Here is a 41,846-nt window from a genome sequence, read left to right on the forward strand (position 1 = left end):
ATTTCCAAACTATTCTTTGTCCATTGTTTGTATATAAATGATGGTTTATTAAGTATACTTTTTTTTCAAAATAATTTTCTCTAAAAAAACTATTGACTTTTTATAACTGGTCTATACAATAAAAAAAATAAAGCTGCAGTCATTTGACTGCAGCTTTAAAATGTTTTATTTTACTAAAACAGAAGCTATTCTTTCCATACCTTTTTTAATGTTCTCCATAGAAGTCGCATAGGATAATCTTATATATCCTTCTTGACCAAATCCTATTCCAGGAATAGTTGCTACTTTACATTCTTCTAATAGCATCTCAGCAAATTCCATAGAATTTGTGATTACTTTTCCACCAATTGTTTTTCCAAGAAGTTCATTAATATTCATCATAACATAAAATGCACCTTCAGGTTTCCTACATGAAATACCTTCTATATCATTGATTAATTTTACGATGTATTCCCTTCTTTCATCAAAAGCTTTCTTCATTTTAGCTATTGATTCTTGAGGTCCTTCTAATGCTTCAATACTTGCATATTGAGCAACAGTATTAGGATTTGAAGTTGAATGACTTTGAACGTTGCTCATTATCTTTATAATATCTTTACTAGCAGCAGTATATCCAATTCTCCAACCTGTCATTGCATACCCTTTAGACATACCATTAATAACGATAGTTCTTTCTTTAACTTCTTCTCCTAAAGATGCGATACTAATGTGTTCTCCATCATAAACTAACTTCTCATAAATTTCATCAGCAATAATATATAAATCATTCTTTACCGCAAAATCAGCAATCATTTGCAAATCTTCTCTAGAATAAATTGAACCTGTAGGATTATTTGGACTATTTACGATTATCGCTTTAGTATTCTCAGTCAAAACAGCTTCTAAAGCCGCTTTAGAAAACTTGAAACCTTCTTCTTCTTTAGTTTCAACGAATACTGGTTTACCTTCTGCCATCTTTATAAGCTCTGTATAGCTAACCCAATAAGGAACTGCAAGAATAACCTCATCATTTGGATTACAAATAGCTTGCAACACATTAAACAAAGAATGTTTTGCCCCGTTTGAAACGATAATATTCTGGTTTTCATATGACAAACCATTATCTTCTAATAACTTTTTACAAATGGATTTTTTCAATTGAGGTAAACCAGATGCAGCTGTATATCCCGTGTTTCCTTCATCTATAAGTTTTTTTGCAGCATTGCGAATATTCTCAGGTGTCTTAAAATCCGGTTCTCCTACACTAAAGAATACTACATCTTCCCCTTTTACTTTCATTTCTTTAGCTTTAGCTGTTATACCTAAAGTAACAGAAGCACTTACTTTACTATTTTTTAATGATAAACTTTTCATAATATCCCCTTTCATATACGAATAATCTCTAAAAGTTAAGAGCCAACTCTTAACATTTTGATAATATTTTGCAATATTTAGTTACTAAGTGGTTTATTTGTATATAATATCTTAAATATTTGATAATTCTTTATTACATGGTATCATCCAAATTTATTTTTGTAAATAAAAAAAATCTATCTTTTTAAATACTAAAGACAAAACAAGGCAATAAAATATAAATCAAAACATTTTAATTTGCTCATACTCATTCTTTCTTAACTTTTCTTTCATTGGGTTTGAATAGCTGCTAGATAGAGAATATTTTTCCCTGAGTTTGTTTACCATCTTATATAAACTATTTTTATATTCTCTATCTGCACCACCTGATTTATAAATTTCTAGCATATCATTATATACTTTAGGAAATTCTATTTTTATAAAATTCAAGAATACCCTTCTGGTATATCCCCTAAGATATAAGGTACCAGGTAACACATAATATACATCAGAATTTTTTGCATTATAAAACAATGAATCAATATTTTCATAACTATCTGTTAAGTATGGAATAATTGGCATAACATGTAGTCCAGTTGATGCATTGGTATTTCGAAAGGTTTTGAGCATTTGGAATCTTTTATTCCATGGAGCACCCTTGGGTTCAATTTTTTTTCTTAAATTTTCATCTGTTGTAGTTATGGTAGCAGCAATATTAACATAAGTTATTCTGGATAATTCATCAATAAGGTCATAATCTCTTAATATAAGGTCTGATTTGGTAGAAATAATTGCAGGTGTTTTATATTTTATCAGTAATTTAAGAACCTCTGGCATAAGCTTATACTTTTCCTCAATAGGTTGGTAACTATCAGTAACCCCACCTATATTTATAACTTCTCTTTTCCAATTCGCACTGCGAAGCTGCTTTTCAATTTGCTCTATGACATTTGTCTTTATATGAATTTCATTGAAAAAGTCATTAGTATTGCCATATTGCTTTGTATACATAGCATAACAATATTTACAGCCATGTTCACAACCACCATATAAGTTAAGATCCCAACTATATGGCATAGCCCTTTTCAATTTATTGATAGCTTTTTTACAGGTAATTTCTTTATATACCATATTATTCATAATCAAATCTTCATCTCTTTTCAATCCATATTAAAAGCGCCATTCTTCAAATAAAATATCGCTATTTGCGTACGATCTCTCAATCTTAGTTTCAAAAGTATTTTTGATATTTTATTTTTCACTGTTCCTTCTGTAAGATAGAGTTTTTCTGATATTTCTTTATTAGAAAACCCTTCTGAAATTAGCTTTATTATATTTATTTCACTTTCAGTTAAATTATACTTTTCAAATTGAATGTTTTCTTCCTCTTCACTTAACATTTTTGTTACTGTATTTGCAGCATTTTCATCAATAAGCATATTTCCTTTATATACAATTTTGATATCATCTATAAGTTTATCTGGAGAAACAGTTTTCAAAAGATATCCGGATGCTCCATTCTTTAGGGCCTTAATAATATATTCGTCTTCATTAAAAGTTGTCAAGATTATAACCTTGATTTTTGAAAAAGCGTCTTTAATTTTTTTCGTACCTACTACACCATTGCATATAGGCATACGAATATCCATTAATACAACGTCTACATTATTATTCTGACAAAAGGAAAAAGCATCATCACCATTGGAACATGTACCAACTACATCAATATCCTTATCTAAAGAAAGAATAATTTTCATACTTTCACATACTATAATATCATCGTCAACTACTAAAACTTTTATACTCATTCTAAATCTCCTTATTCTATTGGAATATTAGTTTCTACTATAAAACCATTCTTCGAATAAATCTCTAATTTTCCTCCAACAAAGCTCGTTCTATTTTTCATTCCATTAAGCCCCATGCCAAAATTCACTTTCTCACAACCTATACCATTATCAATGACTTTAAGATTAATTTCTTTTATTGAATATATTAATTCAATCTTTATAATATCCGCTTTTCCATGCTTAAGAGAGTTTGTGATACACTCTTGAATATTTTTATAAATGACCAATTCAACTCCAGGTGAAATTTGGAATGGTTGACCTGTCACACTGAGTCCAACATCAATATTGGTATCTTTTTTTAGTTTATCAATAAGGTTCTCAATTCTCTTTAAAAGGTGTGAATACTCAACAGGTCTTATATTATGAACAGTTTGTCTCAAAATCTCAATACTCTCCCTTAGATTTTGCAGAGAAGAACTCATAAGTTCCTTACTTTTTTCAACATCTACAGAACTTATCCTCACTGCCGCTTCCATTTGAATTAACAGTGCAGTGAGTTTATGGCCTATAGTATCATGAATCTCAGATGCAATACTGGATCTTTCTTGAAGTGAAGTTAATTCTTCAACTTTCTTTGAGTACTCTTCAATTTCCATTTTTGCTTTCTCTAATTCATAACTATATCTTCTAACATCATCGTAGAGAAATTCTAAATTATCATTCTTACTCTTTAAAACTCTGATTATATAAGACAGAAGAGAAAAAGAAATTAATAATATTAAGTTTACTATGATGATTTCAGTATTTTTCTTTCCAAGAATATAAATATAAACACTAGCAATAAAAAAACTTAAAGGATAAATATAGCTTTTCATATATTCCATTGAATCAGAAATAGTAATCAATAAAAGTAAATGTACAAGACTTCCATTAAAGAAATAATCAACAGTGATGCACAGAATTATATCCATGAACAATGACAAAATATATACTTTTTTATTTTTTATAATATACCTAATACTATTATTCAAAAGAAAAAATAAACATGAAAATAAAAACATACCATAATTAAAAGATAAGTTCAAAATTCCATGTGTAATTACAGAAATAATTAATAAAAGTTTTATCAAAGAAAGAACTTTGGTATACACAAGATATCAAACCCCTTCAAAAATTGTTAAATCTAATGTTTATTTACATTATATCACATGCGCTTATAGATATACTACTTCGTAGTTATATCTATAACAGTTACTTTAGTCACTCAATTAAATGACCAATGTTATATACTTTTGAGCTAAAAATTTACTATTATTATAATATAGAGTAAATGAATGGAGGGTTTAGAATGATAAAGATTGAAAATCTAATTAAAAGATATGGAAGTGATATTGCAGTAGACAATGTAAGTCTTTCTATAAATAAAGGTGAAGTATTTGGCCTTTTAGGTCCTAATGGAGCTGGTAAAAGTACAACTATAAGAATAATGATGGGATTACTAAAGGCTAATAGTGGGATAGTAAAAATCAATGACAAAGCAATTTCAAAAAATTCTCTAGACATAAAAAGGATTTTAGGTTATGTGCCTCAAGAGCTTGCTATATACGAAAATATGTCTGCAAAAGAAAACGTAGAGTTTTTCGGTAGATTATATGGACTTCGAGGAAAAGAACTTAAAAATAGAGTTAATGAAACTCTTCATTTTACTGGACTTAGTGAAAAAGAAAAGGTAAAAGTTAAAAAATTCTCAGGTGGAATGAAAAGAAGGCTAAATATTGCCTGTGCCATTGTTCACAACCCTTCCATTGTCATTATGGATGAACCTACAGTAGGAATAGACCCTCAATCAAGAAATCATATCTTAGAATCAGTTAAAGAATTAAATAAAAGAGGAGCTACAATAATATATACAAGCCACTACATGGAAGAAGTAGAATCTATATGTACAAGAGTAGGTATAATGGATTTTGGTAAATTGATTGCTCTAGGAACTAAACAAGAGCTGAAATTACTTTTAAATGATAAGGAGAAAATTAACATTGATACTGATGGAATAAACAGTGAAGTAATTGATGAAATCAAAAATCTTAGAGGAGTTTCAAGTTTAGATGTTAAATCAAACTCTTTGGAAATAATCTCAAAGAATGCTCAGCAAATTTTACAAGACGTTTTATTTATCCTTTCAACAGAGGACATAAAAGTGAAAAATATATTGATAAAAGAGCCAGATTTAGAAAGTTTGTTTTTACAGCTTACAGGAAAAAATTTAAGAGAATAGGAGGAGTACTATGTGGACTATTGTAGGGAAAAATCTTAAAAATATGACCAATAATATTGGTATACTTCTTTACCTTTCCATTATACCAATTTTTCAAATATATATAACAGATAAAATTATCAAAGATGCTAGTAAAACTATTATCCCTGTACAATCTATCTTTTCTTCAACTAAAATATTATCCAAATCATCAAATAGCAATATGCAATATTTCGCAATTGGGATTCTAGTACAATTTATATTAATAGCAGGTGTAGTTGCAGGGGCTATGGTTACAGAAGAAAGAGAAGAAAAAACTCTGTTAAGACTATTTGTAGCTCCAATAAAAAGATACAGCATAGTAAGTGCAATCTTCATAAGTAATTCAATAATTATTTTTTTCATAACTTTTATGATTATCTGCGTTTGTGGATCTATATTTAAAATTGCTTGGGCAAGCTCTATTATTAATTTAGGAGTTGTTTCCCTTATAGCAGTATTTGTAGCTTCCTCCTTTGCATTATTAATTGCTTCTATTTTTAAATCATCAAAAATTGCTGGAGGAGTTATGTCTGTAATAATAATTATGATGACTTTTGCTAGTGGTGCATATGGTGATATGAATAAGAATTCTTTTATATCTAAATTAACACTGAATAAATGGATAAATAATTGCTATGTAGCTTTAATGGATGGAAAATCATTATCAGAGATGATTTACAGCATCAGTGTTCTAGTAATTATTAGTATCATATTCTTATTAGTATCAATTATAGTATTTAGAAAGGAGAAAGTTTATGAATAGCATTGTCATTGGACTAAATACAATAAAAAGATTATTAAAAGAGATTAGCACTATAACATTTATAATTATTTTACCTATAATGGCAGCTTTTATTACTGATATAGTTTATAAAGGAAATATCAATCTTTCTATAGCAGTTTCGGATAATGGTAACTATGATGGTGAGTTCTTAGAGTTTATGAAAGATACAGGAAAGTATGAAATTAATATGATAGAAGATATTGAACTTGAAAAATCCATTAAGAATAAGGATTTCAATATTGGTATAGCCTTTCCCAATGGTTTTATTGAAGATATTAATTCAGAAAAGATTAATAAAATCAGCATAATTAGTGACAAAAATGATTCTTCTGTAAAAGAAATAGGAGGACTTATAGATGATTATTACGGAATGATAATTAAAGGTATCCCTACTGATGAATATAAAACAAATCTAGTTAACAGCAATAAGTATATAAAGCCCCAAATTTCACTAGGCCTTATTACAATGTTTATATTAATGTTTACTGGAACAGGCATAGGTATGCTTCTTGAAGATAAAAAAGCTAAAACATTTATGAGAATTTATTCTACTCCAATAAGAAGAAGAGATATGGTATTTGGACATCTTTTAGCTAATTTCTTACTCGGCTCGCTTCAAATACTCATATTTATGTTTGTTAATACAACTATCCTTAAATTTCAATGGGGAATTTCATTTATAAATATCTATTTACTATTGTTATTGTTCTTGATTGTGTCCATTGGTATATCAATTTCCTTAGTTCACTTTACCTCTGATAATCAAAAACACAACATAATGATAATTATTATTGGAGTTGTGACAAGTCTCATAAGTGGTGTAATGATTCCTGGAATTGAGTTAGGTGGATTACTTGGAAAAACAGCAAAGTTTACTCCTCAGTATTGGTTAGCTAAAATATATAATACATTGAATTCTGGTGGAAGTTTCTTTGATGCAAAATTAGATGTTGGTATATTACTAGTTTTCGGTATTACACTATTTATTTTTGGTGTGAATACTCTTACTCCTAATGAAGAAGATTTGTAGAAATTTAGAGAATCCAATTTTGGATTCTCTAAATTTTATTAATAATAATGTAATTTGAATTAAATATCAGTCTTTATAGGTACTTTTATTTCTATCAAATATTCATCCGGGTTATTAACTATAAAGCTACCAATAATTGAATTTGTAATAACCTCTCCCTTTATTAGCAAATCATTTTGGTCGATATATTTTTTTATTTTTAAAAGGGTATCTTTTAGATTTTCAATCCTACCTTTATGATATCCTACTACACAATCTTGCAAAGAATACTCTTGTACATTTGGATTATTTATAAACTTTTTATCAATAGGAAGTATTATTTTATCAATATTTTCGTCTTTAATATCATAAAAAACCTTTTCATTAAAGATAATTTGCATACCGTATGTATGCCCTATTTCTGCATAATTAGGATAATTCTCTTTTATCTGGAGCAAATTTTTCTCGAATTCATACCAATCATTAACTGTTCGACAATCGCCAATAACACCATAAATAGAATTACAATTTCTAACTTCAATTAAGTTTTCTATATTATCAGAATAACTTCTAGTTCTTTCTATTCTTTTAATAATAGCTTCAATATTACTTGCCACAGCCTGCATTTTTTTTATCTTATTCTCAAGCTGTTCTTTTTGTAATTTAATTGTATCTAATGCTTCATCCACACTATGGATTTCCTTGAATTCTTTTATTTCTTCTAAAGATAATCCTAACATTTTATAAAATTTTATTTTATCAACTTGCCAAAATTGTTCTTCAGAATAATATCTATAGCCATTTTCATTATCTATTATTTCAGGGGATAATATGCCTATTCTATCGTAGTATCTAAGGGTTTGAGCGTCAATATTTTTAATCATAGCTATTTCCCCTATCTTAAACTTTTTATCCATAGCATCTCTCCAAATTTGTTCATTTTCTCATTATTCTATTGACCTTATAATCACTATAAGGTTTATAATACTAGTTGTCAATTATTATTAGCCATACCACTTCAACTATAAATCAAAACAAGTCCAAAACTCATTGAAGCTTGATCTTTTGTACATGTTTTGATTAAGTTTACGTAAGGTATGCCTTAAAAGGAGAAATTTTATGAATAAAGATTTTGAAAATATTAATTTTAAAAGTTATATGAAATTTGTATTACCTACAATTTTCTCTATGGTTTTTATGTCTATATATACTATGGTGGATGGAATTTTTGTATCTAGAAAGCTTGGTAGTACTGCACTTGCTGCAATCAATATTTCACTCCCTGCTATGAACTTTATTTTTGGAAGTATTTTTATGATTGTAGTTGGAGCATCAGCCATAATCGGCATTAATCTTGGTGAAAAAAAAATTGAAAAAGCTAATGAAAATTTTAGTAATATGCTGTACGCTCTCATATTTATGGTATTAACTTATTTGATAGTTGGTATTTTTTTCACTAAACCAATTGCTCGATTATTAGGAGCAGAAAAGAATTTACTACCTTATGTCAATAATTATCTAACTATAATATTTTTGGGATCTATTGGTACTATTACTCAGATTTTTTCAGAAGTATTTTTAAGATTAGAAGGTAAATTTAATTTATCCTTATGTGCTACAGTTGTTGGCGGGATTTCAAATATTGTCTTGGATTATATATTTATTTATCAACTAGATATGGGGATTAAAGGAGCAGCATTAGGTACAACTTTAGGAGCCTCCTTTAGCGGTTTATTTGGTATTATTTATTTTGCTTTTAAACATTCAAAAATACGCTTTGTTTTTACTAAAGTTAATTTTAAATTTCTAAAAGAATCTATGATTAATGGTTCATCTGAAATGGTCTCTAGTTTATCTGCTGGTATAACTACTTTTTTATTTAACAGAGTACTTTTGAATTTAGTTGGAGAAGTGGGAGTATCCAGTATAACCATTGTTCTATATGTTAATTTCTTATTATCTTCAATTTTCATTGGAATATCTATGGGTATACAACCTATACTTAGTTATAACTTTGGTGCAAAGCAAATTAATAATATAAACAAGCTTCTAAAAATGTCTGGTATTTTCATTAGTATAATAAGTGTGGTAACATTTGCTTTATGTAATATTTTTAAGATTCAGCTCATTTCCTTATTTAATTCAGATAATTTAGAACTAATTAAAATGACTAGTAAAGCTTTTACAATAATCAGCTTTGGTTTTTTCATTAGTGGGTTCAATATACTTGGTTCTAGCTTTTTTACATCTCTAAATAACGGTAAATATTCTGGGATTATTGCATTTAGTAGATCTATAATTTTTAAATCACTTATCATTTTGACTTTACCAACTCTTATTGGTCTTAATGGTGTATGGCTAACGATTCCTTTATCAGAATATCTTTGTGTTATTATTACAATTTACTTCTACAGAAAAGTAAAAAACACACAGCTTGCCCCTCCGTGTGTTTCTGTATAGTTGAAATCGAAAAATGTTATTTACACTAGAAGAAAAGGGGTGGAAAAATCACTTTTCCACCCCTTCGATACCTACAGATGTAACATTATTAAGTATATATTAAATCAAGTTCATGTTAGAAGTATAGATTTTTTATCCAGCAGTTGGTAATCCCAAAACTATCCGAGCAATTTTATTACTATCATCTATTAATAATACTATTCCTAAACATAGTCCATTACCATTTTTACCTTCAAAATAAATCCCTTTACTAACAAAAACTCCAGTTAGTAAGCAATAACTTCTAGTTATTGCCACGATCCCTGGAGTGCTACCAAAAACTCGAAACAACGTGGATAGTTTTAGCTTCTAAATCCTTCCAAAAAACACCATGTAATTCTTACCGTAATGCTTTGCACATTTCGGACATGTTGTATAGAAAACGAAGAAATCTTTCATTTCATGACCCTGTTCTTTTATGTAACTCTTCAATTTCTGAATCAATTTAGGAAAATCACGATATTCAGCATCGAAAACTTTGGTCATAAAAGTTCCTGAAAGTTTTTCCATCTCCATTCCGGGTACATTATCACTAACCTTGAAATAGTGATTTGCTTTCCATTTTGAAACATCTTGTGACAAAATCATATATCTATCCTTATCCACAGCTTTAGCTTGATCAATAAGTTCTTGAGATCTTGTCATCACCTTACCAAGATTCAGTGGCATGTAAAAGAAACTTCTAGTGGATGCTTTTGCAAAAAGGACATTATCAAAAACAAAGGTTTTTTCATCCCATGGTTCAGGTACGAATCTTGGACAGCATCCAGTTTCATTATCACCGAGATTCATGATTGGTAATTGATTTGTATTGTTCATTATATCACCTCCGATTAGTAATGAATCCATATGTAAATTATAACAATAATATACCAATAAGGATGTTTTTTATTTAAGAACTATATTTTTCTAAAAGCATTAATTCCGAAGTTTCAAAAGAAGTCAAAGTAATTGAGTTTAAATCGATTGATACAGATTCAAAGATGCCTTGATCTTTTATTTTAAATGCATTCAATACCATTTTCTCTTCTGATATTTCTTTAAGTTTTCCCTTATAGTTTTCATTTAGAGTTTTTATTTCTACAAAGTGATTTTTTAATTGATAACTGTTAAAAATCGTCTTCCATTTTTTAAGGTCGATATAATGTACTGTATTTAATTTAAAATAATACTCTTTTTGAAGTAGCTCATTGTAAAAATCAGGACAATAAGATACAGTTTTTATTTGCTTTTTGGAGAAAATGGAATATCCATCTAATCTTAACCCTTCTACTCTTACCGCCAAACAATACTCTCCTTCTTCCTTTAAAAGAATCATTTGATTAAAGGTACTCTGTGATTTAAATTGAATTTTTAAGAGTTTTTGAAGTTCTAAATTACATTCTAATGCTATGTTTTGTAAATCGTCTACTGTAGTTTTATTTTCAAATAGAACCTCCTTATTTTCCTCTGTTCTATTTATAATTGTATTATCTTTTATTTCTTCTTGTTTATTATGTTTCTGAGTATCTTCTCCTTGAATAGTTACTCTACCATATTTATCTATATATCTTTGAAATTCTTCTCTTAAAGCATCGTCTCCTACTGCTGTTGCTGAACATTTCACTTTCAATCTTCCTGTTTTTTTCAGTTTTTCTTCATCATAAGCTAATACAACATTGATTCTTGGAAAAAATTTCGGATTTTCGTTTATAAAAGTTTGAATATCATTAAACCAAATGATTAACGCACCTGGAGTATCTCTTGTTGCCTTTTGTACTTCTATTAGTTTAATCACATTCCAATCAAGTTTAAAATTTGCATGTGGAAATTGAAATCCTTTTTTTGTTAAAATTAAATATGAAGTATGTTTTATTTTCATAAAGAGATAAAACATAATAGGTATGCTTATAAAACAGCTTACCAGGAAAAAAGTAGCATTGGTTACAATCATATTAACAAAAAACAGACTACCTAACCCAATCCATAATATTTGAGATGTACTTTTATTAATTTCTAATTTATCTTGTGATTTTTCGAGGTAATATGTAGAATACTCTTTTAAAAACATGTCCATTTTTGATTTTAAATTATCAGTTGAACCTTTTACAAAACTAAAAGGATATTCTATTATTTTATCTTCTGTCATCACTATATCTTCTCTTAGTTTTATACAAAGATAATATCTGAAATATTCAAATTTGATGTAATAAGTATCAATATCATTCCATGGAATTTCCTTCTCATAAGAATATAGTTTTATTCCCTTCTCTTGCAAATCAAAAACAATTAAAGACTTTTTGATCCAATCAAATTTAATTGGATTTTTATAAAATAATATAAAATATACTGCACCTAAAATAAAGATTGTTGAAATGATACCCAAACATATCCAGCTAATAACTAAAGTACTAAATATAATACAAAGAACTAATTTTCTATTGTAAACTATTTTAATATCCTCCATCATTTATCCCCCTCTTTACTTCATTATTTCCTTAATATGTATAAGATACTGTCAATTTATTGAAAACCTATCAATTACATTATATAATATAAACATAAAAGCTACTACATAATTCTTAACAACATCGTCAGCTCAACAAAAAAATAGTTTAGAAAAACCTCATCTGGTTTCTCTAAACTATTTTTAATTTTACACACTTATTACTCTCTCTTTCAACATATTTAATATTGTATGTGATAACATAATCATCATCTTCTCCAAATCTATACTGTCCGTATTAGCACCATAACATCTTTCAAGTACTACAATTTTAACTATACCTTCTATATGAACCCTAATATAGGTAAAAATATCTTCTACCGATAAATCAGGTTTAAATTCCCCTATAGTTATTCCTTCAACTATCTTTTGAAATAAAGAATTTATAAGATATTGACCATTTTCATATTCTGTCAGTTTACTAGATATTTTTTCAGCCTTTTCTGGATGATTTGCTACTAACACAGTTAATTCAAATTGAATTTTACCTATAGTATCTGCACTTTCATTGATATGTTGACCTAATAATTTAAATAACTCTTCAATTATAACCTCATATTTATTATTGCAATTAATAATGTCATCAATATTATCCTTATAATCATATCTACGAGTTTCTCTATTAATTAATTCTATAATCACATTATCTATATCACTAAAGTATCTATATATCCCACCTTTACTTAAACCTGCTTGCTTAATAACATCTAGCATAGTCATTTCATATAATGGTTTTTGTTGAAATATTATAAACGCTGCCTCTATAATTTCAGCTCTCTTTTTGTTTATATAATCTTCAGTTACCTTTGGCATATTATCTCCACCTTTTAATGAGCCTAGTTTCATTTTTAATTACACTTTAAATAATAAATTCTTTCATGTCAATATACTATTCTTATATTATAATTTAAAGGAACAAAAACATATCCTTACCTTTAAATTCTATAATTTTCATATTGCTATTCTGTGTCTGTCTTTTTATATTTATATGGTACGTATACATATACTACAATTAAAGCTATAAATATCTCTACAACTGTAGTTAAAATCGTACTAAAGTTTTGTTTTAAGCTAAATATTGCCATAAAACTATTTATACAACTATGAAACAAAATACATAAGAATAAATTATGACTTATCTTTCTAATAATTGCTAATGAAAATGTCATTCCAAATACAGCTATAATAAACATTAAAAAGCTTATTGTTGATTGATAGGTTCCTACTATAAACCATAAAGGTAAATGCCATATAGCCCATATTACTGCTACTATAATAGTTGCCTCACAAAAAGACATAATCCTCTCTAAATATGGTTGTAAAATACCTCTCCATCCAATCTCCTCAAGTCCTCCACCTATAATATTCATTGGAATCATTAGTAATCCATAATAAATTGCCATTTCTCTGTTAGTTGAAGCTAATGCTATTGGTATTAAAAAATGTAGTAATAATAAAGCCACAACTAATACATAATTTTTTATTGATGATTTGAAATTGAAATTACGCTTTAAGAAAGATTTAATTCCATCAACTTCTCCCCATTTTTTTAATAACATATATGAAGCTATCGGAGCTCCATTTCCTCCAATTAAAAATAAAATCATAGATAAAAAAGTTCCATACTGCAAAAATCCAAACTTATTAGCAATAATTATAGCTCCCCAACATAACCAAGAAATACAAAATGTTAATAATAAAAACTCGCAAATTTTTGATTTAGTAACATTATTCATTTGAAATTCCTCCTGCAAACTTTTAAATGAGACGCCTCTCATCTTTATAAATTAATCATACTTCTATTTTTATAATAAGTCAATATAAAAATGAGATAAATCTCATCTTTACATTATAGATTAAATTTACCTCTGTATTACTTTAATATATTTTTATAAAAAATAAGATAGACCCATGAGCCTATCTTTATATCGTTTATACATTACTTATGGTACGGTTTACCATTAATAATCCCTGACTTAGTCAAGTAATTATTTACATAAGATTCGCAAGTTGAATTTCAATATAGAAAAAGATAAGGTAAATAATAATCACAAACTTTAATATAACATAGAGGATTAGGACTAATTCCAGTATGCTAACAAAAAACAAAATGGATAAAACAGTAAACGTAGTGGCAATTACAACTACAGTAACAAGATTTACATCTCTCATAGTTAAGATAAAACGTAATGTTGAGGTTCAGAGAAGCTAGAAAATATTATAGTAAATATTGCAAAGGGATTTAAATACATCTCATGTTAAGGTTCAACTAAATTAAATCCCAATAAAAACCATGCTATAGTTACATTTAAATACATCTCATGTTAAGGTTCAACGAGTTTTGGAGAGAGCAAAAGAATATAGAACTTTGATTTAAATACATCTCTTGTTAAGGTTCAACGGGAAAGAAAATATTATGTCTAGATTAAAAGTTCTATTTAAATACATCTCATGTTAAGGTTCAACAGGAAATGTGGATATAAGAAAATATATTTATAAAATATTTAAATACATCTCATGTTAAGGTTCAACATATCCCACTTTGAATGCCCTTTGTACCTTCTCACATTTAAATACATCTCATGTTAAGGTTCAACGCAATTTGCAGTGCAGGAACAAACTTTGGATTATCATTTAAATACATCTCATGTTAAGGTTCAACTACGCAACAGCCTATAACAGCCTATGACGAAAATGGAAAAATCGTATTTAAATACATCTCATGTTAAGGTTCAGCAATAATCCTGTTAACTTTAGGTTTACTTAAATTAATTTAAATACATCTCATGTTAAGGTTCAGCGTATATAATGTATACAGATTTTATCAATATAGGTTTATTTAAATACATCTCATGTTAAGGTTCAGCACCTATCACAGAAGCAAACTGGAGTATAGATTTAACATTTAAATACATCTCATGTTAAGGTTCAGCAAGAAAATACAAAGTATGGGGTACTGGTATACATACAATTTAAATACATCTCATGTTAAGGTTCAGCTTGAACTTTAATATTGTTATGGGTGATAAATTCTTCATTTAAATACATCTCATGTTAAGGTTCAGCTAAGACAAACACTACAGATTTATAAAAATATATTATTTAAATACATCTCATGTTAAGGTTCAGCAAAGTCTATATGGATTTAAGTTTGTTGATGTATAATTTAAATACATCTCATGTTAAGGTTCAGCAACTAATAAAAAAGCATTTTTAATTATTGCTGTAAATTTAAATACATCTCATGTTAAGGTTCAGCATTCGCAGCTATAAGCAATATTGCGGGAGCTCTTGAATTTAAATACATCTCATGTTAAGGTTCAGCTGCTTCAACAATGACTAAGAGGTATAAAGCTAAGTAATTTAAATACATCTCATGTTAAGGTTCAGCGAGTTGAATTTAAGGGTTAAAACCCTATTCAACAAATTTAAATACATCTCATGTTAAGGTTCAGCATTAAAAAAGGTAGAAATATAACACATATATTGTTATTTAAATACATCTCATGTTAAGGTTCAGCCCAATATAATCACCCCCTATGGAATAATTAAACTTATTTAAATACATCTCATGTTAAGGTTCAGCCAGTTGCGCCTGTTTTTTGCGCATATGTAAAGTAAATTTAAATACATCTCATGTTAAGGTTCAGCAGAGGTTGAATACACTAATATACAGCTCGAAAAGGGATTTAAATACATCTCATGTTAAGGTTCAGCATTCTACGTCGCCTAATTCCGGTTCATGTAGCTCTATTTAAATACATCTCATGTTAAGGTTCAGCCACTGTAAAATAGCCATTCTTTAAAATCAATAATATCACTAAAGCGTTGAAATATCAAGGTTCTTGAAAAATTTTACCAACCGATTATTAAAATTCTTTATTTCTTTTAAAAATCCCTTTAAATCCTTTAAATGCAATGAATTAGAAGATTTTATACAAATTAACGGTTGGTAAAAGTTAATAAATCATTTATTTCATATGCATTCTAAATTATCAAATCTTCTCCAGTATTATTACTCTGTATTCCCAAAATCTCTTCATCAAAAACTTTATCATTTAATAATTTTATAATACAGATAAAATCTTCTTTCTTGTCTATAACTTTATTTAAATCTTTCCTCAGAGAAATCAACTTAGATGGAGTTATTTCTCCTCTAAATACCGACTTTTGAAAATGTGATAAGTATTTTTTACAAACTTTAAAAACCCTTTGAACTCTTTTTTCATTCACATCATAAAAAAGAAAAGCGTAATTATAATTCATGTTCTTGGCCATCTACATATTCTCCTTAAGATTAAATGGGACAAAGTCTTTGTCTTCCATTATAAATTTAATTAACTTATAGCAATCCAGTTTAATTGCAGTTCTATAACTAACTTTTCGTTTTAATTTAGAATGAGGAAACACTGCTTCCATACGTTTCTCAAATGTTTGAATAAAAATTTTTCTTCCTTCTTCATTCAATAAAGAATAATTTACCTTTTTATCAAAGTGCTTTACTACTTGTAGCTTTTTCTTATTAACAAGCTCAAATATAGTTTTATAAACAATAACAGGTTTGAAAACTTCACTAATATCCAAACTTAATGAAAATCTTCCTTCAGAAGGTTCATGCAAAAAACTTATTCTTTGATCTAAGTGGGTTCTATATATTGAAGATATTGTTTTTGTGTACAACAATGTATTTCCAAAAGATATTAAAGCATTTATTGGATTATCTGGTGGTCTTTTCACTCTTTTATTTAGTACAAAGTCTTCGGGTAGTATATTTTTAAATTCGCCATAAAACCTTTGCCAAACTTCACCTTCCACTGCCATAAGCTGCTTAATATCCTTACTTTCATTAATTCTTTCAATAAATTCTTTATTTATCCAATCAATAGTACTCTTCACTTCTTTTTTATTGTGCTTGTAATAATGATATAGCACCTCAGAAATATTATCACCAATTCCTCTCACAATAGGTTTAGCTACAGATAATCTATTAGTTTTATAAGCTTCAGCTTGTTTAACTACAAGTTTACCGCTATTATATTGGTTTCTTGGATAAAAGCTCCCACTATACCCTTCATAATAATTAAAGAAGTGAATAATAATATTATTTGATGCTAAAAAATCTAATAATTTTGTGTTTATACTTACTTCATTTAAGCAGTAAATCTCTTTTGTGTTCTCTACAGGAATATATACATTTTTCCCATCTTTTCTAAAACATAAGGAATTATCTTTCCTTGTTAATTCCCCCATAGACGTGATGTACCTTGTACTACCCATTTAACTCTTCACCTCACTATATATAGCAATACTCATAATAAGCACACTTTTTACACTTATGCTCATTTAAAACTTCTGGTATTTTTTCGCTTAAAATTAACTCTTCTATATCCTTTATGTATTTATCCAATTGCTCTAATAGCTCATTATTGAGTTCAAAATATAGAATTTTATTATTTCCTTTATTTTTCTCAACAAATTCTAATTTACCTTTTCTGTCTATCCCTTTATCTTTTAGTACTTTTAAATAATATAGCAATTGCCATTTAGAAGCTTCTACATCAGCATCAGATTTTTTTATTTCTACCAAATGTTCTTTTGTAAGTTTGTCAATCTTGATATTATCTATTGCAATTTCGCTATTTTTACTTTTAGATGCTTTTTCTTCATGAATCGCCCTTCCAATCTTTACATTTTCACTATTATCTTCAAGATTAAGTCTATTTCCATGTAGATAACATTGTCTTTTGCAGTGAAAATAGTAGTTGATTAATGTACCATTAACCCTCATTATATAAAATCTCCTATTCCATTAATGAATTTTTCTTTGTCTAACTTACCTTCTTTAAAATAACTATCTCCATCCTCGATAAAATACAAATCTCCAATTCTATCATTGTATGTAAAGTTATTACTCCACTTTATTTCATATATAAAGTTATTCATTTTAGATCTGATTCTTGACAATTCCACTCTTTTTTTAGAATAATCCATATCCTGATTATTTAATAATTCTTTATATTCGTTCCATATTTCAATTCCATCAAAAGGTTCATCGTTAACTAATAAATCGCTACTTAAATAAACTGAAATTTTATCCTGATCTTGCCTAATCAATCTCATTCTTTCTTCTACATTTCCAAATTCTAAACTTCTTACATCTTCACTAAAAAACTTTTCTATATTCATATCATTGTATCCATTTGTTAATTCTTTTAATCTCTCAATAACCAAGTTATAGAATTTGTCAAAATCTTTTCCCTTTAAAACTTCTCTTATCGTTTCATTTTCTAAAGTTATATCACTATGTCTTCTTATATCTTCTTTATATATCTTCTTAGCATCATCTATTTCAAAGAAATAGACTATACAGTTTTCTTTCTTACAAGATCTATTTATTCTTCCAAGGAATTGTTCTTCACTGTCTAACATAGATTTATTTTTATATCCAATATCCATGTCTATATCGACTCCAGCTTCTACAACCTGAGTAGCAACTAGTAACAATGAATCTATTGATTTTACTTTACTAATAATTCTATCTCTTTCTCCAATACTATCATCACCGCTCATTAGTTCCACATCACAAATTATTTCCTCATCCTCTTTTAATCTATTGTAGAAACTATAGGCTGACCTTTTACTTATAAATTCAATAAGAATCCTTTTATCTTTATAACTTTGTTCCTTCACATCTTCATATAAATCATCTATTATATTCTCACTTTCTAACAAATGATAATCCACCTGAACTCTATTCTTAAATATAGGATTTTCAAAATATTTTTCTCTATTTTGTATAAGCCTTACAGTATTTGCTTTTGCTAAAGATAGCTTATCTAAGTTTGGTAAAGTAGCTGACATTATAATTATTTTTATATTTAAAACCTTTGCATAAACACTTAAAAATGTTATTATTTCTCCCCAAATTAAGTTTTTATAGCTCTGAATTTCATCTAATACAATTACGCTATTCGCTAGTTGGTGCAGTGGAAATATATCTTCTTTTGATATTCCAAATAGATATTTGAAAATGGTGACGTGAGTTGTAAGTATCATTGGATAATTAAGAAATTGCCTATTTAATAATGCTTTCTTATAGTATTCTAGATTTGTGTCTTCTTCTTTAGTAGCTTCCTTATCCATCTTTATAGGTTCAATTGAGTTGATTACTGCAATTTTATTGAAAATTTCTTTTTCTTTTTCAAATGTTTCTTTCAAAGTATTTATATTTTGCTCTACTAATGTGTTGAATGGATATACATAAAAGATTTTATTTTTACTCTTATCCTCTTTTAATAATTTAAAGCTTAAATTTGTAGCTACATTACTTTTTCCGCTTCCAGTAGGAGCTTCTAGATAAAATATATTTGAATCAATATTATTCTCAAGAGCTTTTTCTGTATCTAGAAACAACTCGTTCCTCAATATATTTATATCCTTTATTTCAGTAAAATCACTTCTCTTACCATACTCTTTTTTCTCATAGCCTCTAATAAGATTGTATATTTCACCTTCTTTATAAACATCATAAAACTCATCAACATCATTTATAACTCCTATATCACTTATCTCAACATTCTCCATGAATTCCGAAGTAGAATAGAAATCACAAGCTACTAGCAAAGATAGCATTAACCTTTCGTAAACATATCTATAAATCACTTGATTTTTCGAATATTCTTTATGGCAATGTTTTTCAATATCCTTAAATATTTTCTTTATGTTTTTCAGTTTGATTTTTATATCCTTACCAAGAGTTTCATTGAATAAGAGCTGTTGATCTTCAAGTAGTTTCTCCCCTTCACCACCCAAAGAAAATTTTTTCTTAAAATCCTTCCATGAATTTAAATTTCCATGGTGTCTTGATATTATGTATGCATTCATCATCATAAAGTCTAGTAATAAATATTTTTCTTTTTCTTCAAATTTCTTTATTCTTTCATAATATTCATCCATATAAACAATAGCTGATAATATTGAATGATGGGAATTCTTAAATTTTTCACAGTTTTTTATTTTTAAATCATTCTTTAATCTGTTTTTTTGAAAGTATGGATTTACCTTTCCCACATCATGTAAAGTAATAGCATTTAAAATCATTTCTTTAAATAGTTCTTTCCCTTGAGTTGAAAAATCCTTTAAAAATTCTATCTCAATTTTCTGAAAAACTTCATTTAAGTATTTTTCATTTACAATGTTTAAAAAATAATTTACAGCAAGGTTTGTATGATCTTCTAATTTTTCATTTTCACCTTCTTTTGTATGTGCATATATTAAATATTTTTTATTAATAAACTCTTTTATATTTAGTTTTCTATTAGCATTAAAGTACATGTAAATCTCCTTTTTTATACTATTAAAGGAGGCTATAAACCTCCTTTATCTAGATAAACACAATATTTTCACCAGATACATCATAAACTGATATCTCTCCGCTTTTAATTAAAGTTGCATTGGTATATAAAAAATTTCCAAGTTCATATTTGTTAGTGGTTTTCTCTAATGAAATTGGTAGCTTTTCTTCATATTTGAATATAGGAACTTCATCTTCAATTTCATCAAATACGTCATAACCATCAGTATTAGCTATATTAAAATCTTCTTTATTAAATAAACTATTAATTATAGAAACTGAATTCACTTCTTTTACACCTTTGATTAATTCGACATTTTTTATACCTGCCAAATGATCATTTTTACCTAAGTATGGTATATATACAAAACTTCTTTCCTTTAAAGCATCTGCAAGCTTTTTTGCTTCATCATCTTCGATAGCAATATAAATTTGCCAACTGGGATTTTCTAACCATTGTTCTTTAACAATCAAGTTTCCACCCTGTTCCTTAGATGCATATCCTACAGAATTATTAAAAACCTGAACCTTTTTATCAAAACTAACCTCATTCGGCTTAATTCCAATTTTTAAATGTTTTAATTTTTCATAGAACTCAGGAAAATCCCCATTATTCTTTTGAAGTAAATCTTTGAACTGCTTATGATATTTTTTTTCAAAACTCATTTGATTGTATCCTTTATATCCTAATATTGCTCCAAATATCCCTAATAGTGCTACTTTATGAATATTTCCATATGTAAAATATAGATAAGTATTAACATCTGGCTTCTTAAAAAAACCAAAACTACCCTCTAAAGTAAATTTCATAACATCCATGCTTTACACCTCTTGCTTAGAGAATATATTAAACTTCTTAGCTCCTTCTATATCTGTTTCTAATGCTGTTGTATATGGATTATAATAGATTTCAACTGATAATATCTTATCTTTTAAAGAATTTAATAAATCTCCACATTTTAAAGTTATAATATTTTTATCATCATCTTTTTCAAATCGAATATATTCTGAAAGTGTTGGAAGATATGTGTTACTTTTGGTTTCAACGAATAGTGCAAATTCATTTTCACAACCAACCTTAGCATTAGTAGAATAAGAAGTTGCTGAACACAATGCCGCTCCTTTAAACTTTTCATAGTCCTCTTCAGTGTATCCATCAGTTACTCCAAGTCCTACAAATTCGTTATATGCTGAAGGATTAATAGCAAATGGATAAAAATAATGTGCCTCATTACTTACAATTTTTGTACCTAAAGTAGAGTTTTTAGCTTCTTCTTGTTCATCACTATCTTTCTTCTTTTTCTTTGGTTTTTCTGAAGCATCTCTAAAAGGAGATAGTATTTGCTGCTCTTCTGCATAAGAATCATCATATTTATTAAATCCTTGCCCTATTTGAACTGCACCTGTGATAGATATATTATTTCCTTCTTCTGCAAATGTAGCACCAAAACTCTTAACATCTATAGATGTAAATAGATTTGTTAGTACCTTCTTGCTATCTTTACACTTTTTCAAATCTGGTTCATTAAAAAGAAATTCATATCTTTCTTTTAAAGACCTTGGAACTAAATCAACTTCACCTTTTTTTCCTTCTGATAATTTCATGGATTTTATATATAAAACTTTTTCCCCTTCATTACTCCACATTTTTTTCATAGGAAATTTTAAAGCTTTATCGCTACCAAAAATTTCTCCGGTTGATACTGTTTTGGGATATCCTGAAAAATCTGCATTCCAATTAGACATAATTGATGATATACCTATTATTCCATATACTCTTTTATTCACTAGCTTCTACCCCCTCATTATCTTTATTTTCAACTTGTTCCTGTCCTTGTTCTTTTTCATACAATAGATTACTATGTAAATATCCTGCAATAATCATATCTTCGTCAATTTTACCATCTAACTCATATGACATAATCATGGCATGTAAACCTTTGAATTTATAATTATAGCTTTCTATGTCATAATTATATTTTCTATATAAAGCTTTCAATTTTTCTTTTATAACTTTATCTTTCTTCGCATTAATAAATGGATTTGCTAATGAAAGTGGTTTTTTCTTCCCTTTGCTTCTAGATATAAAGAAACTCACTAACTGCCCTACTGCAAAGAAATACTCTCTATCATTTTCTATAAAATCCGTATTCTTTTGTGAAATTTTATATCTCAAACTGTCTTTTGTTTTAAATATAATATCTGCCATTTCTTCCCCTCCTTCAAAATATTCCTTTAAAGATAGTCTTAAATTAAACTGATCAGCTGCTTTTGTCATGTATCCATTTTTAATAGACCCTTTAACTAAGCTCAAGCTCGCTTTATTTAATAACATCCAAATATTATTGTTACTTCCTTTGTAAAACCATTTAAATAATGCTGTTCTACACATCAATAAATTGAATTTTAAAACACCATCATTTATTTTGATATCCTTAGGTTCAGTAAAATAATTTGTACTTAAAAACTTACTAAACATGATTTCATTAATGGTTATCTGCATTCCTTCTAACGTTTTTATTGGTTCATATGATGCTTTTAATCTATCATAATCTATTCCAAGTATGTTCTTATAACCAAATACCTTTTTTAGTTTAGGATTATAATTAGAAATAATATCATAATCCTGTATCTCTACCTCTTTACCCTTTTGTATCCTTAAAAATATCCCATTAAAGTCTTCCTCTAATGAACTTTTATTGCCTATAGGATAAATTCCATCGTTATCAATGTAAATATTAACTTTTCCTGCAGCAGCTTGGTTCATCAAGTAATCAAAAAATTTCTTTTGATACATGACTTCTTCTTGATCAATTAAATATGGAACTGAAACTTTTCTTGTCTTATTCTCTAAATACGGCTTTTTAGAGTTTAATCCCATATTATCATTAGGAAGACCATATATTATATTACTTGCCTTCTGATTGTAATCATTATTGTTATAAATATTAGGTATGGAGTACCGTTCACTTTCATTTTTAAATTCTTGCTCATACTCCTGACAATAAAAGAATATTTTTAAATAATCTTTACCTGTAAGTCCTTCAAATGATTGAAATAAGTTTTCTTTAACCCATTCTCTTATTTTATTTATCTTATCTTTATCAATTTCTCCTACTTTTTTTTCAGCTAATTCATATAATTCTATTGCTTTAGCTTTCTTTGCGTATTTTAATCTTGGATTTTCAAGAGTATTATAAAACTTATCAATTATTTCATTTGTAAGTTTTCCATTTGTAAGACTCTCTTTCTTGATAATGAAAGACAAATAATTATTTCCCTGCACTACTTTACCACCTGCAGATAAAATAGCTTTATTCATATCAGTTACTTTGCTATAATAATCAGCAAAACATATAAAGTTCATATAATTACTTACTGTTCTATCTAAAATTCTAGTTTTTTTATCTAGCTTTATGTCAAATGTATCTACTATGTCAAATCCTTTATCGCTAGATTTAACCACTGCATAAGTTCCATCAGCTGGTATGTACTCACCTAGAATAAATGTATCTCCTTTTTCTTGGTATTCCTTCTTGAATACTTCTAAAGCCTGGCTTATCATATAATCACCACCTTTTTATAAGCACTTAAAGCTCATATATCCGGCACCCCTAGCATTCATTTCTAGAATGCCCGTTCCTAAACTCATATACGCTAAATCTTGAGCAATTTTATCATCACTTATATGTATTGTTACCTTGTCCCCAAGTATCTTTCTTCCTTTGTAATTTATTGCTACAGGTTTTTTATTATTGAATTCTATAGATGTATAAAGCTGAAAATCTTCATCTATTTTTGTATCCATCAACAAATTATATTTTTTTATAAGGTTCTCTTTTAATCTTCTTTCAAAGTCGTTTAGTGAAAGATTACCTTTCCAATAACCTTCATTCGTTTTCAACACCAAAGGAGTTATAGAATACATTTTTTCTATATGCCTTTTCGGCAATATCTTTATAGTTGATGTTAATGCTTTTATATTATCGTTAAAATGATTAACTAAGTCCTTATTAAAAAAATCTGCTAATCTAGAATCAACTGTTCTAATTCTTATAGTGTAATTTTTTCCTTCTTTATGAATTTTGTCCGATTCTAAAGGAAAAAAAGAACAAAAGCAATAATTTTTAAAGGTATTTTTATTATGTAATTCCAATAATTCTGGCTTTTTTGCTAACCCGCTGTCAATAAATTCACCAATTTTTGAAAAAGCGTCTTTTGAATCTATATCTTTCAATAAAAATACTAAAATAGATATTTCAAATACTTTCATAATTCCACCTCCTTCACTCCTAATTTTACACTTATTGTTTTAATATGTAAATATAATAATGTTTTTACATTTAACTTCTTTTATATATAAAAAATCCCTCAAAATCTCATTTTAAGATATTAAGGGACTAACAATTTTATTATTTGATTAAATTATATTCTTAATTTTGAGAATGTCCAGTTGAATCTCATGTTGAGATTCAACTGGACACAGTGGATCAAAACACAAAGATTTATAAATTTAAATACATCTCATGTTATGGTTCAGCTTGATTCTGCTTTATTAATCCATTGCAACTTCTGTATTTAAATACATCTCATGTTAAGGTTCAACGTTAGGATTTGGAGAACCAGTAGTAAATACAAAGCAATTTAAATACATCTCATGTTAAGGTTCAACACTTTTATAAGAATCAGTAGCATTTTTTACTTTCACATTTAAATACATCTCATGTTAAGGTTCAACATATTGAACTAGGACAACTTACTAAAGATGGATATAATTTAAATACATCACATGTTAAGGTTCAACATACAAGCCAAGCCAAATATTAGCAATTAATCTATTATTTAAATACATCTCATGTTAAGGTTCAACGAAAAAAGAATAGTAAAAGATTTTGGATTAACCATATTTAAATACATCTCATGTTAAGGTTCAACTAATCGCACTTGTAGTTGTAAAGTTAGTTAAAGCACATTTAAATACATCTCATGTTAAGGTTCAACGCGTCAGAAAGTAGGACCCGTTGGCACCAATCATATTTAAATACATCTCATGTTAAGGTTCAACTTTGTCAAATTTGAAAGGATGATAAAAAATGAAGAAATTTAAATACATCTCATGTTAAGGTTCAACTTCAAAATTCTTTGTTTCATTTGGTAGTAATATACCATTTAAATACATCTCATGTTAAGGTTCAACAGCTACTTGTGGAGCAGTTAAATATATTTCATTTATTTAAATACATCTCATGTTAAGGTTCAACATGCACTTAATTGATCATGTGTCAAATTGGCAAGAGTTATTTAAATACATCTCATGTTAAGGTTCAACGAAAGCTTTATAAAAGATAAGGCTAACGAGTTAAATTTAAATACATCTCATGTTAAGGTTCAACACTTATGAGCGACAAAGAATCGAAAGCGAGTTCAATTTAAATACATCTCATGTTAAGGTTCAACTAGGAAATTTTGCAAGGATATTTACAACACAAGCAAATTTAAATACATCTCATGTTAAGGTTCAACATGCAAACAACAGATATTTCAAGAAGCTTAGATAAATTTAAATACATCTCATGTTAAGGTTCAACTGGATAAAAGATAATGGTAATTGGTATTGGATTAAATTTAAATACATCTCATATTAAGGTTCAACCTTCATCATTTTGCAACATAGTTATTTTAAATTCGATTTAAATACATCTCATGTTAAGGTTCAACGAATTTAGATGTTTGTAAAAAGATTAGCAAAAAGTTATTTAAATACATCTCATGTTAAGGTTCAACTGGGAACTGTTCCAACATTTCAATCAATAGTCTTATTTAAATACATCTCATGTTAAGGTTCAACCTAGTCCACCCATCATTGCGCCACTAATAGCAGAATTTAAATACATCTCATGTTAAGGTTCAACCACTGAAAAATAGCCATTCTTTAAAAACAATAATAACACTAACTCGTTGAAATATCAAGGTTCTTAAAAATTTTACCAACCGATGTATAAAAATTAAATACTTCTTTAAAAACTACTGTAAACTCTTTATTTTCAATGGATTAGAGTGTTTTTTATAAATTTTCGGTTGGGAAAACTCATACTAAAATAAAGAGTCTTATTTCTATAAACTATTGTTTGCTATTATCTTTAATATATCTCATTTCAACATCTCTAAATTCACATGTTATAGTTTTTTGTTCTAATTTTGATTTTATTTTTTTCGCCAAATTAAGTACTGTGTCTTTCCAATGACTTAAATTATCTACGAATTCTAGATTAGCTACTCCTGTAATAACAACGGTATCTTCTCCTCCAGGTGGACATCCCCAATCTTCATTGTACACTGTTTTACTTTCAAGAATAATTGCACTAACATAAATACCACTTCTATCAAACTCTTCCTTTGCGATTTTCTGCCATAATTTAGACACTCTTTGTATGTTATTACCAGATTCATTATTGTGGAAATATCCTTTATTTATACCTGTTACAATTTCAAATTTAATACTCTTATTCATAATCAATTTCCCTATATCCTTATTTTTATAATATACTTAGATTTATTATCTAAACATTAAGATTATTCCTCTAGATATCCATAACCAACAGTTGTTTTAGCTCCTATCCCAAAATCTTTTATTATCCGTTTAAACAATTCTTCTTTGACTTTACTTGTCACTATTCCTTTTGTATCATCTTTCAAAGAAAATTGAAATTCTATATTTACATCAGGTGCAATTTTTAAAAACTTTAATGGTTTAGGTTCTTCTAAAGGATTTTTATGAGGTGTAATATAATCATCAGCTAATATTACTTTATCATTATTTTTTTTAATATTTACATTTGCATCAAAAAATATATCTCTTTTGTATACCGGTACATTAATGTACTTCTTACTATCACCCATCATCTTTCCTTCAAACATCTCCATACTTAATTCTTCAAGAGTAATCGAATTTTCAATATTTGCTTCGTTATCACTACTATTAGAAGATAATAGAATAATATCATTCTCCTTAATAATTGCTTTTACCTTTTTATCTTTATTATTTGAATCCACTAATTTTTTATTAATTAATTTAAATACTTGTTGAAAATATTTTTGCATTTCACTCTTTACTTCTTTTAAATGTTCTCCAATCTCATTAAAATCATTTTCATTATATAAAGCTTTCCTAAAAACACTTCTAATCATTCCTTTTACTGATGATCCAGGAATAATGGGAAGCCCTGTAGTGTAGTCAAAGTAAAAACCTAACTTAAACTCATCATCATTTTTAATACTATGCATATATCCGCTTCCTATTATCAAACCTGGATATGTAGTTTTTAAAATAAATGTATTCATGTTATCTCTATTAATTTTACTCAGATGCTTGAAATTATTCTCTTTATATTGATATTTTATTAACTTATTATCGACATCTGTATTAACACTAACTACAATACTATTTTTATCTTTTTCTACTTTATAATATTCTCTATAATATAAATAGCCCAGGTTACCTTTACTTGCATTATTATCGCTATTCCTCATAGTTATCACAACTCTCTTGCTGCTTTATTTCAAATGTTCTTATAGCTAATTTTATAGCAATAGCAGCATCTATTATTTCTTCTTTTAATTCTGTTTTAGACTTACCACTTACATTATCTTGTGAAAATTGTATATCATTTAGCATACAATAATTCATCAAAAGTTCTTTATCAGATTTATCATAATCTTCATCTACAACACACCTTATAGCTTTTAATAAATTCCTTCTTTCTTTCTCCACTTCAGATGTAGTGCTTTCATAAAAAGCTATTGCTGTATATAAACCACTTTGTATGATACTTGCTCCAAATGAAGAAATGTAACCTTTATATTCTGTTTTCACTTTCATATCATTATCAGCTATAAAATCAGTAACAGCTTGTAATGCTTTTGGAATCAATATTTCAATTCTTTTTTTACCCATATAAATCACCTACTTCAACTTTAAAATTTTTGTATATCCATAACCAATTGTTGAATTTCCACCAATTTGAACTATATTTTCTTGTAATACTTTATCAAATTGCCCATCATCTTTTTCTCCCTTTATTACTTGAAAATAAAATCTACTTTCTCTTGGAACTATCTCTTCATACCATAGATTTTTACTTTCACCATTATCTAAACAGTTGCGAGCAACTACTGGAAGGTTTTTAACTATTGCATTGAAATCACCATCATTCAACAAAACTAAATCTTCTCCAAATACTTTAGTAATTTCTCCAATATTTATTCTTAATTCATCATTTTCTTGAGCTGATAAATCTTCTATTCTACTAATTTTTTCTTCATTTTTATTATCTGCTTTCAAAATCAAAGCAGAATTTTTATTTACATGTAACTTTATTAAAGCATGAATTTCTTTTTTTAACTTATCACAATTATTAATATTAAAATCCTTTATAGTTTCTAAAAGTTCTTCTAATATTCCAAAACAAGTTGCTCTATAAAAAGTTCTATAAGTACTCCTTACAGGTATACATAATAATTTACCTGAGAAAAATTTATACATTCCAATAGATTTATGAGAACCAAATATATAATCTTCATTTAATTTATTTTTACAATACTCCCTCAAAGATCCTTTCAAACTTGAGGAATTAATTACAGGATAACCCGTCAAAACATCCTTTTGTACCTCATTATCTATAATATTAAAATTATTCTCTCCACTACCTACGTGCATATTAGTAAGTGCTGTAATAATATAAAAACTTGATTTCATCACTGTACTCCTCCTAATTGTAATACTGTATTATATCCTATTTGTACATAATCCTTTTGTTTCTCAATTTCTTTAACTAACTCACTTGAATTTGTAAATAAAACACTACCCTTTTCCATTAAACTATATTTAATATTTATTGTTTTGTGAAAATCTTTATAATTATTTATACTTACGTTTTTTTCACTTTGAGTCCTTCTTACTCTATATCTAAAATTAACATAACTACAAATAGAATATTCTATATATTTAGCCGCCTCTTCAGAGATAAATGTATCACTTAATAATATTATTTTGTATTTATATTTATCTTTTCTAGACAATTTTTTTAAATAATCCTTTGTATATGTCACAAGACTTTTATCATTATTTTTTGTTATATCCATTTTAAAACTAGTACCTTCAGCCCCTAAGCTCACAATATTAGAATATCCATCCAGATTATTCTTTAATGTACTATCATCAATATCTAATTCAAAAATAAATTTATAGTCCTTATTTTTAGTTTCATCATCTTTCCTATTAAATAAATAGCTTACTTGTTTATAAAATTTATTATCTCTACTACTATCATCTATAACTCTTGTAATCCCAATACGTTTACTTTCTAAAAAGACCTTTTTTTCTGGCATTATGCTTTCATCAATGATATTTAAAAAGTCATCACTTACACCATCTTTAGCTACATAATCCTTTGGTAAGTATATTTCACCACTTGAAGTATAAATTTTATCTTCACCAAAACTAATAGGTGTATATATGCTATTCTTTTCTTTTTTATCATCTTTTTTCTTGTGATCTTTAGGGATACTTATGTAATATTTTTTCCCATCTCTTATAAATACAGGTGATAAATTTTTAATAACCCCTATTTTTTCCTTTACTATACCTACTTCAAATCCATTTTTACCTATAAGTTTATAAATCTTATTTTTATCCTTATTTTCATATTTTCCATCTTCTTTGAATAATCCTTCACGTATCAATAGTTCTTTTCTAATCATGCCTAAAATTGAAGTTTGTTGAGGAAATTTATTTGATCTTGCAAAATAATTTTTCTTGCTTTCATCATACTTAAAACTTTTTTCTCCACTGAAAAAGAAACTTCCTATAGGTTTTAACGTAACTATATATTTAGTCATAAATATTTCCCTCCTCATTTAGGAAGTTTATAAATTTAAGACAACTATATAACTTATCCATTATTTTTTCTTTACTTTTATCTTCGGATTCAATTACTCCCACATCTTTTTTAATATTTATTAATAGGTCTTTAACTTTACATATGAATTCTTCTACTTCTTCTGTAGATTCTTTTCTATACTTATTGATTATAGAATTTTCAAAATAGTTATCTATTTTACTATCATCGTTTATTATTTCTATTAACAATTTTTTTTCTTCAAATAACTTATATTGAATTGATTTTAAATCTTTATTATTGACACTGATTTTAACTAGTTCATTAAAAATATTAAAGGATTCACTTTTTTTATTAAATACTACATCAAATGTTTGTCCACTATGTTTAGTCAATTTAAGTGCAACTGCATTCTTCTCAACACTATTTCCTATATTGTATATCTCAAATTCTTTTGCTGTACTAAATAACATACTTCTAGCATTATCTAATTTTTCATTTAAAGGATCTTTATAATAAGAAATATCTATTCCAAAAGAAACACTTGGTTTTTTTTCTAACTCTTCAATATATTCTTCGAATATACAATTAAAACTTTCAGATATTTCTCTAACTAAATCTAATATATTACTTTTATCATTACTCACAGGAGCTAAAAACAATAAATCATCCCCACCTGCATAAATAGTAAATCCATCATACTTCTCTACAATACTATTTGCCTCTTTGGCAAATTCAAATAGTTTCTTTGAAAATTCTGAATAGGTAAATATTTTTTCACTATTACTCATACTTAATTTCTTTATTATTTCTCCAATACTATCACCATCTGACTGAACAACTGCTATGTACTTATACACTTTTTTAACTTTTTCTATTTTCTTCTCATTCATTTTTCTTTTTAACTCAGCTAAGTAATCCAAATCATCATTACTTTTTATATTAATATTATGTCTTTTAGTTATTTCTCTCATAGCTATTTGAAGTATTGATGGGAACAACTTGTTATCACATTTATCAAATAATCCAGCATTTCTACACAGTATACTTTCTTTAATCATTTCATTTGTTAAGTATCGAAATAGATAGTTTTCTCCATCTTTAACTTCATTTAAACTTCTATAATTCAATTCTAAGACATCTAGGACATTATTCATTTCATTAATAAGATTATCTTTTGCTTTTGGTAAATAAGCATAATGTATTTGAAAATATTTTTTAATATACCCATTTATATTATCTTCCAAGTTTTTGTCCTTCTTATTATTATTTAAAACACAAACTATATTATTTGCTATTTCATCTATTGTGTTTTCTATAACATTGTCTACTTCTTGTTTTGCATCCTGAAACTTTTCTTCTTTAATATCCATAATAAATCTATCGTGAAATAAGCCAATTTTTTTTATTTCAAATGCTTCTTTTTCTGTGAAAGGAATAATAAACTCATATTTCTTTTTTTTATTTAATTCTTTTATTATATTTTTCATTATAAATGAAAATATATAACTAGCTCCCCACAGTTCTCCAGTACTCCTAGCCTCACCTACTGTATCTACAATAGGACCTATAGTTAATCCAATATATCCACTCATATTACTCACCTACCTTTTTACAAACTTCAAAAACTCTTCCATATTAAATTCTGATGGAGTCTTTATCTTTAATTCTCCTAGTTGTTTTTCTTTCTTTTTTTTACTTTTATTATTTTTCCAGGCAGTTATTTTAAACTCTTGTCCTAAATATTCTTCAGGTATTTCTCTAAATTCATAGTAGACATTAAATTTTTTATTATCTACCTTTATTGGTTTAAAAAATATTGGAGACTGAAATCTAGTAATTTTATTCTCAACATTCTCGCTTATATGTTCTTTTTCTATTGTAATACCATATGTTTTCCAATACTCATTTGTCGACAACCCTAATAAATCTTTTATTACCCTAACATTTTCTATATTATATTTTTTATTTTTGTTACAATATATTTTATGTATCGCATCTTTTTCCCAAACGATATCTTTTTCGCTAAAAAATTTCTTAATAAGAGGCTCTGTATTTCTTCCTCCTTTTCTTATCCTTGTATAATACTTATTAATGCCGTCAAAAAGTCCCCACCAAGTATTATCGTTTTTCATATAATTGACAATTGTTTTATTATTTTTGCCTTTTACTTTATTCAAATCAATAAACTTATATACTTTTCCATCCAAGAAATATTCTGCTTTCTCATCGATAAAAAATGACCCAAACCCTTTTGATTGTCTTACTCCAAAATTATTTTTCATAAAAAACTTAGGAAGTTCACTAACAATTTCTTTTATGAGATCTTTATACAATGAAAAAAACTCAACTTCCACACTATCATAAAACACAAATTCATTTTTTTTATCACTCCCCATATTTCCAAAATATAAAGGAAAGTTCTTATGTATATATTCTACTCTCTTATTACCAATGCCCTTAATATTAACTTTATAATCCAAGGCTTCTTTTCCCTCAAAGTCACACTTTTCTTTTCCTATTTTGTAACCTTTTAAATAAATCTTATAATTATCAAATTCTTTAAATCTCTCATTAATAAGGAATTTATCTAATCTAGGCTTAAGATCACTTCCTCTTAATGCTGCCTTTTCTTGATCATGTTGAAAATGGATCATAGGCGTATGCTGTTTTAATTTAACTACTAAACGTGCCAAAGAATCACCCCTTTCTATGCTACTAATAGTAGTATTAAAAATACTACTGTACACACGATTATAAACATTTTTATATATTTTTTAATTATTTTTTTAATCTTTTCATCTTTTCCAAGTGATAAAATTATATAAGATATAATAATAGTTAGTGTGCTGAATAAAACTATCCAAAACAAATCACTAAAATTTTTATACCATGTCCATTTGTCAAATCCAAATACATTCATTCCAAAAAAACCAGTTATTAATGTTGGTATAGAAATTACTGTACCAAATACTGCAAGATAATTTAAAAAAGAATTAGTTTCATTTTGTTTTTTTTCTGCTTTGTTTTGAATTTCTATTTCTACATATTTTTGGAATAAATCTATTTTATTTTCAATAGCTTGTACTTCTCTTTCTATTTTCATATTCTTAAATAAAATATCATACATTTCTATGCCTTGTTCTTGAGCTGTTACTTCTGTAAAATAAAGACTATTTTTGAATTTTATATACTTTTCATTTAACCCTTTTACTTTCTTATCCAACTCATCATTTACTTCATCAAATTTTGCCAGTTTAGCCGCTTCGTTTGATAACTTTAATGCAGTTGCTCTTTGCATAAGTGCTAATTGAGCCATTCTACAATACTGAGTATTAATATGTTTTCTAATTAAATCTGCAAAACTTTCATTATCACTATCTTCACTTGTTAATACCATTAAAGAATATCTTGTAATACCATATAAAGTTCCATATCCACTCCATCTTGCATAAGTATTATTTTTAATTTGCTCTTTTAACATACCTTTATTTTTACAACATTCATCTCCATTATCTATAAACATATATTTATACCAATCTTTTGAGTTACTATAATTTGCTTCCCGCTCAGGGTCACTAACTATTATTCTTCTGTCTCTCATAACTAATCTTCTTCTATCTCTAATAACTTCCCTCTTTAAGCTATTAGAAAAATCATCATTTCCATACCAACATAATGTAAACATTCTATCATCTATTAAAGGTTGAATTATAACCTTACTATTTTTTATTTCTTCTTTTTCACACGTAAACTTGTCTCCTAATATTCCAAGTATTGTTTTGGATATTCTAAATCCTTCTTTTGCAAAATCTTCTTTACTAAAAACTTCTTTTATTTCTAATCCATCACCAAAATCTAACTTTATGCTATCTGCTAAAAAAGCAGATTTAGCTTTTTCAATGGGCTTGAATTGAGGATATATTCTTCTTCCATAATCATTTATATTTAAAATACTATCTAAATCTTTTTTTTCAGTATTATTTAAATAAAACGAAAGAAACCCTATTTCACTTTCATACATTTTTAATTCAATTTTATCAATATCTAAACTAAAAGTTTCTTTTATTTCCTTAATAATTTCAATTTTATATTTACCACTGCCTTTATCAAAATAGTAAGTCCTTACTTTAGAATTTTCATCTGAATCATATAATGCATTTCTTACGTTGTCATAAAAATAATACTTTTCATTATATTCATTATCCATAAATTCTTGTTTTTCTTTAGTATTGCTTTTTTCTATTTGTTTTTTATTAAACTCTTTTAAATTAATCCATTTATCTTTATCAATCTTATCTTCAATAAATTCCATGAAGTTTTCTGATTTTTCTTTTTTATTTGATTGATAGTCCCATGTAAATGGAAATATAAAAATGTGACTACTAAATATTTTTGCTGACACTAAACCACCTCTATTTTACATTTAATCACAAAAACCAGCTCCAACAGAAGAATTCTTTTCTCCAATACCAACAGCTGTAGCTAAAAAAGCAATCTTTTGAGCTTCTTCATTATTTTGGATTTGAATACTTACTTTATTTCCAAGAAGCTTTATGCCTTTATAATTAAAATACATAGGAACCCTATTTTTAAAACTTAAACTCTTTATGAATCTTCCCTTTATATCTATATCTTCATTAAAAAAGCTCTTATACTTTTTTTCTAAATTTGCTTCTATTCTAGATATAAATAATTCTAAATCATCATTCTGTAACCAAGGCTTATTATCTTCTGTAACAATCATTGGTGTAACAGTATATAATTCTTTAATACATTTTTGTTCTATTTCATTTTTAGCAACTGAAATAACTTCAAAATCATCACTATCTAATATTTGCAAGCAGCTATATACCTTTTGCATAAACTCTAAATTCAACCCTCTAATTCTGAAAATGTATAACTTGTTTTTCTTATAAAACTTATCTTTTTCTAGTGGAAAGAAATTATTAAAAACATAATTTTTATAATCTTTCTTAGGATGCAATTCTTTTAATTCCTTATCTAATAACATAAGCTTGTTTATATTCTTTCCAATTATATATCCACTGTCAGCAAAGTATATTTGCCTTTTCAACATCACAGTTGTTGTTAGTTCTATATATTTCATTTATTTACCTCTCTTTTAAAATTTCTTCAAATTAATATATATTATACCATAATTTACGTTACTACCTATAAATAAAAAAGTGTATTTTTAGTCCTAATAAACATCAGGATTAAAAATACACTTTTTATTAATCTTTTAATTATTTTCTTTCGAATTTACAATAATAACTCAGCTAATTGAAATTCTTTATTAAAACACATATTCTAACAATGTCATTACCTGCAATACCGTTTAATAGACTAATTTAAAATACATCTCATGTTAAGGTTCAACTGTAGATTTAAAAGAGAATACTCTTGCTTTATTTGGATTTAAATACATCTCATGTTATGGTTCAACATGATAAAAAACGTATGTGAAAGTTTTGTTAATGGATTTAAATACATCTCATGTTAAGGTTCAACTAGCTAATGGTGTTACTTTAACTTCAGAGCAATTATTTAAATACATCTCATGTTAAGGTTCAACTTGTGGAGTTGGATTATATCCACCATTTGCAACAAAAATTTAAATACATCTCATGTTAAGGTTCAACGTCTTATACAGGATATAGAGAACTTAAACTAAACTCATTTAAATACCTCTCATGTTAAGGTTCAGCAAATGGGATTATGATAATAATAAACCTTTAATTTTATTTAAATACATCTTATGTTAAGGTTCAGCACGACACTCTTAATGGTCAAGTTAGCGACATTGAAAATTTAAATACATCTTATGTTAAGGTTCAGCATGTACTAACAAAGAGGGACAGCGCTCCAACTCTATTTAAATACATCTTATGTTAAGGTTCAGCCGAATTAATACAACTACAATCTACACCATCTACAAAATTTAAATACATCTTATGTTAAGGTTCAGCTACTTTTCCTGTATCTAATAACTGACACATCTTATGATTTAAATACATCTTATGTTAAGGTTCAGCACAGACTTAATAACTATAATATCTAATATAGTTCCATTTAAATACATCTTATGTTAAGGTTCAGCTTTGAACCCTGAAATCCTAATCTATTCATCTTCTTTATTTAAATACATCTTATGTTAAGGTTCAGCATGTGCAAAAAATGCGGTTCTCAGAGGCTATTACATTTAAATACATCTTATGTTAAGGTTCAGCCATAGAATAAAGTATAAGATAAATCAAATTAAACTTATTTAAATACATCTTATGTTAAGGTTCAGCGTGATAGTGATAGAGAAGGTGAACTTCTTAGTTCTAATTTAAATACATCTTATGTTAAGGTTCAGCAAAGACTACTTTACGAACAGATTTAAAATATTGGGCATTTAAATACATCTTATGTTAAGGTTCAGCATATATAACTGCGGTGTTGGTATCGCTGAAGAAAAATTTAAATACATCTTATGTTAAGGTTCAGCCAGCATCATTTCTTAATTTTGAATTTACTATATAAATTTAAATACATCTTATGTTAAGGTTCAGCTATAGGATGAACTAAAATTAAAGGAGGAAAATATTAATTTAAATACATCTTATGTTAAGGTTCAGCTCTATCAGTTTTTAACAATTCAATAAATTCATTAGAATTTAAATACATCTTATGTTAAGGTTCAGCCAAAAACAGTTTTCACATACAAAGTGAGAAAAGATTATTTAAATACATCTTATGTTAAGGTTCAGCATGCCTTCCATCAATCCAACACAAACTATTAAGAAAATTTAAATACATCTTATGTTAAGGTTCAGCATTGGAAGTAGACAATTAACAAGAGCTGATTTAAGATTTAAATACATCTTATGTTAAAGTTCAGCAACAGGGAAATTACTCCCCTGCTCCTGTTAGTTCCAATTTAAATACATCTTATGTTAAGGTTCAGCCACTGTAAAATAGCCATTCTTTAAAATCAATAATATCACTAAACCGTTGAAATATCAAGGTTCTCCAAGAATTTTACCAACCTTTTACTAAATTTTTTTATTTCTAAAATAAATTGCTTTAACCCCTTTAATTACAATGGATTAGAGTATTTTATATAAATTAACGGTTGGTAAATGTTATTCTATTAACAATACTGTTAGTTCAATTCAAATCCTCCAGCTTCTTTCACATCTTCAAAACACTCCTCACAATAATAATCATCAATATCTTTCTTTACATACTCATCTTCACTTATAGCACCACATATAGGCACTCATAATAATTCTTATAATTCTGATGCTAAATAATCATGGTCAATTATTATAGAGTATAATGTTTTTTCTTAAGCTCTATGCTTAGTCACGATTTTATTAATTTCCCAAAACTCTTTCATATAAATCTTTAATAGCCAATGTTCTAAATAATTGATAATCCTTTTCTTTTAGTTTCAATGTTATCACTCCTCGTATATTTTTTATCTTTTATCAAATAGCTCTCTTTGACTTCCTTATTCTCACTATACACAGGCTTTTTTTGTTTATTCATAGATTCTATATGAAATTCTATATAATACTACATTGATATTATTTACTTAATTATATATAATCTAAAGATATAAATTTCATTTTATTTAGTTGAAGTTATATAAAAGCGTTTGAGAATATTACTTAAAACAAATGAAAGGTATGAAATATTATGTTTGAAGGTGCAAAAAAAATCATGGTTGGCACTTATGTTTATGCTAGTAGTGTACCATGTAAACTTTGGATTATTAAATGGGATATATTATATGGTAGTTGTGATTATGAAGATCCTTCAGAAATCTATGATGATAAAGAAATTGACTGTTATTATATTGAATTTGAATCTATGATAGAAAAGGGTAAAGTTAGTTCAGTAAGTAGTGGTTATTTAACACTATCTGATGCGATAAAAGATGCTGAGAAAATTACTAACCAAAAGATTAACTGGCTATAAGACGCTATAGTTTAGAACATAACAATCTTAATACTATTCCCTAAAGGACAACTCCATAATTTATAGTTGTCCTGTTTATTAATTATTGATTTCTTTTTTAATATACCCACATACAAATAGTCTCCCCCACGTAACCTCTCCAACAACCCCATCAACCATAATCCCAACATCCTCCTGATACTTCCTAACAGCTCTCTCAGTATCTTCCCCAAAATAACCATCAACACCACACTCTCCAACATCATACCCTAGTTCCGCTAACCTCTGCTGAATCTTCACAACATTTCTATCATATTTACAATTATTTTTCTTTATCAAATATCCTAGATATAAATCCTTAGCTGTAGAATCATTGAATACCTCATTTATAATCTCCTGAAAAGGAAAACTATTTCCTGGACAATCTGTTTTAACAAAGTTATTATGACCATAGATATTAGTTATAGAATATTTACCCATTATATGCCTACACACTTCAACAACAGCTTTCTTTTCAACATCAGGCATAGTTTCAACCATAAAATTTCCTTCAACACAAATTCCAATTGACCCAGTATTATACCCCTTGCAATGAGCACCTACAACATTCTCATCACGACCTTTATATACTGATCCATCTTTCCTAATAAAAAAATGATATCCACAACCGGCCCACCCTTTATTCAAATGCCAATAATGAATATCCCTAATACTACAGCAAGAACTAGCTGCATGATGTAGTATTATTTTATTAGGCTTATTTCCATATCTCATATTACTCATAAACACCAAATTAGAATCTATAACATTCATTGATTTTCCCTCCCTATATAAAGATAAACATTACGTAAACTTAATTTATACATGTACAAAATCTCAGGCATTAATGAGTTTTGGACTTGGATAGATTTATAGTTGAAGTTGTTTATCTAATCATTGAAAAACACCCACTGATTCAAGTGAGTGCGTATACTAATTAAATATTTATGTTTTCTAATTATTTTAGCATCAGAAAGAATATATTGCGTAAAAGGTATTTGAACAAACTTTAGAATTTCTTAGTGAAGTGAACTACCTTTCTAGCTTTATATTACCTTTCTATAATTCGTTATCAAACAAGTCAGTTTCAGTTGTTTCAACAATACTTGCAGCATCTTTAGCAGATAAAACATCTGGACCAAAAGCAAAAATATCCTTTGCAATTATAGTATCCATTAGCGCTTCAGCATCAGCTTTTGTGATACCATCCTTAACATCAGTAACAGTCATAGATTTTGATTCCCCAGCAGCATCCTTGAATTTCATAACTAATTTTTTACTCATTTTATATCCTCCAATTTTTTATTATTATCAATTAATTATTTCCATTATTCTAAAATCTTTTTCTCATTTTGAACTGATAAGATATGTTGAATTGTTATTTTCATTATAATGAGATACTACAATTCTTATTTGATATAACTACTGAAGCGTTAAGAAATTTTCTTGTTTGAGCTTGCGAGTTAGAAAATTTTAGATTCATTAGTTATATCAAATTTAGAATTGTATTTGAAATTATGCGAATTTAACAATTCAACATATTCTTACATTCCCTCTTCAAGTAATTCAGCATCTACTCTTCTGATCTCGAAGACTGGATGTGCAAGAACTTCTTTGATAGCATTTGCAACATCAAAAACATCTTGATCTATTGCATCAGTTTTTACTTTTGAAAAACTTTTAGTTCTTAAAACATCTTCACCTTCTTCATTTTGACCAGTGATTACTCTGAAAACTAAATCAGATTTCAATTTTGTTGTTTGAACTGCCATAGTATATCCCCCCTTTTCTTTCCTTATTGCCTTTCATTAAATACATACAAGTTATAAATGTATTTTTACAAAAATAATCAAAAAAATTAATTTGATATTTAGAATTCTATTTGATATTATTTTTTTAGTGTATATAATTTAGAAAATATAAGTTTAATTAATCAAACTAATATGTTAACAGGTATTATTCTGAAACTAAATTATTTGAGAGGAAAATTGTATGGGAAGTAATAAGGACAATGATTATAGATATATTAATATGAATGAATGGGGAATGAAATGGTATTTTAATGATGAAGAAATTAGTGTTCCTAAGAAAGACATGAAAAATATAAAACCTCTTTCTATAAAATATAGTGGGTTGTTGTGGGAAACATATGTCAGTAGGCGTAATCGTCATTTCATGCTTCTTGATACCAATGATAAACAGCTTTTACTTGAGAAAGATGCATATAATTGGTTAAATGACTGGAATGAAGGTAAATATGAGAACTTCAGAGAATATTTAATAGAAACCATGCCATATAATTTTAAAGATACAATTATAGTATTTTGGTCAAAAGAATCAGCAATTGAAACAAATTGGAGTATTTTTTTAAAGCACTGGGCAAATTTTCTTTTTGATGATGAAGGAGTAATCTTAATTAATACAAATAATGAAAATGTATTGGTATTTTGTACAGATGGAGTTTTATTAAAGGGAAAAAGAGTAGGTAAAATATTAGATACCTTTTAAAAATCTTATCTTAGGGGAGAGTTGTATGTTTAGAATTAATTATGATGATAAGCAACTTAATCGTTTATGAAATGAATATGTAGACAAAAGAAATGTCGGTTTGAAAAAGCAAGCTAATAAAATGTTAAATAATCTAATTGAATATGTAGATAATTTAGAGAATGAGGGTATAGAAAAGTTTGTATATTATTTATGTGACCTAAAATTTGAGAAAAATATAAACTTAATATTTCAACAACCATTTGCATTAAAAGTTATATTCCCAGTTTTATTTAAATCCATTGAAAATAGGCAAATGCCTCAATTAAGATGGTTATATCAATTGGAGATGTATGATCCAATAGCTATAGAAAGAATTGAAGAAAAATTAGGTTCAGATTCAAAATTAGCGATTTTACAATTGGCTAATAAAATTGAACCAAATGATTTACAAACAGTTAAATTACTACTAGATTATTATTTGTATTTTTTATGGTTCGGTAGTCACCATATGCCTGAAGGTATATTGACCAATAAGATTGAAGTAGAACAAACAAAGAATGAAATCCAGAATTTGTTTTCTGCATATTGTAATTCAGGAATAATTGATGACCAATTAATTAGAAATTATACGTATTATGTTGAATTGTATAATGATTGGTTTCTATTTCATAATAAATAACAGGAAATTACTTTTAGTGAGTGGTGCATTTTAAATGACAAAAAGTATTCCTGGTTAGAAGCATATAATTATGATAGACTCTAGAAAGAGATGAGAGACAGCACTCTCATCGAGACTCTAGATAGTTTTGTGTAGTTTAATATTTTATAATTATAATATTACTGGAAATTCTTAATTCCAGTAATATTATTTTTTATCTTTGAAATACTAATACTGTTGGATTATGTTTATCTATATT

Annotated in this window: 37 protein-coding genes and 3 CRISPR repeat arrays; of the genes, 7 read left to right on the forward strand and 30 right to left on the reverse strand. The window is 27.1% G+C overall.

The features are described 5' to 3' along the window. Positions 1 to 165 precede the first annotated feature (165 nt). The 4 genes from ACQ3F0_RS24650 to ACQ3F0_RS24665 all read right to left on the reverse strand — a co-directional run bounded on the left by ACQ3F0_RS24650 (position 166) and on the right by ACQ3F0_RS24665 (position 4,273). On the reverse strand, positions 166 to 1,353 hold the full coding sequence (locus ACQ3F0_RS24650) for a pyridoxal phosphate-dependent aminotransferase (protein WP_428868454.1): 1,188 nt from the start codon (positions 1,351 to 1,353) through the stop codon (positions 166 to 168). Between the two features lie 222 nt (positions 1,354 to 1,575). Further along, the gene (locus ACQ3F0_RS24655; protein ID WP_428868455.1) at positions 1,576 to 2,472 is read right to left on the reverse strand and encodes an SPL family radical SAM protein; all 897 of its coding nucleotides are present in this window, start codon (positions 2,470 to 2,472) and stop codon (positions 1,576 to 1,578) included. 20 nt (positions 2,473 to 2,492) lie between these two features. Next, positions 2,493 to 3,140 carry a response regulator transcription factor gene (locus ACQ3F0_RS24660; RefSeq protein ID WP_428868456.1) on the reverse strand — a complete coding sequence of 216 codons (648 nt, stop codon included), beginning with the start codon at positions 3,138 to 3,140 and terminating at the stop codon, positions 2,493 to 2,495. An 11-nt stretch (positions 3,141 to 3,151) separates the two neighbouring features. Next, the gene (locus tag ACQ3F0_RS24665) at positions 3,152 to 4,273 is read right to left on the reverse strand and encodes a sensor histidine kinase (protein WP_428868457.1); all 1,122 of its coding nucleotides are present in this window, start codon (positions 4,271 to 4,273) and stop codon (positions 3,152 to 3,154) included. Between the two features lie 197 nt (positions 4,274 to 4,470). Between ACQ3F0_RS24665 and ACQ3F0_RS24670 the strand changes: the two genes are divergently transcribed. From ACQ3F0_RS24670 to ACQ3F0_RS24680, 3 genes are read left to right on the forward strand one after another with little or no spacing between them, the layout of a single operon-like run. Next, complete coding sequence (locus ACQ3F0_RS24670; RefSeq protein WP_428868458.1) at positions 4,471 to 5,400, forward strand: ABC transporter ATP-binding protein; 930 nt, start codon at positions 4,471 to 4,473, stop codon at positions 5,398 to 5,400. A 10-nt stretch (positions 5,401 to 5,410) separates the two neighbouring features. Continuing rightward, complete coding sequence (locus tag ACQ3F0_RS24675) at positions 5,411 to 6,184, forward strand: ABC transporter permease (RefSeq protein WP_428868459.1); 774 nt, start codon at positions 5,411 to 5,413, stop codon at positions 6,182 to 6,184. Further along, positions 6,177 to 7,235 carry an ABC transporter permease gene (locus ACQ3F0_RS24680; RefSeq protein WP_428868460.1) on the forward strand — a complete coding sequence of 353 codons (1,059 nt, stop codon included), beginning with the start codon at positions 6,177 to 6,179 and terminating at the stop codon, positions 7,233 to 7,235. The genes ACQ3F0_RS24675 and ACQ3F0_RS24680 overlap by 8 nt, the downstream gene beginning before the upstream one ends. Positions 7,236 to 7,294: 59 nt before the next feature. On the opposite strand, the gene ACQ3F0_RS24685 is transcribed toward ACQ3F0_RS24680, so the two are convergent. Then, positions 7,295 to 8,131, reverse strand: coding sequence for a MerR family transcriptional regulator (locus ACQ3F0_RS24685; protein ID WP_428868461.1), 837 nt, complete (start codon positions 8,129 to 8,131; stop codon positions 7,295 to 7,297). A gap of 202 nt (positions 8,132 to 8,333) precedes the next feature. On the opposite strand from ACQ3F0_RS24685, the gene ACQ3F0_RS24690 reads away from it, so the two are divergent. Then, positions 8,334 to 9,674: an MATE family efflux transporter gene (locus tag ACQ3F0_RS24690; protein ID WP_428868462.1), complete on the forward strand. Its 1,341-nt coding sequence runs from the start codon at positions 8,334 to 8,336 to the stop codon at positions 9,672 to 9,674. Positions 9,675 to 9,806: 132 nt separating this feature from the next. Here ACQ3F0_RS24690 and ACQ3F0_RS24695 read toward each other — a convergent pair whose 3' ends face one another. The 22 genes from ACQ3F0_RS24695 to cas6 (ACQ3F0_RS24800) form a co-directional block, all read right to left on the reverse strand. Next, a complete protein-coding gene (locus ACQ3F0_RS24695; protein WP_428868463.1) occupies positions 9,807 to 9,971 on the reverse strand; it encodes a hypothetical protein in 165 nt (54 codons plus the stop codon). A 51-nt stretch (positions 9,972 to 10,022) separates the two neighbouring features. Continuing rightward, positions 10,023 to 10,532, reverse strand: a complete 510-nt coding sequence (locus ACQ3F0_RS24700) for a hydrolase (RefSeq protein WP_428868464.1) — start codon at positions 10,530 to 10,532, stop codon at positions 10,023 to 10,025. A 73-nt stretch (positions 10,533 to 10,605) separates the two neighbouring features. Then, a complete protein-coding gene (locus tag ACQ3F0_RS24705; RefSeq protein WP_428868465.1) occupies positions 10,606 to 12,159 on the reverse strand; it encodes a hypothetical protein in 1,554 nt (517 codons plus the stop codon). Between the two features lie 189 nt (positions 12,160 to 12,348). After that, on the reverse strand, positions 12,349 to 13,011 hold the full coding sequence (locus ACQ3F0_RS24710; RefSeq protein ID WP_428868466.1) for a TetR/AcrR family transcriptional regulator: 663 nt from the start codon (positions 13,009 to 13,011) through the stop codon (positions 12,349 to 12,351). 146 nt (positions 13,012 to 13,157) lie between these two features. After that, on the reverse strand, positions 13,158 to 13,934 hold the full coding sequence (locus tag ACQ3F0_RS24715) for a CPBP family intramembrane glutamic endopeptidase (RefSeq protein WP_428868467.1): 777 nt from the start codon (positions 13,932 to 13,934) through the stop codon (positions 13,158 to 13,160). Positions 13,935 to 14,438: 504 nt separating this feature from the next. After that, a CRISPR array of direct repeats spans positions 14,439 to 15,980; the repeat unit is 30 nt; unit sequence ATTTAAATACATCTCATGTTAAGGTTCAAC. Between the two features lie 205 nt (positions 15,981 to 16,185). Then, positions 16,186 to 16,476: a CRISPR-associated endonuclease Cas2 gene (cas2, locus tag ACQ3F0_RS24720; RefSeq protein WP_428868468.1), complete on the reverse strand. Its 291-nt coding sequence runs from the start codon at positions 16,474 to 16,476 to the stop codon at positions 16,186 to 16,188. Further along, positions 16,477 to 17,475, reverse strand: a complete 999-nt coding sequence (gene cas1b, locus ACQ3F0_RS24725) for a type I-B CRISPR-associated endonuclease Cas1b (protein WP_428868469.1) — start codon at positions 17,473 to 17,475, stop codon at positions 16,477 to 16,479. Positions 17,476 to 17,491: 16 nt separating this feature from the next. Next, positions 17,492 to 17,986 (reverse strand): CRISPR-associated protein Cas4, encoded by a 495-nt coding sequence (cas4, locus tag ACQ3F0_RS24730; RefSeq protein ID WP_428868470.1) that lies wholly within the window; start codon positions 17,984 to 17,986, stop codon positions 17,492 to 17,494. Then, on the reverse strand, positions 17,986 to 20,532 hold the full coding sequence (gene cas3 / locus ACQ3F0_RS24735; protein WP_428868471.1) for a CRISPR-associated helicase Cas3': 2,547 nt from the start codon (positions 20,530 to 20,532) through the stop codon (positions 17,986 to 17,988). The genes cas4 and cas3 overlap by 1 nt, the downstream gene beginning before the upstream one ends. A 49-nt stretch (positions 20,533 to 20,581) precedes the next feature. Next, positions 20,582 to 21,370, reverse strand: coding sequence for a type I-B CRISPR-associated protein Cas5b (gene cas5b, locus ACQ3F0_RS24740; protein WP_428868472.1), 789 nt, complete (start codon positions 21,368 to 21,370; stop codon positions 20,582 to 20,584). Between the two features lie 3 nt (positions 21,371 to 21,373). After that, entirely contained in the window at positions 21,374 to 22,339 is a 966-nt protein-coding gene (locus tag ACQ3F0_RS24745) for a type I CRISPR-associated protein Cas7 (RefSeq protein WP_428868473.1), read from the reverse strand. Continuing rightward, positions 22,332 to 24,116, reverse strand: a complete 1,785-nt coding sequence (gene cas8b, locus ACQ3F0_RS24750; protein WP_428868474.1) for a type I-B CRISPR-associated protein Cas8b/Csh1 — start codon at positions 24,114 to 24,116, stop codon at positions 22,332 to 22,334. The genes ACQ3F0_RS24745 and cas8b overlap by 8 nt, the downstream gene beginning before the upstream one ends. Before the next feature lie 15 nt (positions 24,117 to 24,131). After that, positions 24,132 to 24,824, reverse strand: coding sequence for a CRISPR-associated endoribonuclease Cas6 (gene cas6, locus ACQ3F0_RS24755; RefSeq protein ID WP_428868475.1), 693 nt, complete (start codon positions 24,822 to 24,824; stop codon positions 24,132 to 24,134). Positions 24,825 to 25,062: 238 nt separating this feature from the next. Beyond that, positions 25,063 to 26,463: direct repeats of the CRISPR family, unit length 30 nt; unit sequence ATTTAAATACATCTCATGTTAAGGTTCAAC. Between the two features lie 209 nt (positions 26,464 to 26,672). Further along, positions 26,673 to 27,062, reverse strand: a complete 390-nt coding sequence (locus tag ACQ3F0_RS24760; protein WP_428868476.1) for a hypothetical protein — start codon at positions 27,060 to 27,062, stop codon at positions 26,673 to 26,675. Positions 27,063 to 27,124: 62 nt separating this feature from the next. After that, positions 27,125 to 28,081, reverse strand: a complete 957-nt coding sequence (gene cmr6 / locus ACQ3F0_RS24765; protein ID WP_428868477.1) for a type III-B CRISPR module RAMP protein Cmr6 — start codon at positions 28,079 to 28,081, stop codon at positions 27,125 to 27,127. Continuing rightward, on the reverse strand, positions 28,071 to 28,505 hold the full coding sequence (locus ACQ3F0_RS24770; RefSeq protein ID WP_428868478.1) for a type III-B CRISPR module-associated protein Cmr5: 435 nt from the start codon (positions 28,503 to 28,505) through the stop codon (positions 28,071 to 28,073). The genes cmr6 and ACQ3F0_RS24770 overlap by 11 nt, the downstream gene beginning before the upstream one ends. A gap of 9 nt (positions 28,506 to 28,514) precedes the next feature. After that, positions 28,515 to 29,306, reverse strand: coding sequence for a type III-B CRISPR module RAMP protein Cmr4 (gene cmr4, locus ACQ3F0_RS24775; RefSeq protein WP_428868479.1), 792 nt, complete (start codon positions 29,304 to 29,306; stop codon positions 28,515 to 28,517). Beyond that, positions 29,306 to 30,448, reverse strand: coding sequence for a type III-B CRISPR module-associated Cmr3 family protein (locus ACQ3F0_RS24780; protein WP_428868480.1), 1,143 nt, complete (start codon positions 30,446 to 30,448; stop codon positions 29,306 to 29,308). Before ACQ3F0_RS24780 ends, cmr4 begins: the two co-directional genes overlap by 1 nt. Continuing rightward, positions 30,441 to 32,042, reverse strand: coding sequence for a type III-B CRISPR-associated protein Cas10/Cmr2 (cas10, locus tag ACQ3F0_RS24785; RefSeq protein WP_428868481.1), 1,602 nt, complete (start codon positions 32,040 to 32,042; stop codon positions 30,441 to 30,443). The genes ACQ3F0_RS24780 and cas10 overlap by 8 nt, the downstream gene beginning before the upstream one ends. A gap of 9 nt (positions 32,043 to 32,051) precedes the next feature. After that, positions 32,052 to 33,143: a hypothetical protein gene (locus ACQ3F0_RS24790; protein ID WP_428868482.1), complete on the reverse strand. Its 1,092-nt coding sequence runs from the start codon at positions 33,141 to 33,143 to the stop codon at positions 32,052 to 32,054. 14 nt (positions 33,144 to 33,157) lie between these two features. Then, positions 33,158 to 34,852 (reverse strand): CorA family divalent cation transporter, encoded by a 1,695-nt coding sequence (locus tag ACQ3F0_RS24795; protein WP_428868483.1) that lies wholly within the window; start codon positions 34,850 to 34,852, stop codon positions 33,158 to 33,160. 21 nt (positions 34,853 to 34,873) lie between these two features. Continuing rightward, on the reverse strand, positions 34,874 to 35,557 hold the full coding sequence (gene cas6, locus ACQ3F0_RS24800; protein ID WP_428868484.1) for a CRISPR-associated endoribonuclease Cas6: 684 nt from the start codon (positions 35,555 to 35,557) through the stop codon (positions 34,874 to 34,876). Positions 35,558 to 35,800: 243 nt separating this feature from the next. Further along, positions 35,801 to 37,403: a CRISPR direct-repeat array (repeat unit 30 nt; unit sequence ATTTAAATACATCTTATGTTAAGGTTCAGC). Between the two features lie 736 nt (positions 37,404 to 38,139). Between cas6 (ACQ3F0_RS24800) and ACQ3F0_RS24805 the strand changes: the two genes are divergently transcribed. Beyond that, complete coding sequence (locus ACQ3F0_RS24805) at positions 38,140 to 38,421, forward strand: hypothetical protein (RefSeq protein ID WP_428868485.1); 282 nt, start codon at positions 38,140 to 38,142, stop codon at positions 38,419 to 38,421. 78 nt (positions 38,422 to 38,499) lie between these two features. Here the strand turns inward: ACQ3F0_RS24805 and ACQ3F0_RS24810 are convergent, their stop codons facing one another. The 3 genes from ACQ3F0_RS24810 to ACQ3F0_RS24820 form a co-directional block, all read right to left on the reverse strand. Continuing rightward, entirely contained in the window at positions 38,500 to 39,213 is a 714-nt protein-coding gene (locus ACQ3F0_RS24810) for a peptidoglycan recognition protein family protein (protein WP_428868486.1), read from the reverse strand. A 285-nt stretch (positions 39,214 to 39,498) separates the two neighbouring features. After that, positions 39,499 to 39,723 carry a DUF2922 domain-containing protein gene (locus tag ACQ3F0_RS24815; RefSeq protein WP_428863358.1) on the reverse strand — a complete coding sequence of 75 codons (225 nt, stop codon included), beginning with the start codon at positions 39,721 to 39,723 and terminating at the stop codon, positions 39,499 to 39,501. A 260-nt stretch (positions 39,724 to 39,983) separates the two neighbouring features. Next, positions 39,984 to 40,211 carry a DUF1659 domain-containing protein gene (locus ACQ3F0_RS24820; protein ID WP_428868487.1) on the reverse strand — a complete coding sequence of 76 codons (228 nt, stop codon included), beginning with the start codon at positions 40,209 to 40,211 and terminating at the stop codon, positions 39,984 to 39,986. Positions 40,212 to 40,431: 220 nt separating this feature from the next. Here ACQ3F0_RS24820 and ACQ3F0_RS24825 point away from each other — a divergent pair, with 220 nt between their 5' ends. Both ACQ3F0_RS24825 and ACQ3F0_RS24830 read left to right on the forward strand, forming a co-directional pair. Continuing rightward, entirely contained in the window at positions 40,432 to 40,947 is a 516-nt protein-coding gene (locus ACQ3F0_RS24825; protein ID WP_428868488.1) for a DUF2947 family protein, read from the forward strand. A 100-nt stretch (positions 40,948 to 41,047) separates the two neighbouring features. Next, positions 41,048 to 41,608, forward strand: coding sequence for a hypothetical protein (locus tag ACQ3F0_RS24830; protein WP_428868489.1), 561 nt, complete (start codon positions 41,048 to 41,050; stop codon positions 41,606 to 41,608). The last annotated feature ends 238 nt before the right edge of the window (positions 41,609 to 41,846 follow it).

The organism is Clostridium sediminicola, assembly GCF_050402865.1.
Classification (GTDB): domain Bacteria; phylum Bacillota; class Clostridia; order Clostridiales; family Clostridiaceae; genus Clostridium_AF; species Clostridium_AF sediminicola.

Bases quoted from the DNA above. Each gene is read 5' to 3' on its own strand.
- ACQ3F0_RS24650 (WP_428868454.1), bottom strand. From the start codon at position 1,353: ATGAAAAGTTTATCATTAAAAAATAGTAAAGTAAGTGCTTCTGTTACT.
- ACQ3F0_RS24655 (WP_428868455.1), bottom strand. From the start codon at position 2,472: ATGAATAATATGGTATATAAAGAAATTACCTGTAAAAAAGCTATCAAT.
- ACQ3F0_RS24660 (WP_428868456.1), bottom strand. From the start codon at position 3,140: ATGAGTATAAAAGTTTTAGTAGTTGACGATGATATTATAGTATGTGAA.
- ACQ3F0_RS24670 (WP_428868458.1), top strand. From the start codon at position 4,471: ATGATAAAGATTGAAAATCTAATTAAAAGATATGGAAGTGATATTGCA.
- ACQ3F0_RS24675 (WP_428868459.1), top strand. From the start codon at position 5,411: ATGTGGACTATTGTAGGGAAAAATCTTAAAAATATGACCAATAATATT.
- ACQ3F0_RS24680 (WP_428868460.1), top strand. From the start codon at position 6,177: ATGAATAGCATTGTCATTGGACTAAATACAATAAAAAGATTATTAAAA.
- ACQ3F0_RS24685 (WP_428868461.1), bottom strand. From the start codon at position 8,131: ATGGATAAAAAGTTTAAGATAGGGGAAATAGCTATGATTAAAAATATT.
- ACQ3F0_RS24690 (WP_428868462.1), top strand. From the start codon at position 8,334: ATGAATAAAGATTTTGAAAATATTAATTTTAAAAGTTATATGAAATTT.
- ACQ3F0_RS24700 (WP_428868464.1), bottom strand. From the start codon at position 10,532: ATGAACAATACAAATCAATTACCAATCATGAATCTCGGTGATAATGAA.
- ACQ3F0_RS24705 (WP_428868465.1), bottom strand. From the start codon at position 12,159: ATGGAGGATATTAAAATAGTTTACAATAGAAAATTAGTTCTTTGTATT.
- ACQ3F0_RS24710 (WP_428868466.1), bottom strand. From the start codon at position 13,011: ATGCCAAAGGTAACTGAAGATTATATAAACAAAAAGAGAGCTGAAATT.
- ACQ3F0_RS24715 (WP_428868467.1), bottom strand. From the start codon at position 13,934: ATGAATAATGTTACTAAATCAAAAATTTGCGAGTTTTTATTATTAACA.
- cas2 (WP_428868468.1), bottom strand. From the start codon at position 16,476: ATGGCCAAGAACATGAATTATAATTACGCTTTTCTTTTTTATGATGTG.
- cas1b (WP_428868469.1), bottom strand. From the start codon at position 17,475: ATGGGTAGTACAAGGTACATCACGTCTATGGGGGAATTAACAAGGAAA.
- cas4 (WP_428868470.1), bottom strand. From the start codon at position 17,986: ATGAGGGTTAATGGTACATTAATCAACTACTATTTTCACTGCAAAAGA.
- cas3 (WP_428868471.1), bottom strand. From the start codon at position 20,532: ATGTACTTTAATGCTAATAGAAAACTAAATATAAAAGAGTTTATTAAT.
- cas5b (WP_428868472.1), bottom strand. From the start codon at position 21,370: ATGGATGTTATGAAATTTACTTTAGAGGGTAGTTTTGGTTTTTTTAAG.
- cas8b (WP_428868474.1), bottom strand. From the start codon at position 24,116: ATGATAAGCCAGGCTTTAGAAGTATTCAAGAAGGAATACCAAGAAAAA.
- cas6 (WP_428868475.1), bottom strand. From the start codon at position 24,824: ATGAAAGTATTTGAAATATCTATTTTAGTATTTTTATTGAAAGATATA.
- ACQ3F0_RS24760 (WP_428868476.1), bottom strand. From the start codon at position 27,062: ATGAATAAGAGTATTAAATTTGAAATTGTAACAGGTATAAATAAAGGA.
- cmr6 (WP_428868477.1), bottom strand. From the start codon at position 28,081: ATGAGGAATAGCGATAATAATGCAAGTAAAGGTAACCTGGGCTATTTA.
- ACQ3F0_RS24770 (WP_428868478.1), bottom strand. From the start codon at position 28,505: ATGGGTAAAAAAAGAATTGAAATATTGATTCCAAAAGCATTACAAGCT.
- cmr4 (WP_428868479.1), bottom strand. From the start codon at position 29,306: ATGAAATCAAGTTTTTATATTATTACAGCACTTACTAATATGCACGTA.
- ACQ3F0_RS24780 (WP_428868480.1), bottom strand. From the start codon at position 30,448: ATGACTAAATATATAGTTACGTTAAAACCTATAGGAAGTTTCTTTTTC.
- cas10 (WP_428868481.1), bottom strand. From the start codon at position 32,042: ATGAGTGGATATATTGGATTAACTATAGGTCCTATTGTAGATACAGTA.
- cas6 (WP_428868484.1), bottom strand. From the start codon at position 35,557: ATGAAATATATAGAACTAACAACAACTGTGATGTTGAAAAGGCAAATA.
- ACQ3F0_RS24805 (WP_428868485.1), top strand. From the start codon at position 38,140: ATGTTTGAAGGTGCAAAAAAAATCATGGTTGGCACTTATGTTTATGCT.
- ACQ3F0_RS24810 (WP_428868486.1), bottom strand. From the start codon at position 39,213: ATGAATGTTATAGATTCTAATTTGGTGTTTATGAGTAATATGAGATAT.
- ACQ3F0_RS24815 (WP_428863358.1), bottom strand. From the start codon at position 39,723: ATGAGTAAAAAATTAGTTATGAAATTCAAGGATGCTGCTGGGGAATCA.
- ACQ3F0_RS24820 (WP_428868487.1), bottom strand. From the start codon at position 40,211: ATGGCAGTTCAAACAACAAAATTGAAATCTGATTTAGTTTTCAGAGTA.
- ACQ3F0_RS24825 (WP_428868488.1), top strand. From the start codon at position 40,432: ATGGGAAGTAATAAGGACAATGATTATAGATATATTAATATGAATGAA.